The 57,671-nt window shown below is 64.1% G+C and carries 49 protein-coding genes (1 of these 49 only partly in view); 11 read left to right on the top strand and 38 right to left on the bottom strand.

The genetic code is table 11. From position 1 onward, the window contains the following. A protein-coding gene (locus JN280_RS13445; protein WP_244743289.1) for a mandelate racemase/muconate lactonizing enzyme family protein crosses the window boundary here: on the bottom strand, nt 1-895 show its 5' portion. 272 nt of this gene lie to the left of the window's left edge; 895 of the gene's 1,167 nt are visible here — the first part of the coding sequence; it begins with the start codon at nt 893-895; its stop codon lies beyond the left edge, outside the window. Nucleotides 896-1,048: 153 nt separating this feature from the next. On the opposite strand from JN280_RS13445, the gene JN280_RS13440 reads away from it, so the two are divergent. Then, complete coding sequence (locus JN280_RS13440) at nt 1,049-1,363, top strand: hypothetical protein (protein WP_202312820.1); 315 nt, start codon at nt 1,049-1,051, stop codon at nt 1,361-1,363. A gap of 94 nt (nt 1,364-1,457) precedes the next feature. Here the strand turns inward: JN280_RS13440 and JN280_RS13435 are convergent, their stop codons facing one another. The 4 genes from JN280_RS13435 to JN280_RS13420 all read right to left on the bottom strand — a co-directional run bounded on the left by JN280_RS13435 (nt 1,458) and on the right by JN280_RS13420 (nt 4,950). Beyond that, nucleotides 1,458-2,855 (bottom strand): NAD(P)(+) transhydrogenase (Re/Si-specific) subunit beta, encoded by a 1,398-nt coding sequence (locus JN280_RS13435; protein ID WP_202312819.1) that lies wholly within the window; start codon nt 2,853-2,855, stop codon nt 1,458-1,460. Between the two features lie 3 nt (nt 2,856-2,858). Then, on the bottom strand, nt 2,859-3,287 hold the full coding sequence (locus tag JN280_RS13430) for an NAD(P) transhydrogenase subunit alpha (protein ID WP_202312817.1): 429 nt from the start codon (nt 3,285-3,287) through the stop codon (nt 2,859-2,861). Then, entirely contained in the window at nt 3,287-4,627 is a 1,341-nt protein-coding gene (locus JN280_RS13425) for a Re/Si-specific NAD(P)(+) transhydrogenase subunit alpha (RefSeq protein ID WP_202312815.1), read from the bottom strand. The genes JN280_RS13430 and JN280_RS13425 overlap by 1 nt, the downstream gene beginning before the upstream one ends. Nucleotides 4,628-4,701: 74 nt before the next feature. Then, nucleotides 4,702-4,950: an aa3-type cytochrome c oxidase subunit IV gene (locus tag JN280_RS13420; RefSeq protein WP_202312813.1), complete on the bottom strand. Its 249-nt coding sequence runs from the start codon at nt 4,948-4,950 to the stop codon at nt 4,702-4,704. A 225-nt stretch (nt 4,951-5,175) separates the two neighbouring features. Between JN280_RS13420 and JN280_RS13415 the strand changes: the two genes are divergently transcribed. After that, nucleotides 5,176-5,715: a Uma2 family endonuclease gene (locus tag JN280_RS13415; RefSeq protein ID WP_244743287.1), complete on the top strand. Its 540-nt coding sequence runs from the start codon at nt 5,176-5,178 to the stop codon at nt 5,713-5,715. Nucleotides 5,716-5,759: 44 nt separating this feature from the next. Here JN280_RS13415 and JN280_RS13410 read toward each other — a convergent pair whose 3' ends face one another. The 13 genes from JN280_RS13410 to JN280_RS13350 all read right to left on the bottom strand — a co-directional run bounded on the left by JN280_RS13410 (nt 5,760) and on the right by JN280_RS13350 (nt 22,433). After that, nucleotides 5,760-6,596, bottom strand: coding sequence for an ABC transporter ATP-binding protein (locus JN280_RS13410; RefSeq protein ID WP_202312811.1), 837 nt, complete (start codon nt 6,594-6,596; stop codon nt 5,760-5,762). 72 nt (nt 6,597-6,668) lie between these two features. Continuing rightward, nucleotides 6,669-7,988, bottom strand: a complete 1,320-nt coding sequence (locus JN280_RS13405; RefSeq protein WP_202312809.1) for an ABC transporter substrate-binding protein — start codon at nt 7,986-7,988, stop codon at nt 6,669-6,671. 93 nt (nt 7,989-8,081) lie between these two features. Then, nucleotides 8,082-9,158 carry a branched-chain amino acid ABC transporter permease gene (locus JN280_RS13400; RefSeq protein ID WP_202312807.1) on the bottom strand — a complete coding sequence of 359 codons (1,077 nt, stop codon included), beginning with the start codon at nt 9,156-9,158 and terminating at the stop codon, nt 8,082-8,084. Between the two features lie 104 nt (nt 9,159-9,262). Then, complete coding sequence (locus JN280_RS13395; protein ID WP_202312805.1) at nt 9,263-10,222, bottom strand: branched-chain amino acid ABC transporter permease; 960 nt, start codon at nt 10,220-10,222, stop codon at nt 9,263-9,265. 46 nt (nt 10,223-10,268) lie between these two features. Beyond that, nucleotides 10,269-10,418, bottom strand: a complete 150-nt coding sequence (locus tag JN280_RS13390; protein WP_202312803.1) for a DUF3096 domain-containing protein — start codon at nt 10,416-10,418, stop codon at nt 10,269-10,271. Between the two features lie 12 nt (nt 10,419-10,430). Beyond that, nucleotides 10,431-11,255, bottom strand: a complete 825-nt coding sequence (locus JN280_RS13385) for an ABC transporter ATP-binding protein (RefSeq protein WP_202312801.1) — start codon at nt 11,253-11,255, stop codon at nt 10,431-10,433. After that, nucleotides 11,252-13,237, bottom strand: coding sequence for an AMP-binding protein (locus JN280_RS13380; protein WP_274609095.1), 1,986 nt, complete (start codon nt 13,235-13,237; stop codon nt 11,252-11,254). The genes JN280_RS13385 and JN280_RS13380 overlap by 4 nt, the downstream gene beginning before the upstream one ends. A 241-nt stretch (nt 13,238-13,478) precedes the next feature. Next, nucleotides 13,479-14,153 carry a Crp/Fnr family transcriptional regulator gene (locus JN280_RS13375; protein ID WP_202312798.1) on the bottom strand — a complete coding sequence of 225 codons (675 nt, stop codon included), beginning with the start codon at nt 14,151-14,153 and terminating at the stop codon, nt 13,479-13,481. Nucleotides 14,154-14,361: 208 nt separating this feature from the next. Then, on the bottom strand, nt 14,362-15,075 hold the full coding sequence (locus JN280_RS13370) for an N-acyl amino acid synthase FeeM domain-containing protein (RefSeq protein ID WP_244743285.1): 714 nt from the start codon (nt 15,073-15,075) through the stop codon (nt 14,362-14,364). Between the two features lie 219 nt (nt 15,076-15,294). Continuing rightward, on the bottom strand, nt 15,295-17,607 hold the full coding sequence (locus JN280_RS13365) for a putative bifunctional diguanylate cyclase/phosphodiesterase (protein WP_202312797.1): 2,313 nt from the start codon (nt 17,605-17,607) through the stop codon (nt 15,295-15,297). An 82-nt stretch (nt 17,608-17,689) separates the two neighbouring features. Then, entirely contained in the window at nt 17,690-21,163 is a 3,474-nt protein-coding gene (locus tag JN280_RS13360; RefSeq protein WP_202312796.1) for an indolepyruvate ferredoxin oxidoreductase family protein, read from the bottom strand. A 147-nt stretch (nt 21,164-21,310) separates the two neighbouring features. After that, nucleotides 21,311-21,835: a hypothetical protein gene (locus JN280_RS13355; protein ID WP_202312795.1), complete on the bottom strand. Its 525-nt coding sequence runs from the start codon at nt 21,833-21,835 to the stop codon at nt 21,311-21,313. After that, complete coding sequence (locus JN280_RS13350; protein WP_202312794.1) at nt 21,828-22,433, bottom strand: CGNR zinc finger domain-containing protein; 606 nt, start codon at nt 22,431-22,433, stop codon at nt 21,828-21,830. The genes JN280_RS13355 and JN280_RS13350 overlap by 8 nt, the downstream gene beginning before the upstream one ends. Before the next feature lie 92 nt (nt 22,434-22,525). Here JN280_RS13350 and JN280_RS13345 point away from each other — a divergent pair, with 92 nt between their 5' ends. From JN280_RS13345 to JN280_RS13330, 4 genes are all read left to right on the top strand, one after another. Next, entirely contained in the window at nt 22,526-23,434 is a 909-nt protein-coding gene (locus JN280_RS13345; RefSeq protein WP_202312793.1) for a branched-chain amino acid ABC transporter permease, read from the top strand. A gap of 199 nt (nt 23,435-23,633) precedes the next feature. Continuing rightward, nucleotides 23,634-24,218 carry a TRAP transporter small permease subunit gene (locus JN280_RS13340; RefSeq protein WP_202312792.1) on the top strand — a complete coding sequence of 195 codons (585 nt, stop codon included), beginning with the start codon at nt 23,634-23,636 and terminating at the stop codon, nt 24,216-24,218. After that, nucleotides 24,215-25,963, top strand: coding sequence for a TRAP transporter large permease (locus JN280_RS13335; protein ID WP_202312789.1), 1,749 nt, complete (start codon nt 24,215-24,217; stop codon nt 25,961-25,963). The genes JN280_RS13340 and JN280_RS13335 overlap by 4 nt, the downstream gene beginning before the upstream one ends. 396 nt (nt 25,964-26,359) lie before the next feature. Further along, nucleotides 26,360-26,734 (top strand): VOC family protein, encoded by a 375-nt coding sequence (locus tag JN280_RS13330; RefSeq protein ID WP_202312788.1) that lies wholly within the window; start codon nt 26,360-26,362, stop codon nt 26,732-26,734. 54 nt (nt 26,735-26,788) lie between these two features. On the opposite strand, the gene JN280_RS13325 is transcribed toward JN280_RS13330, so the two are convergent. Next, a complete protein-coding gene (locus tag JN280_RS13325; RefSeq protein ID WP_202312786.1) occupies nt 26,789-27,895 on the bottom strand; it encodes a TRAP transporter substrate-binding protein in 1,107 nt (368 codons plus the stop codon). Nucleotides 27,896-28,309: 414 nt separating this feature from the next. Then, nucleotides 28,310-29,416: a TRAP transporter substrate-binding protein gene (locus JN280_RS13320; RefSeq protein ID WP_202312784.1), complete on the bottom strand. Its 1,107-nt coding sequence runs from the start codon at nt 29,414-29,416 to the stop codon at nt 28,310-28,312. 305 nt (nt 29,417-29,721) lie between these two features. Here JN280_RS13320 and JN280_RS13315 point away from each other — a divergent pair, with 305 nt between their 5' ends. Then, a complete protein-coding gene (locus JN280_RS13315) occupies nt 29,722-30,495 on the top strand; it encodes a gamma-glutamyl-gamma-aminobutyrate hydrolase family protein (protein WP_202312782.1) in 774 nt (257 codons plus the stop codon). A gap of 218 nt (nt 30,496-30,713) precedes the next feature. Here JN280_RS13315 and JN280_RS13310 read toward each other — a convergent pair whose 3' ends face one another. The 11 genes from JN280_RS13310 to JN280_RS13260 form a co-directional block, all read right to left on the bottom strand. Then, the gene (locus JN280_RS13310) at nt 30,714-31,685 is read right to left on the bottom strand and encodes a 2-hydroxyacid dehydrogenase (protein WP_202312780.1); all 972 of its coding nucleotides are present in this window, start codon (nt 31,683-31,685) and stop codon (nt 30,714-30,716) included. A gap of 21 nt (nt 31,686-31,706) precedes the next feature. Further along, nucleotides 31,707-32,726 carry a LacI family DNA-binding transcriptional regulator gene (locus tag JN280_RS13305; protein WP_202314740.1) on the bottom strand — a complete coding sequence of 340 codons (1,020 nt, stop codon included), beginning with the start codon at nt 32,724-32,726 and terminating at the stop codon, nt 31,707-31,709. A gap of 57 nt (nt 32,727-32,783) precedes the next feature. Next, nucleotides 32,784-33,725 (bottom strand): DMT family transporter, encoded by a 942-nt coding sequence (locus JN280_RS13300; RefSeq protein WP_202312778.1) that lies wholly within the window; start codon nt 33,723-33,725, stop codon nt 32,784-32,786. Between the two features lie 93 nt (nt 33,726-33,818). Beyond that, nucleotides 33,819-34,289, bottom strand: a complete 471-nt coding sequence (locus tag JN280_RS13295) for a MarR family winged helix-turn-helix transcriptional regulator (protein ID WP_202312776.1) — start codon at nt 34,287-34,289, stop codon at nt 33,819-33,821. A 336-nt stretch (nt 34,290-34,625) separates the two neighbouring features. Beyond that, a complete protein-coding gene (locus JN280_RS13290; protein ID WP_244743283.1) occupies nt 34,626-35,612 on the bottom strand; it encodes a FecR family protein in 987 nt (328 codons plus the stop codon). Between the two features lie 98 nt (nt 35,613-35,710). Then, nucleotides 35,711-36,292: an RNA polymerase sigma factor gene (locus JN280_RS13285; protein ID WP_202314738.1), complete on the bottom strand. Its 582-nt coding sequence runs from the start codon at nt 36,290-36,292 to the stop codon at nt 35,711-35,713. 321 nt (nt 36,293-36,613) lie between these two features. Continuing rightward, entirely contained in the window at nt 36,614-37,474 is an 861-nt protein-coding gene (locus tag JN280_RS13280; RefSeq protein WP_202312775.1) for an ABC transporter ATP-binding protein, read from the bottom strand. After that, nucleotides 37,461-38,450: a FecCD family ABC transporter permease gene (locus tag JN280_RS13275; RefSeq protein ID WP_202312774.1), complete on the bottom strand. Its 990-nt coding sequence runs from the start codon at nt 38,448-38,450 to the stop codon at nt 37,461-37,463. Before JN280_RS13275 ends, JN280_RS13280 begins: the two co-directional genes overlap by 14 nt. Continuing rightward, nucleotides 38,447-39,469, bottom strand: a complete 1,023-nt coding sequence (locus JN280_RS13270) for a FecCD family ABC transporter permease (RefSeq protein WP_244743281.1) — start codon at nt 39,467-39,469, stop codon at nt 38,447-38,449. Before JN280_RS13270 ends, JN280_RS13275 begins: the two co-directional genes overlap by 4 nt. Then, on the bottom strand, nt 39,466-40,395 hold the full coding sequence (locus JN280_RS13265; RefSeq protein ID WP_202312765.1) for an ABC transporter substrate-binding protein: 930 nt from the start codon (nt 40,393-40,395) through the stop codon (nt 39,466-39,468). Before JN280_RS13265 ends, JN280_RS13270 begins: the two co-directional genes overlap by 4 nt. A gap of 54 nt (nt 40,396-40,449) precedes the next feature. Beyond that, on the bottom strand, nt 40,450-42,930 hold the full coding sequence (locus JN280_RS13260) for a TonB-dependent receptor domain-containing protein (protein ID WP_244743279.1): 2,481 nt from the start codon (nt 42,928-42,930) through the stop codon (nt 40,450-40,452). 483 nt (nt 42,931-43,413) lie between these two features. Between JN280_RS13260 and JN280_RS13255 the strand changes: the two genes are divergently transcribed. Further along, nucleotides 43,414-44,451, top strand: a complete 1,038-nt coding sequence (locus tag JN280_RS13255) for a CobW family GTP-binding protein (RefSeq protein WP_202312763.1) — start codon at nt 43,414-43,416, stop codon at nt 44,449-44,451. 82 nt (nt 44,452-44,533) lie between these two features. After that, entirely contained in the window at nt 44,534-45,508 is a 975-nt protein-coding gene (locus JN280_RS13250; RefSeq protein ID WP_202312761.1) for a WD40 repeat domain-containing protein, read from the top strand. 267 nt (nt 45,509-45,775) lie between these two features. Here the strand turns inward: JN280_RS13250 and JN280_RS13245 are convergent, their stop codons facing one another. The 5 genes from JN280_RS13245 to JN280_RS13225 all read right to left on the bottom strand — a co-directional run bounded on the left by JN280_RS13245 (nt 45,776) and on the right by JN280_RS13225 (nt 52,949). Then, entirely contained in the window at nt 45,776-46,465 is a 690-nt protein-coding gene (locus JN280_RS13245) for a corrinoid protein (RefSeq protein WP_202312760.1), read from the bottom strand. Nucleotides 46,466-46,554: 89 nt separating this feature from the next. Next, complete coding sequence (locus tag JN280_RS13240) at nt 46,555-48,207, bottom strand: ABC transporter substrate-binding protein (protein WP_202312758.1); 1,653 nt, start codon at nt 48,205-48,207, stop codon at nt 46,555-46,557. Between the two features lie 57 nt (nt 48,208-48,264). Then, on the bottom strand, nt 48,265-50,319 hold the full coding sequence (locus JN280_RS13235; RefSeq protein ID WP_202312756.1) for an NADH:flavin oxidoreductase: 2,055 nt from the start codon (nt 50,317-50,319) through the stop codon (nt 48,265-48,267). Between the two features lie 89 nt (nt 50,320-50,408). Next, nucleotides 50,409-51,965, bottom strand: coding sequence for a trimethylamine methyltransferase family protein (locus JN280_RS13230; RefSeq protein ID WP_202312754.1), 1,557 nt, complete (start codon nt 51,963-51,965; stop codon nt 50,409-50,411). Nucleotides 51,966-52,049: 84 nt separating this feature from the next. Continuing rightward, the gene (locus JN280_RS13225; RefSeq protein ID WP_202312753.1) at nt 52,050-52,949 is read right to left on the bottom strand and encodes a LysR substrate-binding domain-containing protein; all 900 of its coding nucleotides are present in this window, start codon (nt 52,947-52,949) and stop codon (nt 52,050-52,052) included. A 210-nt stretch (nt 52,950-53,159) separates the two neighbouring features. Here JN280_RS13225 and JN280_RS13220 point away from each other — a divergent pair, with 210 nt between their 5' ends. Further along, nucleotides 53,160-55,142, top strand: coding sequence for an oxidoreductase (locus JN280_RS13220; protein WP_202312752.1), 1,983 nt, complete (start codon nt 53,160-53,162; stop codon nt 55,140-55,142). An 82-nt stretch (nt 55,143-55,224) separates the two neighbouring features. Here the strand turns inward: JN280_RS13220 and tnpA are convergent, their stop codons facing one another. After that, a complete protein-coding gene (gene tnpA, locus JN280_RS13215) occupies nt 55,225-55,653 on the bottom strand; it encodes an IS200/IS605 family transposase (RefSeq protein WP_202308953.1) in 429 nt (142 codons plus the stop codon). A gap of 265 nt (nt 55,654-55,918) precedes the next feature. Between tnpA and JN280_RS13210 the strand changes: the two genes are divergently transcribed. Continuing rightward, complete coding sequence (locus tag JN280_RS13210; RefSeq protein WP_202312751.1) at nt 55,919-56,146, top strand: hypothetical protein; 228 nt, start codon at nt 55,919-55,921, stop codon at nt 56,144-56,146. 14 nt (nt 56,147-56,160) lie between these two features. Here JN280_RS13210 and cml read toward each other — a convergent pair whose 3' ends face one another. Next, nucleotides 56,161-57,351, bottom strand: coding sequence for a CmlA/FloR family chloramphenicol efflux MFS transporter (gene cml / locus JN280_RS13205; protein WP_202312750.1), 1,191 nt, complete (start codon nt 57,349-57,351; stop codon nt 56,161-56,163). Nucleotides 57,352-57,671 lie beyond the last annotated feature (320 nt).

Genomic DNA, 57,671 nt, shown 5'->3' with positions numbered 1-57,671 from the left:
AGATGATGCCGGCGGCACGGCACACGGCCCCGACCTCCATGGCCTTGTAGAGGCCGCCCGACTTGGTCGTGTAGATCGAGACGATCTGGATTCCTCCCGACTGGATGATCTGCACGGCGTCATGCGCGTTCCAGGCCGACTCGTCGGCCATAACCGGCGCGTCGATCCGGCGCCCGACCTCGGCTATGCGCTCAATGCCCATGACCGGCTGCTCGACATATTTGAGCCGGTTCTTCTCCATCCTGCGCACGGTCTGGACCGCCTCGCCCGGCGTCTTGTAGCCTTCGTTGGCGTCGACGCAGATCTCGACCGCCTCGCCCGCGACCTCGCGGACGGCGTTGACCATGGCGACGTCTCGATCGGGATCGACGCCGATCTTGACCTTGATCGTCTTCACGCCTTCCGTGACCAGCCTGGCCACCTCGGCACGCGCCTCCTCGATCGAGATCAGGCCGATCGAATGGGTGACCGGCACGCGATCGCGCGCCTTGCCGCCGAGCAGCGTGTGGACCGGCACATTCAGCCAGCGGCCCGTGAGATCATAGGTAGCGAACTCGACGGCGGCCTTCGAATAGGGATAGCCGCGGATGATCGCATCCATCCTGGCATGCAGTTCGGCGAAGTTGCCGAGATCCAGCCCGATGACCGCCGGGGCCAGATAGGTATCGATGACGGAACGGGTGATCAGCGCCGATTCGCCGAAATAACGTCCGAACTCGCCGCCCCAGTCCTTGAGCGCCGGCGCCTCACCCCAGCCGACGCGACCGTCGCTGTCCGTCATCCGCACCATCACATAGCGGCCGATGACTTCCGTCAGGCCGGCCCATTTGTGCTCGCGCCGGGTGGGCAGTTGGACAATCAGTGTTTCGATGGACTTGATCGTAGGCAAGAGCACACCTTTGCGATTGTGACCTGCAGCGTGATGCGCTAAGCTGCGATCATCTACTGTGATCACAGTTTATGATCATATTTTGTGGTCGTCAAGGGTTGAAAGCGGCATCGTGCGCGGCTCGCGCCAGAGACATCGGAGAACCGGGAGGAGAAGGCTATGATCGTCGAGACGACCAACTATTTCGCCAGGGAAGGCCAGGCCGCGGCAGTGCTTGCCCAGCGGCGCAAGGCATCCGCCATTCGCCGGGAACTCGGGCTCGAGCCGGGGCGGATCTATGTCAAGCTGGAGGGCGCTGGGCCCGACACCCGCTGGGAATGCCGCTTCCCGTCATTGGAAGCCTACAAGGCCGACATGGCCGAAAGGGCACAATCCCAGGCATTCGCCGCGGCGCGCAAGGATATGCATACGCTGCTCGAACGTTTCGAGCGCCACCTCTCCGCTCCGGACGAACTGCCGGGCGACGGTGGTTGATTCCGGTTTGGTGTCCGGTCGCGGACGCTAACGAAAAAGCCCGGCGTTTCGGCCGGGCTTTTTCGTCTGGCTGTGGATGGGATGGTCGTTCGGCTCAGTGGTCGAAGGCCTTGACGATCTCTTCGGTCATCTTCTTGGCGTCGCCCAAGAGCATCATGGTGCCGTCCTTGTAGAACAGCGTGTTGTCGATGCCGGCATAGCCGGAGCCCAGCGAGCGCTTGACGAACAGGCAGGTGCGCGCCTTGTCGACGTCGAGGATCGGCATGCCGTAGATCGGGCTCGCCTTGTCGTCGCGCGCCGCCGGGTTGGTCACGTCGTTGGCGCCGATCACATAGGCGACGTCGGCCTGCGCGAACTCTGAGTTGATGTCCTCCAGCTCGAACACCTCGTCGTAAGGCACATTGGCCTCGGCCAAAAGCACGTTCATGTGGCCCGGCATGCGGCCGGCCACCGGATGGATGGCGTATTTGACCTCGACGCCGGCCGCCTTCAGCTTGTCGGCCATCTCGCGCAGCGCGTGCTGGGCCTGCGCCACCGCCATGCCGTAGCCCGGCACGATGATCACCTTCTGCGCGTTCATCATCAGATAGGCCGCGTCGTCGGCCGACCCCTGCTTCACCGTGCGCTCGATGCCGTCGTCGGCGACCGCCGCCGCCTCGCCGCCGAAGCCGCCGAGGATCACCGAGATGAAGGAGCGGTTCATGCCCTTGCACATGATGTAGCTGAGGATCGCGCCCGACGAGCCGACCAGCGCCCCGGTGATGATCAGCGCCAGGTTGCCCAGCGTGAAGCCGATGCCGGCCGCCGCCCAGCCCGAATAGGAGTTCAGCATCGACACCACCACCGGCATGTCGGCGCCGCCGATCGGGATGATGATCAGCACGCCGAGCACCAGCGACGCCGCCACGATCAGCCAGAACGCGATCGTGCTCTGGGTGGTCACCAGGAGCACGATCAGCACCACCAGCGCGATGCCGAGCGCGGCGTTGACGGCATGCCGGCCCGGCAGCATGATCGGCTTGCCCGACATGCGCCCGTCGAGCTTCAGGAAGGCGATGACCGAGCCGGTGAAGGTGACCGCGCCGATCGCCACGCCGAGGCTCATCTCGACCAGCGCCTGGCCGTGGATGGCGCCGAGCGAACCGATGCCGAAGCTTTCCGGCGCATAGAGCGCGGCCGCCGCCACCATCACCGCGGCAAGGCCGACCAGGCTGTGGAAGGCCGCCACCAGCTGCGGCATCTTGGTCATCTGGATGGAGCGCGCCACATAGGCGCCGACGCCGCCGCCGATGGCCAGCCCGACCACGATCAGCGCCAGGCCGCCGAGGCTCGGCGTGGCCAGCGCCAGCGTGGTCAGGATGGCGATCCCCATGCCGATCATGCCGTAGAGATTGCCCTGCCGGCTGGTCGTCGGATGCGACAGGCCGCGCAGCGCCAGGATGAACAGGATGCCGGAGACCAGATAGAGGAAAGAGGCGAGATTGGCGTTCATCGCTTACTTCTCTTTCTTCTTGTACATGGTCAGCATGCGCTGGGTGACCAGGAAGCCGCCGAAGATGTTGACGGCGGCGAGCATGAGCGCGACGAAGCCGAAGCCGGTGGCAAGGCCGGAGGCCGAGATGCCGACCGCCAAAAGCGCGCCGACCACGATCACCGACGAGATCGCGTTGGTGACCGACATCAGCGGCGTGTGCAGGGCCGGCGTCACCGACCACACCACGTAATAGCCGACGAAGATCGCCAGCACGAAGATGGCGAAGCGGAACACGAAGGGATCGATGGCGCCGCCCGACAGCGCATGGGCCGCATCGCCGGCCGCATCGGCGGTTGCCGGCGCCTGGGCCAGATCCGCGATCGCCATCCTGACCGCCGCCACCGACTGCTCGAGCTGGTCGAGGGCCTTTTCCAGTGCTGTCTGTTCCATCACGCGTCTCCCCCGGTTTTGGGCGCCGCCGCTGGTTTCGATGACGATTTGGCCGCGGCAACCGGCTTCTTCGCCGGCTTGTCCGCTGCCGCCGTCGGCTTCTTCGCCGATTTCCTCGCGGCAGCCGCTTTGGTCGGCTTGTCCGCGGCAACCGGCGTCGCCGGCTTGTCCGCCGCGGCAACCGGCGCGGCCGTCACGCTGGCCGCCGTATCGGCGAAGGCGGCATGCACCACCTTGCCGCCGTCGGTCAGCATGGTTGCCTTGACCAGCTCGTCCTCACGGTTGATGGCAAGCTTTTTGCCTGCCTTGTCGACCAGTGTCTCCAGGAAGGCGTAGAGGTTCTTGGCGTAGAGCAGCGACGCCGAAGCCGCCACCCTGCCCGGCACATTGAGATGGCCGACGATCTTCACCCCGTTGGCCGTGGTCACAACCTTGCCGGCCTCGGCACCCTCGACATTGCCGCCACGCTCCACCGCCAGGTCGACCAGCACCGAGCCCGGCTTCATCGAGGCCACCATCGCCGCCGACACCAGCCGCGGCGCCGGACGCCCGGGGATCAGCGCCGTGGTGATGACGATGTCCTGCCTGGCGATGTGCTCGGCCGTCAGCGCGGCCTGCTTGGCCTGGTATTCCTTCGACATCTCCTTGGCGTAGCCGCCGGCGGTCTCGGCCTGCCTGAACTCCTCGTCCTCGACCGCGATGAACTTGGCGCCGAGCGAGGCGACCTGCTCCTTGGCGGCGGGCCGCACGTCGGTCGCCGTCACCACCGCGCCGAGGCGGCGCGCGGTGGCGATCGCCTGCAGGCCGGCCACGCCCACCCCCATGACGAAGACCTTCGCCGCCGGCACCGTGCCGGCCGCCGTCATCATCATCGGCAGGGCCCGGTCATATTCGGCCGCCGCGTCGATCACCGCTTGGTAGCCGGCCAGGTTGGCCTGGCTCGACAGCACGTCCATCACCTGGGCGCGGGTGATGCGCGGCATGAATTCCATGGCAAACGCCGTCACCCCGGCGCGCGCCAGGGCCGCCACCGCCGCGTCGTTGCCATAAGGGTCCATGATGGCGATGACGGCCGAACCTGATTTGTAGCCCTTCAGCTCCGCCTCGCTCGGCCGGCGCACCTTCAACACCATATCGGCCCGGCCCGCATCGGAGGCCTTGCCGATCGCGGCGCCCGCTGCGGCGAAATCCGCATCGACGATGCGCGAGCCCAAACCCGCACCGGCCTCCACCACCACGTCGAAACCGAGCCCGACAAGCCGCTTCACCGTCTCGGGCGATGCACCGACACGGGGCTCGTTCGCGTCGATCTCAGCCGGTACGAAAACTGTCTGTCCCACCGCCTCTATCCCTCCGGTTGGAACCCATATCCTTCGCAGCCCGGCTTCCGCCGGTCGTTATGGAAGCGGAAATATCAGCTGATGTGCCCCGGGATGTCGCGGAGCAGATAACCGCCCACGGCGCAGATCACCAGGAACAGCACAAGGGAAGCGAAGAAGCCGGCCGGAGCGAAGAAGCCGAAGGCCATGGCGACCAACAGGGCCACGCAGACCAACGACACATATTTGGTCAGGGTGATGAAGAGCTGATAGGTCTTCTCATGCTCCTGATAGTCCATCGGGGCGCCCGTCTCGACGGGGCCGGTCGGCGTGTGATCAGCCATTGTGTATCCCTCGCAAAGCCTGTCGCCCGGCACATAGCGAAAAGCAGGGCCAAGGGCAATGGCGCTATTGGCCGCTGGTCTGCGACAAGAGCGTCAAGCAATTCCGCGATAATGTGTGGCCGCACGCCGTTGACGGCGGCCACCCGGCCGAGGCGAAGCCGTCGCTGGCCCATCTTCTGGTCGAAACAGCGATTTGATATTGTCGACCCGCAGATGGAGTGAAAGATGGCCGAGAAAGCCAGGCGTCCGATGACGATCGACGAGTTCTTCGAATGGCAGAAACACCAGGACAGGAACTACGAACTCGTCGACGGCCTGCCCGTGATGACCGTGAGGGCCATGACCGGGGCGACCGACCGGCACGACAGCATCACGGTCAACACCATCGCCGCTTTCGGAAACCAGTTGCGCGGCACATCATGCCGACCCAAGACTTCGGACACATCGATCCTTACGTCTCGCGGCACGCGCCGCCCCGACGTGCTGATAGAATGCGGCAAACCCGATCCACGCTCCATGACGGCGGACGATCCCCGGGCCGTGATCGAGATCCTGTCGCCTTCGACCACTCGGTATGACCGCTTCCAGAAACTGGCAGAATACCAACAGCATCCGGCGGTGAAGGTCGTGCTCCTGGTCGACAGCGAGGCGCCGCAGGTGACCATCTGGCGCCCGGGGCCCGAATGGCTGGGCGACAGAGGAAGCCATCAGCCTCGACGCGACGATCGCGTTGGCGGAGATCGGCACGTCGCTCGCGCTGGCTGAGCTCTACCGCGACATCGCGTTCGACGTCGGGCGCGAGTGACTGCTCACGCCAGCCAGCGTTTGCGGCGCTTGTAGTGCTTGACGTCCCGGAAAGACTTGCGTCCTTCCCCGCCGACACCGAGATAGAACTCCTTCACGTCCTCGTTCTCGCGCAGCGACGACGCTTCGCCGTCGAGCACGATGCGGCCCGATTCCAATATGTAGCCGTATTTGGCGTAGCGCAGCGCGACATTGGTATTCTGCTCGGCCAGCAGGAAGGAGACGCCCTGTTCCTCGTTGAGCTTCTTCACGATCTCGAAGATCTCCTCCACGAGCTGCGGCGCCAACCCCATGGACGGCTCGTCGAGCAGGATCATCTTGGGCCGTGACATCAGCGCCCGGCCGATCGCCGTCATCTGCTGCTCGCCGCCCGACGTGTAGCCGGCCTGGCTCTTCCTGCGCACCTTGAGCCGCGGGAAATACTTGTAGACCAGCTCGAGATCGTCGCGGATCGCGGCATTGCCGTCGCGGCGCGTGAAAGCGCCGGTGAGCAGATTGTCCTCGACCGAGAGATGGCCGAAACAATGGCGGCCTTCCATGACCTGGATGCAGCCGCGCCGCACCAGCTCATTGGGGGAAAGCGCCTGCACCTCCTCCCCCTCGAAGACGATATTGCCCTTGGTCACCTCGCCCCGCTCCGCCTGGAGCAGGTTGGAGATTGCCTTCAGCGTCGTCGTCTTGCCCGCTCCGTTGGCGCCGAGCAGCGCGGTCACCCCGCCCTTCGGCACGGAAAGGGAAACACCCTTCAGCACCAGGATGACATGGTCGTAGATCACCTCGATGTTGTTCACCGACAAGATCGGCGTGGCTGGTGCCGGGGCGGGTTGGTGTGCGTTGCTCATCCTGTATCCTTGCAGAAACCGACCGGACCGGCCGGCCCTCTCCCCGTTACGGAAGAAGGCCGGCGGCGCTGGCTACATCTTGCATTCCTCGTTGACCGGCCAGGGCTGGTTGGCGTCGGCATATTCCTTGGCCTTGGCCGCAACGATCGGATCGATCGCGGCGCGATCCGACTCGAGCAGTTCGGAAACCTTGACGAACTTCGTGCCGTCCCATTCGAGCATCCAGGCGCCTGCATGGCCGGTATGGTCCGAGCAGGAGGTCGAGAAAGGCGGAATCATGCCCTCCAGGCCGAGTTCCTTCAGCTTGGCCTCGTCGAGCTTGAGGTTCTCGAGGCCCCAGCGAAGCTGCTCGGCGTTGATGACCTTGGCGTTGAATTGGGCCTGCGCGGCCTTCACCCCTTCCGCCAGAATCATCGAGATCAGCACGCCGCGCTGGTAGAACACGGAATCGAACTCGCCGTCGGCCGTGTTGGCCATCGACTTGCCGGCGTCGACCACATATTTCTTGATGTCCTTCATCGCCGGCGCCTCGGAATTGGGCAGGCTCCAGGAAATCGACCGGTAGCCCTTGCCGGCGTCGCCGACCAGCTTCAGGTCGCCGTCATGGCCCGACCACCAGATGCCGACAAACTGGTTCATCGGATATTTGGTCTTGGCCGCCTCCGTGACGGCACCGGCATTCATCGCGCCCCAGCCCCACATCAGCACGAAATCGGGCTTCTCGCGGCGGATCTGCAGCCACTGCGCCGACTGGTTCTGCATTTCCTTCAGGCCGACAGGGATCGGCAACAGGGTGAAGCCATGCTTGGCGGCAAGCGACTCCAGAAGCGGAATCGGTTCCTTGCCATAGGGATGGTCGAGATGGAGCAACACGATCTTCTTGCCCTTCAGGCTGTCCAGATCGCCGCCCGAAATATTCTTCAGGATCATCGAGGCCCCATCCCAATAGGAGGACGGCGGATTGAAGGCCCACTGGAAGGTCTTGCCGTCCTGCATGGCGGAGAATCCGTAGCCGGGCGCCAGAATCGGTATCTTGTCGACATTCGATTTGGGCAGGACCTGGAGTGTGATGCCGGTAGACCAGGGCTGGGTGACGATGCCTCCGGCCGCTTTGGTCTTCTCGTAGCACTCGACACCCTTCTCGGTGTTGTAGCCGGTTTCGCACTCGTCATAGCCGAGCTTGACCCCGTTCACCCCGCCGTCGCGCTCGTTGAGCATCATCATATAGTCGCGCTGGCCATTCATCAGCGGGATGCCGGTCGCGGCGAAAGGCCCGGTCCGGTAGGAAAGGTTCGGCAGGTTCACCATGTCCTCGGCCATCGCGGGCACCGCGAACGCGGTGCCCGCGGCCAGGGCCGCCGCCAATAGGGCTGTCTTCGCTGTAAACTTCATCTGCGTCTCCTCCTGTTGTCCGTTTCTCCGAAAGGGCCGGGTGAACCGACCCCGTTTGCGGCGGCAGCCCCCGGCAGCCGCCTCGTCTTTCCGTCAATGCGGAAATGGCCACATGATGAGCTTTTCCCTGATGATCGCCCAGAACCGCGCCAGGCCGTGCGGCTCGACAATGAGAAAGAAGATGATCAGCGCGCCGATGGCCATGGTGTTCAGGTGCTCGCCCATTGAGGAACTGATCGGAATGCCGAGCGCGCCGGGGACGAAATTCAGCACGACCGGCAGCGCCACGATCAGGATCGCGCCGAGATAATTGCCAAGGATCGAGCCCAACCCGCCGATGATGGCGATGAACAGGACGCGGAACGACAGCGGAATGTCGAAGAGGTTCGGCTCCGCCGCGCCGCGCCAAAGGAAGACGAACAGCGCGCCCGACACGCCGACGATGTAGGACGACACCGCGAAGGCGGAAAGCTTGGCCCTCATCAGATTGATCCCGACGAGCTCGGCCGCGATATCCATGTCGCGCACCGACTTCCAGATCCGCCCGATACGGCCGCGCGTGATGTTGATGGCCAGCCAGGTGACAAGTGCCACCACGCAGAGCACGAAATAATATTGCGTGATCGCCTTGGCCTGCGGGCCGGCAACGGTGATGCCGAGCATCTCGATATTCGGCACCTGGATCGCGCCCGACGCGTTGTAGTTGTAGAGCCAGCCCCATTTCTCGAAGAGCCAGACCAGGAAGAACTGCGCCGCCAGCGTGGCGATCGCCAGGTAGAAGCCCTTTATGCGCAGCGACGGCAGCCCGAAGGCCACGCCGACGGCGGCCGAGAAAAAGCCCGACAACGCGATCGCAACGACCAGATTGAGCTCGGGGAACAGCGTGATCAGCTTGTAGCAGGCATAGGCGCCGACACCCATGAAGGCGCCGGTACCGAGCGAGAGCTGCCCGGCATAGCCGGTCAGGATGTTGAGGCCGAGCGCCGCCAGGGAATAGATCAGAACCGGCACGAGCAGCGCACGGAAGGCGAAATCGCTGGCGGTGAGAGGAAAGACGAAGAAGGCGACGACGAGGATGAAGGCCAGCAGCCAGGCGTCCTGGCGCAGCGGGAACAGCGCGTGGTCGGCGCGGTAGGAGGTCTTGAACTGGCCTGCGGTGCGGTAAAGCATCAGCCGTTGCCTCCGAATGAAACCGGATGCAAGCCATCACCCTGCAGCTCGAGGGGGAAGGAAACGCCCGCGTCTTGAAACTTTGCCTGGAAACTCGCCATCGCTCACACCCGCTCGATGATCTTTTCGCCGAACAGGCCCTGCGGCCGGAACAGGAGCACGATCAGCGCGAAGACGAAGGCGAACCAGGTCTCCGTGTTGCCGCCGAGCAGCGGCTGGCCCCAATAGATTTCGAAGAGCTTCTCCAATATGCCGATCGCCAGGCCGCCGAGGATCGCGCCAAGCACCGATTCCAGGCCGCCGAGCATCAGCACCGGCAACGCCTTGAAGGCGATCACCTCCAGTGCGAAGGACACGCCGGCCCGCGCCCCCCAGACGATGCCTGTGACGAGCGCGATGATGCCTGCAATGAACCAGACCAGAACCCAGATGCCGGACAGGGAGATGCCCACGGAGAGAGCAGCCTGGTGATCGTCGCCGAGCGCCCGGATCGCCCGCCCCATCTTCGACCTGTTCAGGAAGATCAGCAGCCCCGCGACCAGCGCAACCGCGCCGATCACCGCGGTCAGGTCCTTCTGCTCGATCGAGACGAAACCGCCGAAGGGCTCGAAGTCGAAGGAGCCGGTCGGAATATAGAGCTGCTCGGTGATCATCACCTTGTTCTCGCCGCCGAAGATCGTCTCGCCGAAACCGACCAGGAATAGCGTGATGCCGATCGTCGCCATGAACAGGATGATGTCGGGCTGGTTGACCAGCGGGCGCAGCACCACACGTTCGATGCAGACCGCGAGGATGAACATCACCAGCAGGGTCAGCGGCACGGCGAGCAGCGCCGGCACGCCCTTTTCGTGCAGGCCCACCAGGGTCAGCGCGGCGAAGACGACCATGATGCCTTGCGCGAAATTGAAGATACGGGACGATTTGTAGATCAGCACGAAGCCGAGCGCGATCAGCGCATAGAGCACGCCCGATACCAGCCCTTCCCAGAGCACCTGCAGAAGGAAATCGGGCGCGCCGAACATGTCGGCGAAAGGCTTCACCAGGATGGCGTTCAACAGTTCCACGGCTTTCCCCTCTTTCTCATTGCCACCACTCCCGGCTTCGATCTGTTCATCCGCCCAGTTGCGGGAAGAGGCCGAGCAGCCCCACGAGGATCAGGTAGAACGCGACGATGTAGTTGAGCAGCCGCGGCATCACCAGGATGAGTATGCCGGCAATCAATGCGATCAACGGCCCGATGGTGATTGCCGTGAATGTCATCCGCCGCTCCTTTCAATGGGCGACGCCGAGATAGGCGTCGATGACCTGCTGGTCGGCCTTGACCGCGTCGGGCGTGCCGTCGGCGATCTTCTTGCCGTAGTCCAGGACGACCACACGGTCGGAAAGATCCATGACCACGCCCATATCGTGCTCGATAAGGGCGATGGTCGTGCCGCGCTGCCGGTTCACGTCGATGATGAACCGGCTCATGTCTTCCTTCTCCTCGAGATTCATTCCCGCCATGGGCTCGTCGAGAAGCAGCAGGGACGGTTCCATGGCCAGCGCCCGGCCGAGTTCCACCCGCTTCTGCAGGCCGTAGGGCAGCTTCCCGACCGGTGTGCGGCGGATATGCTGGATCTCCAGAAAGTCGATGATCTCCTCGACCTTCTCGCGATGCTCTATCTCCTCGCGCAGCGCCGGCCCGTGCCAGAGCATCTGCCAGAACAGGCCGCGCCGCATCATCACCGAGCGGCCGGCCATGATGTTGTCGAGCGTTGACATGCCCTTGAACAAAGCAACGTTCTGGAAGGTGCGGGCAATGCCCTGTCGCACGGCATGGTGAGGCTTCATGCCGCGCCGCTCCACGCCGCGGAACACGATCGTGCCGTGCTGCGGCGTGTAGAAGCCGTTGACGACGTTGAGCATCGAGGTCTTGCCGGCGCCATTCGGCCCGATGATCGCCCGGATCTCGCCCTTTCTGACGTCGAAGGAGATATTGGTGATGGCCTTCACGCCGCCGAAGGACAGCGAGACGTTCCTGACCTCAAGCAGGGTTTCGCCATGCGGTATGCCGTCGTCCGGGGCGGCGACGCGCAACGTATCGGGCAAGGCATTCATTCGGCGGCCTCCCTGATCGGCTCCGCCGCACCGTGGATCTTGGCGTCCATGATCCGCACGGTGGCGCGGATATGCCCTTTGCGACCATCCTCGAAGGTCACCTCGGTCTCGACATTCTTTTGCGTCGTACCGTCATAGAGCGCCTCGATCAGCTCGTGATAGCGCTCGGCGACGAAGGAACGCCGCACTTTCATCGTCCTTGTCAGTTCGCCGTCGTCGGCGTCCAATTCCTTGTGCAGCACCAGGAAGCGCCTGATCTGGCCGCCCGCCATCATCGGCTCCCTGGCGAGACGCCGGTTGGTTTCGTCGACATGGCCGGCGATGATCCTGTAGACCTCGGGGTGGCCGGCGAGTTCCTGATAGGAGGCGTAGGCGATGTTGTTGCGCTCGGCCCAGTTGCCGACCGCCTGCAGGTCGATATTGATGAAGGCGGCGGCGAAATCGCGGCCGTCGCCGAAGGCCACGGCCTCCTTGATGTTGGGGAAGAACTTCAGGACGTTCTCGATGTATTTCGGCGCGAACAACGCCCCCGAACGTAGCCTGCCGACATCCTTGGCGCGGTCGATGATCCTGAGCTGGCCGTCCTTCTCGAAGAAGCCGGCATCGCCGGTCTTCACATAGCCGTCCGGCGTCATCGTTTCCGCGGTCTTGTCTTCCTGGCGGAAGTACCCGGAGAACATGCCGGGCGAGCGGAACTGCACCTCGCCGGCCTCGGAAATGCGGATGTCGACATTGGGCGCGGCCGGTCCGACCGCGTCGGAGCGCACGGCACCGTCCTTCTGCACGGTCACGTAGAGGAAAGCCTCGGTCTGGCCGTAAAGCTGCTTGAGATTGATCCCGAGCGAGCGGAAGAACGAGAACAGATCCTCGCCGATCGCCTCCCCGGCGGTATAGGCGACCCGGATGTTCGACATCCCCAGCACATTCTTGAGCGGCCCGTAGACCAGAAGGTTGCCGAGGGCATAGTTCAGTCTCGCCAATAGCGGGACCGGGCGTCCTTCCAGGATCGCCTCGCCATGCTTGCGGGCCACCTGGATGAAATGGTCGAAGAGCCAGCGTTTCAACCGGCCGGCATCCTCCATGCGTATGGTGACGCTGGTCAGGAGCCCTTCGAAAATTCGCGGCGGCGCGAAATAGAAGGTCGGCCCGATCTCGCGCAGATCCTGCGGAACTGTCTGCGGGCTCTCGGGACAATTCATGCAGAAGGCGCTCACGTAGCCCTGCGCGTAGTTGAGATAGTGATCTCCGACCCAGGCGAGCGGCAGATAGGCAAGCACGCTGTCCTTCTCGGTCAGCCGGTCGAAGGCCGCCGTGTCGCGGGCGGCCTTGACAGCGGCCGAGGCCTTGACCATCACGCCCTTGGAGCGGCCTGTCGTACCCGACGTATAGAGGATGACGGAAATGTCGTCGCCGCTTGCCGCGCGGATTGCATCCGCCCAGCGGCGCGCCGCCTCGGGATCGGCCCTCTCCACGGCCGCCCCCTTTTCCTGCACGGACGTGAAGGCTGTGAGCCCCCTGGGGTCGTAGTCGCGCAGGCCGCGCGGCTCGTCATAGACGATCTCCTTCAGCGCCGGGATCTTGTCCTGGAACGACTGGATCTTGTCGACCTGCTCCTGGTCCTGGACGATCGCGAATCGGACCTCGGCATGGTCGAGCACATAGGCCATCTCTTCGGCGACGGCGTCTGCATAGACCGGAACGGGAACGGCTCCGAGCGACTGGGCGGCGGCGAAACTCCAGTAGAGCCGCGGACGATTCGCGCCGACAATGGCGACGCGCTCGCCGCGGGAAAGGCCGAGCGCCTGCAGCCCGAGGGCGAGCCGCCGGATCTCGTCCGCCTGCTCGCTCCAGTTCCAGCTCTGCCAGATGCCGTAGTCCTTGTGTCGCATCGCCGGCCGCGATGCGTGGTGCTCTGCATTGAAGAGCAGATATTTCGGGAACGTGTCGAGATCGGCTCCCGCGTTCCCCGCAGGCCGCGACACATCGTTGGAATATGCTTCGCCGGACGCAACCGTTCGCGCCAATATGCTTCCTCCCATCCGCCGGCGAGACCCTCATCTTGCCGGGTGGAACCGTCGTTGTGTCTGCGGTTCCGTATCTCTTCGCAGGAAACTAGCGCCGATAAGTCATGCCGACAACAGAGGCATTGACAGACAGCCCCCGGAATTGTCTTATGAACTGCCGCTTGTTGCGCCGTGTCCAGCCTCGCCGAGAGCGTTTTACCTACCCGTCATATTTACTGAGCCTGTCGAGATCGAGAACGGTGATGCGTTCGTGCTCGACCTTCAGCAGCCCTTCCTCCTCGAGCGCCTGCAGGCTGCGATTGGCGACCTGCCGCGAAACGCCGGCCAGAAGGCCGAGCTCCTCCTGTGTGATCTCGATATGGCCGCCCGCGCCGGGATAGAGCACCGGATTGAAGAGCCACGACAGGTTGCGCGCCACGCGCGCCTTGGGATCGAGGATGCGGTCGTATTCGATGGTCGCGATGAACTGACCCATGCGCTCGTTGAGCTGCCGCACGAGGAAGCGGTTGAACCCAGTGGAATTCTCGTAGAGCCAGAAGAAGGTCGACTTGTTGAGCATCGCCAGGCGCGTGTCGCGGATGGCCACGAGGTCGTATTTGCGCGGTTCGTCCTTCAGCACCGAACCTTCACCGAACCAGCCCCCGGGTCCCGCGCCGGCAAAAGTCATCGCCTTGCCGCTGCGCGAGATGGCGCTGATCTTGACGAGGCCTGTGACCACGCCGGTCCAGTAGTCCAGCTTGTCGCCACGATGGCAGACATAGCTGCCTTTCGAGAAGGACCGCTCGGTGAAACCACGGCGCGCCCGCTCGATCTCGTCCTCGGCGAGTTCCGCGGCCCAGACGGCCGATCTCACGAGGTCATGTGCCGTAGCCATTGCGTCCTGGCGCCACGTTCCTGCCGCATCGGCCCGGAATCGTACCCGATTCTCGGAAAGCGCGATGCCTGGATTCTAAATGTTAGGGCGCCCCTGAGCGCGCCCGAAATGGACGCGCGGCGCTCCGGCGTTCTCGACGGAATCAATGGCATCCGAATCCGGGAACTTCAAACTCCATGACACGCGAAATGCCGCCCGCCGACGGACTTCATGCGGCGTCGAGAAAGTACCTGGCCGTCGGCAGGATGGTGAGCGGGCCGATCTCTCCCAGCTTCGGGCGCTGGAAGAGCATGCGCTGCTCCATCGGCGTCGACCTGAAGAAGGGAAAGCGCTGCTCGGCCTGATCGACCGCCGCGGGGGTCCGCGACTGGTAGAGATAGACCGGGATGGTCAGGCCCGGATAGGTGCGCGCCTCGACCACGGACTCGGCCTCGAACACGCGCTTGTAGAAGGCGGCATGCTCTTCCTTGATGGCGGTCAGGCAGGCATCGGGCTTGAAATAGCGCGAGGCGACCATGGCCAGCCGCAGCGTCACGTAAGGCAGAACGCGCAGGGACGCCGACCAGTCGTGATCGGCCGCGAAGCGGCTCGGATCGACGAAGGTCTCGCCGGCGGCCAGGCGCGGCATCAGCACGTCGTGGAAGACCTCGGTGCTCGGCGAAAGAGGATACTTCGCGCTGACATAGTGGAGGCGCAAGGTGCTGACGAGATGGCCCTCGAAGAACACGCCGAACCGGTAGGAGTTCGGCAGGTCGTCGAAATGGTCCTTGACCATCCTGGACGCGTTCGGCTTCACCATGCCGGCCATCAGGTAGGAGTTGTACCGCAGCCGATAGATCGCCTCGAGGTCCTCGCCGCTGTCGCAGAAGCGATACTCGATCCGGTCCATGACCGACAGCACCGTCCTGCTGAAGGCGGACATGCCGCCTTGTTCCTGTGTTCGATCGATGGTCTGAGGCGAATTCAATCCGTTGCCCTTCATCGTGACTTCTGCCGCATCGTACCGCTAGAAAACGTTAACCGACGCGACCAGATGTGGAAAGTTGAAACTTTGTACAGACAACTTTACCGGGCATTAACCTTGAAAAAGGGTTAACGACCAATCACAATTCGACAAAGATTTTAACGAATTTCAATTTACTCAGCGTCGTGCGCTGCGCCTGGCCGTCCTGACTTCCTTGGCGAAGGGCCAGACGGTCGACGACATCGTCTCGATGCCGGAGGCCGAAAGCGGCGCGCCGAACAGGAAGCCCTGCACGAGGTCCGGCTTCACCGACAGCGCCAGTACCTTGAACTGGTCGAAGGTCTCGACGCCCTCGACGGTGACCTGCAGGCCGAGCGGCCGCGACAGGTTGACCACTCCCTTGAGCAGCTCGAGCGAACGCTCGTTCTGCGTCACGTCGATGAGGAAGCTGCGGTCGATCTTGACCTTGTCGAGCGGCAGCTTATGCAGATAGCTGAGGCTCGAATAGCCGGTTCCGAAATCGTCAAGGGCGATGCGGACGCCCAGCGCCTTCATCTCCTCGATCAGCTCGCGGGTGAGCGATTTGTCGTCGAGCAACGCCGTCTCGGTCACCTCGATCTCCAGCCGTCCCGGCGCGAGACCGGCCTCGTCCAGCGCGGCGCGAACCTTGCCGACGATTTCGCGGTTGCCGAAATCCTTGGCCGAGAGATTGATCGAGACATTGATCGGTTCCGGCCACTTGGCGCATTCCCTGGTGGCGGCGGCGAGCATGAAGCTGCTGATCTCCGATACGATGCCCATCTCCTCCGCCAGCGGGATGAACACCGCCGGCGATATGGGACCGAGTTCCGGATGGTCCCAGCGGCACAGCGCCTCGCAGGAAGCGATGCTCATCGTCGTCATCGAGACGATCGGCTGGTAGACCACCCGCAGTCCCCTGGACTCCACCGCGTTCCTCAGGTCGGCCTTCAGCAACTGCTTGTTGCGGAAGGCCTCGTCCATCGTCGCCTCGAACAGCCGCCAGCTGTTCTTGCCGAGCTCCTTGGCCTTGTAGAGGGCGAGATCCGCCTTGACGATCATGGCGTCGACGTCGGTGTCGCCGGCCCGCGACAACACGGCGCCGGCGCTGGCCTGGATGCGCAAGACATGGCCCGCTACATCCGTCTCTCCCTGCAGCCCGGCGAAGATCCGGTCGAGAAGCTGGGCCAGATGGTCCTCGGACTCGATACGGTCGAAATAGATCATGAATTCGTCGCCGCCGAAGCGGCCGATCTTGAGGTCATCGCAGGCGAAGGTGCCGAGCCGCTCCGCAACCGCATAGATCAGCCCGTCGCCGACGGGGTGGCCGAGCGTGTCGTTGACGCTCTTGAAGTCGTCGAGATCGAGCACCGCCAGGGCGCAGGACCGGTCTCGGTCGCCGCTGGCCATGGCCTCCACGACGAGTTCGTGAAGATAGGCCCGGTTCGGCAGTCCCGTCAGGCTGTCGAAACGGGCCATCACGCGGATCTTCTCCTCCGACTGCACGCGCTGCGTGACATCCTCGAAGGTGATGACGCCGAGATCGTCGTGCCCTTCCCGGGTCGACAGTTCGAAGTACCGGCCGTCGGCGAAGCTGACCAGCACCTTGCGGTCCCGGCCGTCGCGCAGGGACCGCGTGAGCTGCGCCACCACATAGCGGCACTCATGCATGTCGAGCACGCCGGCAGCGACGCCCCGCATGAACAGCGCCTCCAGCGAGCGGCCCATGATCGCCTCGGGGGAAGACATGGCCATCAGATGGGCAGCCTCCGCATTGGCCACGACGACACGACCGTTGGGGTCGAGCATCACCAGGCCATGCGGCATCGTGTTCAGGGCGCGGTCGAAACGATGGGCGATCTGCCTCGCCTGCTTGTGGCCGATCACCGCGGAGAACAGCACCTCGCGAACCTGGTCGGCGGTGCCTTTGATGATGAGATAGAACGGAAAGATGATCAGCCCGAGCATGACATGCGCGAAATCGCCGCGAAGCATCAGGCCGAGGCCGATCGGGCCGACGAAACACGCGGCGAAGATGGTGACCATGCGCGCCGAGCCGTAATTGCGGCCGGCGACGGTAACGATCGAGCCGAGCGTCACGCCGAACCCCGCAAGCTGGGCAAAGGGGTCGGTCGCCACGTAGAGCGAGACGAAGCAGAAGAACCCCAGCGTGAAGGCCTGGATACTTCCCTTGATCAGATATTCGCGCTCCCAGTGCCATGCCTCATCGCGGCTGGCGATCTGTCCCGACTTCTTGAACCTTCGCATGCCGGCATAGCGCCACACGCCGATTGCCAGCAAGAGCACGCCGAGCACGGCATAGATCGGACGGCCGTTGTTCCAATAGACCAGAAAGGCGGCCGTGGCATGGATGGCCGCGCCGACGAGAACAGTGTGCGCGCTGTTGAACAACGAGCGCACGAACTGGATATACACATCGTCGGGGATGTGGTTCTCGCTTGTTTTGCCCATCACCAGCGGCCTAAGATCGGGCCAACGTGTGCCACATTCGCATTAATAAAGGTTTATCCGGCGCAGAGACAGATCATGTTAACTATTCTGCAGCCTGAAGTAGTTCTTTTTCCGGCGCTCCCGCAAGCCTTTCCCGCAGGCGCGACCTTTCTCCTTCCGCCTTTCGAATGCTTGCTTCCTTGACGTGGCCATAGCCGCGTATGAGGGCGGGCACTGAAGCGAGCGCCGCGGCCGCCTCGAGCCGATCGGGCGACATCACGCGCAGGATCGTGTCCAGATCCCCCTCGTAGTCGGCCAGCAGGCGCCTTTCCGTGCGCCGCTCGGCGGTGCGTCCGAACAGGTCGAAAGCGGTGCCGCGCAGTCCCCTCAGCCCAGCCAGCAGCCGGAAGCCGGTCATCATCCATGGGCCGAAGCTCGACTTGCGTGGAGCGCCGTCGGCACCGCGGCGACCCAGGATTGGAGGCGCCAGATGGAATTCGAGCCTGTCGTAGGACTGGAACTGGCCGGCGAGCTGCCTGGCAAAGGAGCCGTCCGTGTAGAGCCGCGCGACCTCGTACTCGTCCTTGATCGCCATCAGCTTGAACAGATTGCGCGCCACCGCCTCGGTGACGACCGTCGATCCGTCGGCCGCCTTGGCCTCGGCAGCCCGGACGGCGGCGACGCGATCGCGGTAACGCCGGGCATAGGCCGCGTTCTGGTAGGCCTCGAGGAACTCGGCGCGGCGCGCGATGACCTCGTCCAGCGTCTGCGCCGGAGCCGGAGCGGCGACCCGATCCTGCGTGGCGGCGAGCTCACGCACGAATTCCGGCTGGTGCGCGGCGCGGCGTCCCCAGCGGAAGGCGGCGACATTCATCGCGACGGCCTCGCCGTTGAGCGCGATCGCCTTCTCGACCGCTTCCGTCGAAACAGGCAGCCCGCCATGCTGGCAGGCGAAGCCCAGCATGAACATGTTGGCGCCGAGAGAATTGCCGAACAGGGCCGCCGCTGTCCGCGTGGCGTCGAAGAAATGCGCCTTGTCGCCCGCCGCCCCGCGGATCGCCCGCTTCAGCCGCTCCGTGGGCAGCGTGAAGTCGGCCGAGCGCGCGAAGTCGCCCGGCATCACCTCGGCGGTGTTGGCCACGAAGATCGTATGGCCTTCGCGCACAGCCGCGAGCACCTTCTTGGCGCCCGACACCACCAGGTCGCAGCCCAGGATCAGATCGGCCTTGCCGGCCGAGACGCGGATGGCGTGGATCTCCTCCGGGGTCCTGGCGATGCGCACATGGCTGAACACGGCGCCGCCCTTCTGGGCGAGGCCCGCCATGTCGATCATGCCGCATCCCTTGCCCTCGATATGCGCGGCCATGCCGAGGATCGCCCCCACCGTGACGACCCCGGTGCCGCCGACCCCGTCGATGATCGAGGCCCAGCCTTCGCGGCCAAGTTCGAACGGCCGGGGCTCCGGCACGCCGTCGAGCGGGTCGGCCTTGCCGGCGATGCCCTCGACCTTGCGGATCTTGGCGCCGTGCACCGTGACGAAGGACGGGCAGAACCCGTTGACGCAGGAGAAATCCTTGTTGCAGCTCGACTGGTCGATGCGCCGCTTGCGGCCGAATTCGGTCTCCACCGGCTGCACCGACACGCAGTTCGACTTCACCCCGCAATCACCGCAGCCTTCACAGACCAGCTCGTTGATGATGATGCGCCTGTCGGGATCGGGAAAGGTGCCGCGCTTGCGCCGGCGCCGCTTCTCGGCCGCGCAGGTCTGGTCGTAGAGCAGCACCGAGACGCCCTTCACCTCGCGCAGTTCGCGTTGCACGAGGTCGAGATCGTCGCGATGATGGATCGTCGTGCCGGGAGGGAATGCCGCGACCCCGGAATATTTGCCGGGCTCGTCGGTGACGACGGCGATGCGCTCCACGCCTTCGGCCCGCACCTGCCGGGCGATCATGTCGACGGTGAGATTGCCTTCATGCGGCTGGCCGCCGGTCATGGCGACCGCGTCATTGTAGAGGATCTTGTAGGTGATGTTGACTTCGGAGGCGAGCGCGAAGCGAAGCGCCAGAACCCCGGAATGGTTGTAGGTGCCGTCGCCGAGATTCTGGAACATGTGCTCGCGCCTGGAGAACGGCGCCTGGCCGATCCATTGCGCACCCTCCCCGCCCATGGCGGTGAAGCCGATCGTCTGGCGGTCCATCCAGATAGCCATGAAATGGCAGCCTATGCCGCCACCGGCGATGGAGCCTTCGGGCACCTTGGTCGAGCTGTTGTGCGGGCAGCCCGAACAGAAATAGGGCGTACGGGCCGCGACATCCTTCGTGTCGGCGAGCATGGCCTGGAACTGCCGCAACTGCGCGACGCGGGCGGCAATCTCCTCCGAGGGGCCGATGACCTTGAGGACCCGCTCGCCGAGCGCGATGGCGATGTCGTTGGGGTCGAGCGCGCCCTTGGCCGGGAACAGCCAGTCGCCGCGCTCGTCCTTCTTGCCGACGACGACGGGCTGCATCGAGGTGCCGTAGAGATCCTCGCGCACCTGGACCTCGATCAGCGAACGTTTCTCCTCGACCACCACGATCGTCTCGAGGCCGCGCGCGAAATCCCTGATGTGCTCGATGTCGAGCGGCCAGGGACAGCCGACCTTGAACAGGCGCACGCCCATCCGGTTGGCGGCTGCCTCGTCGATGCCGATGTCGTCGAGCGCCTGACGGACGTCCAGATAGCTCTTGCCGACAGTGATGATGCCGAGCCTGGCCTGGCTGCCGCCGGAATAGATGATGCGGTTGAGATTGTTGGCGCGGATGAAGGCAGCCGCCGCGGTCCGCTTGTATTCGTGCAGCCTGGCCTCCTGGCCGAGCTGATCGAGTTCGTGGCGGATGTTGAGGCCGCCGGGCGGCATGTCGAATTCGGGCAGGACGATGCCGAGCCGCTCGAGCGAAACATCGACGGAAGCGGTCGATTCGATGTTGTCCTTCACGCATTTGATCGCCGCCCAGGTACCCGCGAAGCGCGACATGGCGAAGCCGTAGAGCCCGTAGTCGATGAGTTCCTGGACCCCGGCCGGATTGAGGATGGGGATCATGGTGTCGACGAACAGGAATTCCGTCGCATGGGCGTTGGTCGAGGATTCGGCGGTATGATCGTCGCCCATCAGGGCGAGCACCCCGCCATGCTTCGAGGACCCGGCGAGATTGGCATGCCGGAACACATCGCCGGAACGGTCGACGCCAGGCCCCTTGCCGTACCAGACGGAAAACACCCCGTCATGCTTGCCCTCGCCGAGCAGTTCGGTCTGCTGGGTGCCCCAGCAGGCGGTCGCGGCCAGCTCCTCATTGAGGCCGGGCTGGAAGACGATGCTGGATTGGGCGAGCTGCTTCCTGGCCTTCCAGAGCTGGAGGTCGAGGCCGCCGAGCGGCGAGCCGCGATATCCCGAAACGAAGCCTGCCGTGTCGAGGCCGGCCCGCCGGTCGCGCTCGCGCTGCATCAATAGCATGCGGATGACCGCCTGCGCGCCCGAGAGGAAGATGCGTTCCTTGGACAGATCGAACTTGTCGTCCAGGGCGACGTCGTGAAGCGTCATCACCAACTCCTCTGCGCAGCCCATGACCGATTCGCCGCGTCGACCGACATCGGGCAAGCGATGGTTTAGTGTTTCCGCCCCTCATTGCAACGTCAAACGAAATCGCACCGGACGCGCGACAATACGAGATCGGTCCTGAACGACAGGTCAGCGCGGCGGGCAGGACCGGGTGGCGCCGGGCAGCTTGCCGTCCGGATGGCCGGCGAGATCGGGATTGGGCGTGTAGGCGGGACCGACCACGAGCGGCGCATCCGGCAGCAGGGCCTGGTCCTCCGACGAAACCATGGTCGTCCTGATGGTCTGGCGCGTCGCGCCGTCGGCCCCCTCGATGGCGATCGACACGGCATAGGGTCTGTCCTTGGCCACGCAGCGCAAGGGCGGGCTCTCGATCGTGGTCTTGTCGAGCTTCGGCCAGATCTTCTGGCGCACCACGATCGGCTCCCCGCCCGCGGGGTCCTCGAAGGTCGCCACCGCCGTCTCGTCGTCGCGCGGCGGCTGCAAGGGCTTCAGCGTGACGAGATAGGTCGCCGTCGCCACACGGTAGTTGAAAATGAAGAGCTTGCCCGAGATCTCGTAATGCTCACCCTCGTCGCCGCTCTCGCGGCACGCGCCGAGGACAGCGAGAGCGAGCAGGGAAACGGCAGCCGGCCAGCGACCTAAGACGCTACGCATCCGCAAGACCCTCCTGCGCGGCAAGGCGCCGCCGATAGTGGCGTCTGGCCTTCTGCCGGTTGCCGCAGACGGCCATGTCGCACCACAGCCGACTGGAATTGCGGCTCCTGTCGAGGAAGAGCCAGTTGCAGTTCGGACAGATACGCAGCCTTGCGGTAGTCCCGGTCGAAAGCAGCGACAAGGCCGAGACTGCGAGGGCCGCCTCGAAGGCGAGCGGGGTCGCAGGATCGCCGAAGGGGCGCTCGCCCAGACCGAGGTCGTCATGGCCTTCGAGGCCGGCGGCACAGGCGCGCAGCAGCCGCGGCAGGGCTCCTCCGCCGTAGCGGCCCTTCTGGACAGCGCCCCGGAACAGGCTGTCGGTCGCCTCGCGAATCTCCAGGACGAGCGGCCGCACGGCCTCAGGGTCCGCGACCGAAAGGCGACGGTTGCCCAGCTCCTCGCGGCGGAAACGGCCGGCGGCTTCGGCGAAACGTGCGATCTCGATCGGCTCGGCGAAACGATCGAAGCCGCGCGGATCACCGCGCAGCACGACCGTGTTGGCCGCGTCGAGCGCCAGCACGCCACCAGCGAACCTGTGAGCTGTCCATAAAACCGCCATCCCCACAATCTAACTGGTAAAATGGATTTGACAAGTTAGCAGGTGACAGGCAACGTCTTGCCACGAACGCGGGGCGGGCCGACGGACCAGCAATGCCGTACTTCCTCCAGCAGGTTCTGAACGGGCTCCACATGGGTGCTCTCTATGCGTTGCTCGCCTTCGGCTATGCGCTCACCAACGGCGTGGTCCGGCGCACCAACCTCGCCTATGGCGCCGTCTTCGCCTTCAGCGGGCAGACCATGATCCTGGTCGCGGTCTTCGGCTGGTACGTCCTGTGGCTGACCCTTCCGGCGACCGTCGTCCTGGGCATCGTCGCAGCCTTCGCCTACGCGATCCTGATCGGCATGATCCTGGCGCGCAGCGTGTTCTCCCCGCTAGCCCGGCGCACACCCAACGCGGTGGTGACGGCCACCCTCGGCGCCTCGATCGTCCTGATGGAACTCGGCCGCATCGCGGCGGAGACGCGCGATTTCTGGCTGCCGCCCATGCTGGCCGAGCCAGTGGTCTTCCTCATGGCGGACGGTTTCCGCGTCACCCTTACCGTCATCCAGCTCATGAACTGCGCCCTGATCGTACTGGCGTTGGCCCTGGCGACGCTGGCCCTCGCCCGCACAGGTTTCGGCCGATCGTGGCGCGCGGTTTGCGACGACCCCAGGGCGGCCGCCATGTGCGGCGTCGACGTGCCTGCCGTCTTCAACGGCGCGATCGTCGCCGGCGGCCTCGCGGCGGCGACGGCCGGCATCCTGGCCGCGCTCTATTTCGGCAATATCAGCTTCGGAACAGGGCTGGTCTTCGGCCTCAAGATCCTGTTCGTCGCCGCGGTCGGCGGCTACGATTCGCCGCCGCGCGCGGCCCTCGGCGCGGCCGTCTTCGGCATGGCCGAGGCGCTATGGTCCGGCTACTTCCCGATCGAATGGCGCGACGCGGCGGTTTTCGCCGCCCTGATCGTGCTGCTCGTGCTCAGACCGGGCGACGGGGAGACGCACGCCGCCAGGCCCTGACGCCGCGTCACCTAAACCATCGTCGTATTCCTACGATCTTTTCGCGCCCCCGCGATGCTGTTATCCAGCCGCGCGCCGCTCGCCCGCATGTTGACGTGGCCGGGCAGCGTCTGCATAGGCTTAGGCAAGCGCTGCGTTCCGGGACAAGCCAGAGGGGGCGCCTGGCCTGCACGCGAAAAGAAAGAACCGGGAGGAATGCATGGCTGGGCTTCTTGCTCTCTCCAGAGCCATCGATCGCTTGAACGAAACTATCGGCAAATGGATCGCCTGGCTGATCCTGCTGTCCATCCTGATCAGCGCCGGCAATGCAGTGATCCGCAAGGCGTTCAACATGTCGTCGAACGCCTGGCTCGAACTGCAATGGTATCTGTTCGGTGCCGCCTTCCTTCTGGCCGCCGCCTATACGCTGAAGCAGAACGAGCATATCCGAATCGACATCGTCTACGGGATGTTCTCGAGGCGCATCCAGCATTGGATCGACCTCTTCGGGCATGTCTTCTTCCTGATGCCTTTCGTCCTGCTGATGATCTATTACTTCGTGCCCTATGTGAGCCTGTCCGTTCGGTCGGGCGAAATGTCGTCGAGCGCCGGTGGCCTGGTTCTGTGGCCGGCCAAGGCGCTGCTTCTCATCGGCTTCACGCTGCTCGGCCTCCAGGGCGTGTCCGAGATCATCAAGAAGATCGCCATCATGCGTGGCGACATGGAGGACCCCAACCCCTTCATATCGACCCATGAACAGGCCGAGCTCGAGGGCCAGGCCATCGCCGGGGAGGTGCGCTCGTGATCGAGTTCATCGCCCAGAACATGGCGCCGATCATGTTCTTTTCGCTCATCATCTTCCTCCTGCTCGGCTATCCCGTCGCCTTCTCGCTGGCCGCCAATGGCTTGCTGTTCTTCTTCATCGGCGTCGAGCTGGCGCCGTTTTCGAGCGGCACCATCAATCTCTCCTGGCCGCTTCTCTATGCCCTTCCGGAACGTTTCTGGGGCGTATTGTCCAACGAGACGTTGCTGGCCATCCCCTTCTTCACATTCATGGGGATCGTGCTGGAGCGGTCGGGCATGGCCGAGGACCTGCTCGATACGGTCGGCCAGCTCTTCGGCCCGGTTCGGGGCGGTCTCGCCTATGCGGTGATCTTCGTCGGCGCGCTGCTCGCCGCGACCACCGGCGTCGTGGCCGCCTCGGTCATTGCCATGGGCTTGATCTCGCTTCCGATCATGTTGCGCTACGGCTATGACCGGCGCATCGCCTCGGGCGTCATCGCGGCCTCCGGCACGCTCGCCCAGATCATCCCGCCCTCGCTCGTGCTCATCGTTCTTGCCGACCAGCTCGGCCGGTCGGTCGGCGACATGTACAAGGGGGCCCTTATCCCCGGCCTCGTCCTGACCGGCCTCTACATGAGCTATGTGCTCGTGATGTCGATCATCCGGCCGAAGGCGATGCCGGCTCTGCCGCTCGAAGCGCGCACGCTGGGCTCCGGCGTCACCTCGCTGCTGGTCGCGCTGGTCGCGGCCGTGATCGTCGCCTATGCCGCGCATATCTATCTGTCGCCCACGCAGGGCGCCAATGCCGACATTCTCGGCGCGACCGTGGGCGTCATCGCGATCTACGTCGCGGCGATCCTCGACAAGTCGCTCGGCCTCAAGATGATGTCGCGCCTCGCGCAGCAGGTCATCATTGTGCTCATCCCGCCGCTGGCGCTGATCTTCCTCGTTCTCGGCACCATCTTCCTGGGTATCGCCACCCCGACTGAGGGCGGTGCCATGGGCGCCGTCGGCGCATTGATCATGGCGGCGGCCAAGGGACGACTGAACCTCGACGTGGTCCGTCAGGCACTGGCCTCGACGACCAGGCTTTCCTCCTTCGTGCTGTTCATCCTGATCGGCGCCCGCGTGTTCTCGCTCACCTTCTACGGCGTCAACGGGCACCTCTGGGTCGAGCACCTGCTGGTGTCGCTGCCCGGCGGCGAGGCCGGCTTCCTGATTGCCGTCAACATCCTGGTCTTTCTGCTCGCCTTCTTCCTGGATTTCTTCGAGCTGGCCTTCATCATCGTGCCGCTGCTGGCGCCCGCTGCCGACAAGCTCGGCATCGATCTGATCTGGTTCGGGGTGCTGCTCGGCATCAACATGCAGACCAGCTTCATGCATCCGCCCTTCGGCTTCGCGCTGTTTTATCTGCGCTCGGTCGCGGCGCGCGTGCCTTATCTCGACAAGGTCACCGGCAAGCAGATCGCCCCGGTCACGACAGGGCAGATCTATTGGGGCGCGGTACCCTATGTCTGCATCCAGGTGGTCATGGTCGGCCTCACAATCGCCTTCCCGCAGATGGTGACACACTACAAGGGCGAGACCGTGAACCCCGCCGACGTCGAGATCGTCGTACCGCCCTTCGGCGGCGGCGATCAGCCGGGCCTGCCGGGACTTGGTCTGCCTCCGTTCGGCGCACCGCCGACCGACGGCGGCCCCGCAGCGCCGGCAGAACCGGCCACGCCGCCCGCGAACGATCTTACGCAGCCGCCGAAATTCAACTGAGCCCGCTGTTCCGTTTCTCCGCCGCCCCGCGAAGGGCGGCGGGAAGCGCAAGGGCCAGGCAGTCGCGAAAGGGCCGTTGCAACGCATCGGCTGCCGCGCTACACGATCGCTGCCGAAAAAGACATGGCCGGTTCGGTGAGTCCGGCCACTTCCCTTCGCACCGCCCCGAGGATCGGCTTCGATTGTTCGGAAGCGCCATGCGTCGGTTCATGCGTCCAATGGACGCATGACACTTCCGGGAAGCCTGTCCGCTGCCTTTCGAGACGGCAGGACCCACGGCCGGACTGCGAAGGCTACCGCCCGCGCAGCCGGCGGGTTATGGCTTCGAAATCCATCCGGCCGACTGCCGTTCCCCCGCCTTCCTGTCCGAACGCCAACGCCAGACAGGAATGGATCATGAAACTCAACCACGCCAATCTCTGTACCACTGATGTCGCCGGCCTCGCCGACTTCTTCACGCGTCATTTCGGCTTCGAGCTCGTCGCCATGCGCGGCAATGACGCCTTCGCGATATTGCGGGGCACCGACGGCTTCGCGCTCAACCTGATGCGTCCGGGCAAGGGCGGCGGAGCCGACTACCCGGAAGGCTTCCACATCGGCTTTCTCATCGACGACGGCGATGAAGTGCGCGCCAAGCATGCCGAGATGACGGAGGCAGGTCTCCGGCCGGACGAGATCCAGAACCTGATGCGCGGCGGCGCCGCGACAACCGTCTTCTATTGCCTCGCTCCCGGCGGCCTGCTCGTCGAGGTCAGCGCCGATGTCAGCTGACGAAAACGCCCCGGAGTCTCTCCGCTCCGGGGCGTCCTTCTCACGGTGTGAGGCTCAGAGCTTGCCGCTGCGCTGCTGGATCATCATGAAGGTGTCGAACGTATATTCCGAAATCTGCGCCCACAGATAGGCGTCCTTGCGGAACGCCATCTGGCTATCGTAGATTTTCTTGAAGGACGCGTTCGACGCGTTGATTTCATCATAAATCTTGTTCGCCGCATCGAAACATGCCGCCAGGATCTCCTGGCTGTAGGGGCGAAGCTGAGCACCGCCGGCGACCAGCCGCCGCAGCGCGGCCGGGTTCTTCTGGTCGTAGCTCGCCATCATACTGCCGTTGGCCGCCTCGCAGGCGCAAGCGAGAGCAGCCTGATAGGCCTTGGGCAGTTCATTCCACTTGGCGAGATTGACGAGCGTGTGCAGCACCGGCCCGCCTTCCCACCAGCCGGGATAATAGTAGTAGGGCGCGACCTTGTAGAAGCCGAGCTTCTCGTCGTCATAGGGGCCGACCCACTCGGCCGCGTCGATCGTGCCTTTCTCGAGCGCCGGATAGATGTCGCCGCCGGCGATCTGCTGCGGCACGACGCCAAGCGTGGCCATCATCTTGCCGGCCATGCCGCCGATTCGCATCTTCAGCCCCTGAAGGTCGGCGACCGTGTTGATCTCCTTGCGGAACCAGCCGCCCATCTGGGCGCCGGTGTTGCCGCAGGCGAGGCCGTAGAGGCCCTGCGTGGCGTAGAACTCGTTCAGCAGCTCGTTGCCGCCGCCATAATACATCCACGCATTCATCTGGCGGACGTTCATCCCGAACGGCACGGCCGTCGCCAGGGCGTAGGTCGGGTCCTTGCCCCAATAATAGTATGATGCAGTGTGGCAGGCCTCGACCGTGCCCGCCGCCGCCGCATCGGCCGCCTGCAGGGCGGGGACGATCTCGCCGGCGGCAAAGACCTGGATGTTGAAATTCCCGTCCGTCGATTCGCGTACATATGTCGCCATTGTCTCGGCGGCGCCGAAAATCGTGTCGAGCGCCTTCGGAAACGACGAGGCGACACGCCACGAGATCTTCGGCATCGACTGCGCGATTGCCGGCGCGGCGAGCGCAGTCGAAGCGGCGGCGCCTGCGCCGGCAAGGCCGGCCTTTCGGATGAAGGAACGACGATCCATGCAACAACCTCCCTGATTTTCTGGATCTGATGGCGCCGGCTAGTCCCCTGTTGACATTTGTATCGGCAGCCGGCCCCGGACGAATTCAAAACACGGACAGGTTCAACTGTCCAGCATCGGCGGACGATCCATGTCGGCGGAGCGCTCTTTCCAGCCGAACTCCAGAGCCTCTCAGATTAGTTAATTAATATAGTGATAGACAACTTGCGGCCTGTCTCATTTCACCTGCCGCATCGGCCGAAAAAGCGTACTCGGTTCGCGGAGAGCAAGAAGCATGGATCCAAAGTGGTCGGGGCGTCCTTAGCGCGCCCGAATGGACGCGCCGCATTCGAGGATATGGGCCGCCCCCCCGAAAGACAAAGCCCCCGGGGACGTCGCCGTTCCCGGGGGCTTAGAGCGTCGATGCGGCGGCGGTCAGAGCTTGCCGTTGCGCTGCTGGATCATCATGAACGTATCGTAATTGTATTCGGCAACCTGCGCGTTCAGGTAGTAGTCCTTGCGGAAGCCGGTGATCGAGTCCCAGATCTTCTTGAATTCCGGGTTGTTCGCCGTCATCTCGGCATAGACCTCGTTGGACTTCTCGAAGCAGGCCTGCAGGATCTCCTGGCTGAACGGACGAAGCTGCGCGCCGTTTGCAACGAGGCTCTTGATCGCGGTGGGGTTCTTGTAGTCGTATTTCTGAAGCATGTCGGCGTCGGCCGCCTGGGCGGCGGTGCGCAGCAGCGACTTGTAGGCAGCCGGCAGTTCCTCGTATTTCGCCTTGTTGAACATGAAATGGACGGTCGGGCCGCCTTCCCACCAGCCGGGGTAGTAGTAGTAGGGCGCGACCTTCTGGAAGCCCAGCTTTTCGTCGTCATAGGGGCCGACCCACTCGGCGGCGTCGATGGTGCCCTTTTCGAGGGCGGGATAGATGTCGCCGCCGGCGATCTGCTGCGGCACCACGCCGAGCTTCTCGACCACCTTGCCGGCGAAACCGCCGATGCGCATCTTGAGGCCCTGCATGTCGGCGACGGTGTTGATTTCCTTGCGGAACCAGCCGCCCATCTGGACCCCGGTATTGCCGCCGGGGAAGCCGACCAGCCCCTGAGTGCCGAGGAACTCGTTGAACAGCTCGATGCCGCCGCCATGATAGTGCCAGGCGTTCATCCCGCGTGCGTTGAGCGCGAAGGGCACCGCGGCGCCGAGCGCCCAGGTCGGGTTCTTGCCCCAATAGTAGTAGGCGACCGTGTGGCAGGCTTCCACCGTGCCCGCGGTCGTTGCGTCGGCTGCCTGAAGACCTGGTACGATCTCGCCGGCGGCGAACACCTGCACGTTGAAGTTGCCGTCGGTCGCCTCGGACAGCATCTTGGCGAGCACTTCCGCGCCGCCGTAGATCGTGTCCAGCGACTTCGGGAATGACGACGTCATGCGCCAGGTGACCTTCGGGCTGGACTGCGCGATCGCCGGCGCCGCGAGTGCGGCGGCAGCGGCCGCGCCCACCCCTGCGGCGCCAGTCTTCCTGATGAATGAGCGGCGATCCATGAACTCTCCTCCAAAATTTTCCGTTCGTTCCTGAGCCGTGCGGCGACCGGTGACCTTCCCGGTTCCTCCGCGGTCGCGGCACAATACATATTAAGCTTATTGTGTCCAGCATGGCGCCTCAACGGACCCACGATATCGTAGAAATACCTACCGGCTGCTCCGCGCGCTGAGACTTTAGTTGTAGGTTTCTCGAGCCCGGGATGCGCAAGGCGCCAGCGGGGAGTTGGAAACGTCCGGGATCCGCATTAGATTCGGGTCATCGTCCGTTTCCGCCCGCAAGCCGGGCCTTCATCGCGAGAGACAGCATGCTGCAGCCGCTTGTGGCCGTATCGACAGACGTCAAGCAGTTCGAGAACTACACATGGCACGCCGCGCCGCAGCAATATCTCGAGGCCGCGATCACAGGCGCCGGCGTGCTGCCGGTGCTCGTGCCGTCCTTCGGCGACCGGCTCGATCTCGACCAGCTTGTCGCTTCGGTGGACGGCGTCATGGTGACCGGCTCCCGCTCCAACGTGCATCCCGCGCTCTATGGCGGCGACGCCAGCGAGGCGAACGGGCCCTATGATCCGGCGCGCGATGCCACGACCCTGCCGCTGATCCGCAAGGCGATCGACTACGGCGTGCCGCTGCTTGCCATCTGCCGCGGCATACAGGAGCTGAACGTGGCGCTCGGCGGCACGCTCGCCACCGAGATCCAGGACGGCGAGGGCATGCTCGACCACCGCGCCCCGGTGAGCGACGATCAGGATGAACGTTTCGCCATCCGCCAGGCCGTCACGATCAAGCCGGGCAGTTGCCTGGCCGGTGTGTTCGGCGCCGGCGACATACTCGTGAATTCGGTCCACCGTCAGGCGGTCGGTCGGCTCGGTAATCGCCTGCAGGTGGAGGCCGTCGCCGGGGACGGCACGGTCGAGGCGGTTTCGGTGCGTGATGCCCGCGCCTTCGCCGTCGGTGTCCAGTGGCACCCGGAATATTGGGTCGATTCGGACGACACTTCGGCGCGCATCTTCAAGGCCTTCGGCGAAGCTGTCCGGCTTCACGCCGCGGCGCGCCTGGGGGCCCGCACGGCGGCCGAATAGGCCCGACGCCGATCCACCGGAACGAGCGCCATTCCGGAATCATCGACAGCCGCCCCAGCGATCGTATGTCGGTCGAGCTTGCAGCGTGTTGCGTGAAAACGGATTAACGCTGTAGGTCTTTGGTTTGACGCATGTGTTTGTCCCAAAACCGGTACCCGCTTTCGGGAGACATGCTTTGTGGCTTGGGCGGCCGACAACCCCGACGAACCGTGGCGCGACTAACTCCTGCCCACATGTGCGGTCTCGACGACCGGCGTCAGCGCCCTGCCCTCGCCGAACCATGCGGCGAGATTGTCGACCACCAGGTCGGCCATCGCCTGCCGCGTATGCACCGAGGCCGAGCCGACATGCGGCAGCAGACAGGCATTGGGCAGGTCGATCAGCGCCTGGGGCACGCGCGGCTCGTCGGCGAACACGTCGAGGCCCGCGGCGCGGATCGTCCCGTCGGCGAGCGCCTTGATCAATGCCGGCTCGTCGACCGTGCTGCCTCGCCCGACATTGACGAAGACCCCATCGGGCCCCAGCGCCTCCAGAACCTCCGCGTTCACTGCCTTTTCGGTGGCCGTGCCGCCCGGCGCCACCGAGATCAGCGTGTCGACGGCTTCGGCAAGGCCGACCAGCGTGGGGTAGTAGGCATAGGTCACATCAGGAACCGCGCGGCGGTTGTGATAGGAGATGGTCATCCCCAGCGCTTCGAGCCGTCGCGCGATGGCAAGGCCGATCCGCCCCAGGCCGAAAATGCCCGCATGGCGGCCGCGCAAGGTCGAGCGCGTCAGCGGATAGGGACCCTCCTTGACCCAGCGCCCTTCGCGCAGCCAGGCCTCGGCCCTGGGCAGTTCGCGGAGCGTGTTGATCAGGAGGCCGAGCGCGGTGTCAGCCACTTCCTCGGTCAGCACATCGGGCGTGTTGGTGACCATCACGCCCTTCTTGCCTGCATAGGCGGCGTCGACCTGGTCATAGCCCACGCCGAAACTGCCGATGATCTCCAGATTGGGCAGCGCGTCGATGAAGGCCGCGTCGATCCGCGTCATCGCCGCGATGCCCCTGACGTCGCGCGCCATCTCCGGCGTCACCAGCGCCGGATCGGCCCTTTCGATACGGATGGCGCGGAAGCTGGCCTCGGTTCGGCCGACGGCATGCTCATGCAGCCTGGCGGGGATCACAATGGTGATATCTTTCAGCGAACCCACGGCATGCTCCTCATGACCTGTTCATCGTTCGACGGGCCGGGCGGTCGACTGGCGCACATGCAGTTCCGGCTTGATGAGTTCCTGCGAGGCGCGCACGGCCGCGCCGTTGAGCCGGTCGAGCAGGACGCGCGCAGCGCGGCGGCCGACCTCGCGCTGGCCGTTCCACACCGTCGTCAGGGCCGGTGTGGCGATCGCCGCCTCTTCCAGGTCGTCGTAGCCGGTGACCGAAATGTCGACCCCGGGGACGAGGCCGGCACGCGAGATGCCGTTCATCAGCCCGATCGCGACGAGGTCGTTCCAGCATACCGCCGCGGTTGGCTTGTCCTTCATGGCCAGGAACTGTCCGGCGGCTTCGAAGCCGGCCTGCTTGGTGCGCGGGCCGGAGAGACGCCAATGCGGCTTCACTTCGAGCCCTGCGGTCTCCATGGCGTTGAGATAGCCCTGATAACGGTCCCGCCCCGTGGAGGTCTGGTCCGTACCGCCGACCATCGCGATGCGGCGGTGGCCGAGGGAGATCAGATGGTTGGTGGCAAGGCCCGTCCCATAGGCGTCGTCGCCGCGGAAGGCCGGGACGCCGGCGCCCTCGACCGTTCTGGCGATCAGCACGGCCGGCAGGCCGTTCTCTTCGGCCATGCGGATATCCTCGGGCGGCGTGCCGATGGCGGGCGACATGATCACGCCGTCGGCGCCGAGTTGCAGCAGCGTGTCGATGAAGGTGCGCTGCTTCTCGAGCTGGTCGTAATGATTGGACAGGATGAAGGTCTGCCGGCTGCGGTCGAGCTCGCTTTCGATCGAGCGCAGGATCTCGGCGAAGAACGGGTTCATGATGTCGTGGACGACGACGCCGACGATGCCGGACCGCGAGGTCCTGAGGCTCGCCGCGCGGCGATTGTAGATGTAGCCTATGGCGCGGGCATGCTCCTTGATGCGGTCCCTGGTCGCATCGGCCACGAGCGGGCTGTCGCGCAGGGCCAGCGATACGGTCGCGGTCGAAACGCCGAGCGCATCCGCGATCGTGGAAAGCTTGATCTTCTGAGCCAGCGCGCCCTCCCGGCCTAACCTGCCTGAAACCGGCTTATGCCACTGGACAGAGAAGAATCAAAGCTTTTTGGCCAGTTCCTCGGCCTCCGAATTCGGCCCTGCACTGCTCCTCAGCCGCAGCACATGCTCGCGGTAAACGATGTAGAGACCGCTCGCTATGATGATGGCCGCGCCGATCAACGTCCAGCGGTCCGGGAGTTGGCCGAACACCAGATATCCGGCCGTTGTTGCCCATACCATCTGCAGATAGGGATAAGGCGCCAGCGCCGTGGCGGTCGCCTGCCGGTACGCCTTGATGAGCAGCCAATGGCCGAGCCCGCCGAAGAACCCGAGTGCGGCCAGCAGCAGCCACATGATCGGTTCGCCGGGGATCTCCCCGCGCAAAGGCACGACCGGGAACAGGAGCAGAGCCGGCAGGATGGCGGGATAGAAGATGAGGCTCTCGGAAGTTTCCGTCGCCGAAAGCGCGCGCGTCATCAGCGCATAGAGCGAGCCGGACAGCATCGAGCAGATCGCGAAGAGATGGCCGGCGTCGAAGGCGGCGAAACCCGGCCGGGTAATGACGAGCACGCCGACGAACCCCACCAGCACGGCGAGCCAGCGGCGCCAGCCGGCCCATTCGCCAAGCATGGGCCCGGCAAGCGCGGTGATCACCATGGGCCCGAAGAACAGGATCGACACGGCTTCCGCGAGTTGCAGCGTCTGCAGCGCCAGGAAATTGAAGATGGTGGCGCCCACCATGAACAGGGCGCGGACCGCCTGCCTCCACGGGCTCTCCATCCTCAGCCTGGCCGGCAAGGTCCAGGCCTTGAACAGTATGGCGACGAGCACGGCATGGACCGCGAAGCGTGCCCAGGTCACGAAGCCGGAATCGAATCCGGAGACCACGAGGTATTTGGCCGAAGCATCCAGGCAGGCGAACAGGACGCCCGAGGCGAAAACGAGCAGGATTGCGGATGCCGGCGCAGCACCATCCGCCGACTTTGGAGTTGGGTTCAATTGACCGGGCCGTGGAGGAACAGAAACAGGGATTGCTTGTGGGTCAGGACGGCCTCGACGGCAAGAGAAAAAGCCGGTTCGCGGCGAATATCGTTATTCGGCTTCGTCGGCCTCGATCTCGACCAGATCGACCGTGTTGCCCAGCAGATTGGCCTCGATCCGGGCGAGCAGCTTGGACAATGCCTTCTGCTCCTTCCTGTCGAGCCCCTTCAGCGCCTGCTTTTCGGTCTTGCGCACCGATTTCTCGATGGCGCGGATCGTGTCGCGGCCAGCCTCGGTGAGGAAGATATGCGCCTGCCGCGCGTCCGCCTCCGAGGCTCGCTTCTCGAGGAAGCCCTGCACCTGAAGGCGGTTGATCGTCTTGGTGATGGTCGGCGGCCGGACGCCGAGCCGGGCGGCAAGCTGGCCGGGGGTCTGGCCGTCCGCATGGTCGAGCGCCAGCATGATCTGATCCTGGCCCGCATAGAAACCGTGGTCGAGCAGCCGCGCCGCGAGCGCGGTGCGTGCCAGGCGTGCCGCCGAATGGAGGCGGGTCATCGTTGCGCTCTTGTCTGGCTTGGCCATGAGCCCTCCTGAAGCAGCCCCGCCCCATCGCGAAGATAACCGGGACGCGTTCTTTGACAACCGGCGCGGCGACAATCCTTTGCCGGCAATCCGCCTGCGCCGGCCAAGCTAATGCCAGATCGGTATTTCAATTAGATGACAAACGATCTGGGAAGCCGTCGGGATGGGCTGTCTCATCGACATGGTCCCCGATGCACTCATCGCCCGAATGCTTGTGACGGCCATCCCCTCCCTGGACGTGTCGCTGAACGAACTGAAAGTCGGACCGATCGTCAGGGCGCCGGGCGATTTCAACGCGGCCGGTTTCGACGACGCCTATCGCGCGACCGGCCGCAGTCAGTTGCGGATGACGATGACCGGTCCAATCCTGTTTATGCGCACGCCAAGCGCCCGTTCGAGGAAGGCGAGCGCGGCGCCGGTATCGGAGACCGTCATGGTGCCGCTGACCCGGCGCCGGGCCAGTTGGTTGTCGGCGATCACGATTCGCCCGGAGAAATGGCGGCTCATCTCCTCGACGACGTAGGAGAGCGGAGCATTGTCGACGACAAGCAGTCCGCGGCGCCATGAAAGAGCAAGCTCAGTGTCCGCCCTACCGGCCGTGCGCGCGTGAGTGGCGTGGTCGTAGCCAGCCTGCTCCCCTTCCTTCAAGCGCAGGGAATTATTCGCGCTACTCGCGAATTCGACCAGCACAGCGTTATGCGTGACTGTCACGTCGGTCTCGGTGCCACCGAGGCGCACGTCGAAGGCCGTACCGAGCGCCGTGACACGGACGTCTCCGGCCTCTACTGTGAAAGGACGGTCGGGGTCGCCTGCAACCTCGAAGAATGCCTGGCCGCGCAACAGCCGGACGGTTCTATGGGTAGCATCAAAGTCGTGGGCGATGGCGGAGGAAGCGTTGAGCTGCACCGTCGAGCCGTCTTCCAGGGCGACCACCGGCATCTCGGCGGTGCCGGCGATCACATCGGCCTGAAGGCGCATCGGTCCGTCGAACAGCAGGAAGAGTGAGCCGGCGACGAAGAGTGCAAGAAGAGAACCGAGGATCGGCTTTACGACGCTGCGGGGCTTGATCCGGAGATCGCGCAGCGCCGGATCGGATTCCATCGCCATGCGGGCCTCGCCCATCAGGCGCATGGCCGCCTCGTAGGCATCGGCGTTTTCGGGATCACGGTCGAGCCATTGTCGAAAGGCTGCCTCGTCGGCGGCGGTCCGGCCAGCCTCCCGGTTGCGCAAGATCCAGTCCGCGGCTTCAAGATGGCGCCTTTTCTGCGCTCTCGTCAGTCGCCTCTGCAGCATGAACGGTCCCGAATCTCCCTTCTCACTCATTTGACGGATGAGCCGGCGGGTTTGGGACTCCCCGAGCTATTTTTGCCGAGCGGTGACGTTTCGGGGCGGAGCCGTTCGCGCCGCCACGAACGCGCAATCTAACGCGACCACGACCAGGTGGACAGTTCCATCTCCGCTCCCATGAGCCGGTCGAGGCAGTGGGCGAAAGCGCGGCGAAGATGGCGATCAACCATGTTGCGCGAGATGTTGAGCTTCATGGCGATCTCGTCCTGGGAGAGTTGGTGCAGCCTGTGAAGGATGAAGACGGCGCGTCGCCTTGCCGGCAGTTGGGCGATCGCGTCGCGGAGGACGACGATGCGCGCCTCGATTTCGAGGGCACGGTCCGGTGAGGCGTTGTCCGCCGGGACCGCCTGCGCCTCCTCCTCGGTGCCAGAGAAAAGGCGCGCCTCGAAACTCTCCTTGCGGAAGCGGTCGATGCCGAGATTGACGGCCGCCTGACACAAATAGGATTTGAGCGAGCGCTTGTCGCGCAGGATTTCGGGCCTGGCCGAAAGCTTCAGATAGAGGTCGTGAACAATGTCCAGCGTCGCGGAGCGGGAATGGCCGCTGCGGCCGGCGGCAGCGGCGATGTCGTCGTAATATGCCACGATGGCTCGGTTAAGCAGCTCGTTGCCGTCGAAGTCGCCAAGGCTGGGAACGGTGCCAGACAGATTCGGCATGGTCATGCTTTCGTCCTGGAACATCCACGGCAGACCGCCAGGCTTCCAGTGGCTCCGAACACGAAAGAGGCATTGCGCCGTCTTCCTGCATTCCCTCTCGCTTCCGATCCGCCGGCGATTGCCGCTGACAATGCCGCCACCCCAGGCGACTGGATTTGCTTATCGAAAGCAGAAAAATCCCGCAATAGTAGCAGCTTGGAAGCCTTCCAGGCTGGCGGATTCCGATGTCGCAGAAAACAGGACTTTTCGAGTCATGTTTTCTGCTGATTTCATTGGGCGAATCCGCACATTGGCCTGCCGCGTCCCCGCATGCGGTCGTCATCAAGGCCGGCCCGAATCTGTCGCTCCGTGGCCGATCTGCAACAGTGAGGACCGCGCGGGCGAGGCGCGAGCGGCGGGGATGCACAGGGGGGTACCGGCGACGGGATCGGTGATGATGGTCGCAGCAACGCCAAAGACATGCTCCACGATCTCTGCCGTCATCACCACGTCCGGTCGGCCGGCGGCCGCGATCTTGCCGGCCTTGAGCATGACCATGTGGTCGGCATGGCGGGCGGCCTGGTTGAGATCGTGCAGCACGGCCACGACCGTCTTGCCGCGAGTGGCGACCAGTTCGGCGACGAGATGCATCATCTCGATCTGGTGGGCGAGGTCGAGGAAGGTGGTGGGTTCGTCGAGGAGCAGGATGCCGGTTTCCTGCGCCAGCGTCATGGCGATCCACGCCCGCTGGCGCTGGCCGCCGGACAGGTTTTCGAGCGGGCGGGCGGCCAGATCGTCCATGCCGGTCAGGGCGAGCGCCTCGGCACAGGCATTGTCGTCCTGCTCGGACCATCGGCCGAACAGGGAGCGGTGCGGGTAGCGGCCCTGCCGCACGAGATCGAGGACGGTCAACCCCTCTGGCGCGGCCGGCCCCTGCGCCAGCACGCCGACGCGACGCGCGATCTCCTTGGTGGAGAATTCAGACAGGGGGCGACCGTCGAGCAGGATCGTGCCGGCGTTCGGGGCGCGCAGGCCGGCGAGCGCGCGCAGGATGGTGGACTTGCCGCTGCCATTCGGCCCGATCAGCGCCGTGAATGCACCGGGAGCAATGGCAAGGTCGAGACCTTCGACGACCATCGAGCGGCCGTAGGCGATCGCGACGCCCTTGGCGGCCAGACCCCGGTTTGCGTCAGGCTCGGACATTCTGTCGGTCCCGGAGAAGATATGCAAAGAAGGGCGCGCCGATCAGCGCCGTGACGATGCCCGCGGGAAGCTGCACCGGGGCGATGACCGTGCGACCGGCGAGATCGGCCGCCATGACCAGGGCCGCGCCGATCAGGGCCGATATGGGTATCAGCCCGGCATGCGCGGGGCCGACCAGGCGGCGGGCGATGTGCGGTGCTACCAGCCCGACGAAGCCGATCAGCCCGGCGGCCGCGACGGCCGCCCCGGAGAGAAGCGTGCAGAGCAGGATCATCAGCGCGCGGACAGCGTTGACGCGCTGGCCGAGGCTCTGCGCGGCTTGATCGCCGAAGCGGATAAGGTCGAGTTCGCGGCTGGAAATCATGGAGAACGCCAGCGGCGCGGCGAGCCAGAGCGCCAGGGCCCGCACGCCAGGCCAGTCGGCGTGATAGACGCTGCCGGCCAGCCAGATCATGGCGCGCTGTACGTCGCCGATCTCGCCGAAGGCGGTGAGGAAGGTGGTGGCGGCGCCCGCGAGCGCGCTCAAGCCGATGCCGATCAGGATGATTCGCAGCGAAGAGGTGCCGCCGTCGCGCCAGGAAAGTATATAGATCGCCGCCGCCATCACCGATGCACCGGCGAAGCCCGCCCAGGGCAGTATCTGGACGGGCGCGTTGTCGAGCGCGACGATGAAGATCGTCGCGGCCAGCGCCGCACCCGCGTTGATGCCAAGGATGCCGGGTTCGGCGAGCGGGTTGCGCATGACGGCCTGTGCGATGGCTCCCGCAACTGCAAGTCCGGCGCCGACGAGCATGGCGAGCAGCGCACGCGGCATGCGCAGGTCGAAGACGATCATCTCGATCTGCGGGTTCCTGCCTGCCGGTTGCGCGACAAGCGAGACCAGATCGCCGAGCGGCACCGCGAAGTCGCCATACGCGACAGAGGCGACAAGCAGGGCGGCCACGACAAGGGTCAGGGCGGCGAGGGTGCGGATCATCGGGCATCGCCCGCGCGGCTGCGCGCCAGCCAGATGAAGAAAGGTGCGCCGACCAGCGCCATCGTCACGCCCACCGGGAAGCTCTGGTTGGCGAAGATGGTTCGGCCGATGAGGTCGGCCAGAACGATCAGCAGCGCGCCACCGGCCGCACTGAACGGGATTATCCAGCGGTAATCAACTCCGACGATCATCCGCGCGATGTGCGGAACGACAAGGCCGACGAAGGCGACGGGACCGGCAAGTGCGACCGCCCCGCCGGCGAGCAGGATGACGATGGCGACAGCCAGGCCGCGCCAGAGAACCGGGTCCTGACCGACAGACGCGGCGACCTCGGTGCCGAGGCTCAAGGTCATGATGTGCCTGCGGAAGATCAAGGCGGCCGCGAGGCCGGCGAGGATGTAGGGCGCGACGGCTGCGACCTGCGCCAAGCTGCGGCCGGTGAGCGAGCCGGCGGTCCACAGACGTACGGCGTCGAGCGTCGTCTGGTCGAAGATCAGGATGGCGGTGGTCAGCGAGGACAGGAACGTCGTGACGACCACGCCGGCGAGCACAAGCTTGAGCGGGGTCACGCCCGCGGACCCGACCGAGGCCAGCGCATAGACGACGACCGCCGCGATCCCGGCCCCGCCAAATGCGAACCAGACCTGGGCGCTGCTCGATCCCACGCCGATGAACGACATGGCCATGACTATCGCGAAGGCCGCACCCGCATTGACGCCGAGCAGGCCGGGCGAAGCGAGCGGGTTGTTGGTCACGGCCTGCATGATCGCGCCGGCGACGGCGAGCGCAGAGCCCGACAGCAGCCCGGCCATCGCGCGCGGCAGGCGCAAGGTCCTCACCACCAGATGCTCGCGCGAGCCGTCGAAAGCGAAGATCGCAGCCAGCACGTCGGACATCGCGATGCGCGACGCGCCGAGCGTCACAGACCAGACCGCCACCACTGCCACGAGCAGGCCCAGCGCCGCGAACGCAGAGAACCGCCGTGCGTCGGCACCTACGGTCACGCTGCCGGCAGTCACGGCTCTGCCAGGATGTATCGTTCGATGTCGTCGAGGATCCGATGCGCGGAGGTGATGCCGTGGAAGCTCTGCCATGTTGCCCGGTCGACGCGGTAGGCGCGATCGTTCCGCACGGCGGGCAGAAGCTGCCAGAGGGGGTTACCGGTGACCTCCTTCTCGAGCGCGTCGTCCGGTCCGCTTTCGAAGCCGCTGGCCGAGACGTAAAGAAGAATGTCGCCATCGAGATTGGCAAGTTCCTCCCAGTCCGGCCGCTTGACGATCGTGTCGTCAGTCACCGTCTCGTAGGCCGTGCGCTTCACGCCGGCCTCGTGCAGCACTGCAAAGGGCGCATAGGCGGCTGGACCGTCGACAAAGACGACGAACCTGCCCGGAGCGAAGCGGACGGCCGAGACCGTCACGTCCTTCATTCGCGCGCGGATCGAAGCGGCGCGCTTCTCATAGGCGGCAAGCGCCTCCTCGGCCGGAGCCTCGCGGCCGGTAATTTCGGAGAGGAGCCGGAGATATTTCTTCCAGTCCATGTGGCTGAAGAAGACCGTCGGCGCGATCTTGGACGCCTTCTCGTAGATCTGCGAATGTGCCTCTGTGCTGCCGATGATGAGATCGGGCTTCAGCGCCGCGATCCGCTCCAGGCTCGGCTCCTTGGGATTGCCGAGGTCGGCCATCTTCGACTGTTTGACGAAGTCGAGCACCTTGGCGTCCTGGATCGCCATATAGGGCGTGGCGAAGACCGGAACCTCGAGGTCCAACAAGAGGCCGAGCGTCAGGAGCGGATCGAGCGTGACGATCTTCTTCGCTCCGGCCGGAACGCAGAAGGGCGCCTTGTAGACGCCTTCCGATATTTCCTTCCCCTGGCAGGCTGCATGCGCAATTTTCAGGGGGCACAGGAGGAGCAGAAGGGCAAGGCCCAGACGCAGGACGGATACCATGTCGAATTGACCCGTAGAAGCGGTTGCGGGCTTTCGCCCCGCAGCCGGACGTCATCAGAATTTAGTTCGAACGTTCAGCCCAAACGATCGCCGCAATCCAGCCTGGGCGAAAGGAAGCGGCGCATCCGGATCGACGATGGTGAAGTATTTCTCGTCGGTGAGGTTGTCCACAAAGGCTGTGATCTCCCAATTATCCTTTTTGAAGCCGGCTTGTGCATTCACGATGAAGCGCGAGTCGATTTTGTACATGCCGGCCGTGCCGAAGCGGGAATTGTAGTCGCTGGTGTACTTGGCGTCGCCGCCGACAAAGGCGCCATTCTCGAACTCATATCGACCACCGAAGGCGAACGTCCATTCCGGCGCTTCCGGGAAGGCTTCTCCGGATTGATCGCCCAGGCTCGCGTGATCGAATTCGAGGAACTTTGTGTTCACGTATCCAAGCGAAGCGAATGCCGAGAACTGATCGGTGACCTGCCAGGTCGGCTCGATTTCGAAACCCCATGCGCGCGAGGACGCGGCATTCTCCGTCCTACGATAGCCGGGAATGGTCGAGAACGGGCGGATTTCGATCTGCTGGTCCTCATACTTCGTGTAGAAGAGATTGGCGTTGAGGATAAGCCGGTCGTCCAGCAGGCGTCCCTTATAGGACAGTTCGTAGCTTTGCGAGTATTCCGGATCGTAGGTTACGAGTTGGAAATTCTCGGGATCCTGACGGTCGACATAGGAACCGCCAGAGCGGAAGCCCTGCGTGTAGGTTAGACCAACCGTGTGGTAGTCACCGAATTCCTTCGACAGGCCGATCTTCGGCACGAAATTCAACTCGTCGAAGGATGCCGGGTCTCCGGTCAAGGCCGGATCCATCCCATAGAATACGAGGGAGTTCAGCTCCGTATTCGTCTCCTCGAGATAATCCAGTCGTCCCCCCACGGTGACGAACCAGGTGGGTGCGAATTCAAAGGTCGCCTCGCCGAACACAGCCAGGTTCGACGTCTTGCGATTCTGATCGTCGTCCAGCTGGACAAGCCCGTAGAACGGCACATCTGCTATGAAGCGCGACGCCCCGTCAAAGACCTGATGGCTCCCGTAAACGCCAGCTACCCATCGCCAGCGGTCGGCTTCGTAGTTCAGGCGCATCTCCTGGGTGAAGATCGAATCGTCGTCCGTACCCCAGATCCCCGAGACATAACCGGGCGTGTCCGCATCGACGGAGCTGCGCGTGTTGATGCCGTAGGAGAGGCCGGTCAGCGAGGTGAACCGCAGCGCCTCGGAGAAATCGTGCGTAATCTCGAGGCCAGCGTTATGCACCTCCGTGGCGCGGAATTCCGTGTAGGTGTCAGGATTGTTGTTGAAATCCCCGCGCCCATCGTAGAGACCTACCAGCCGATCGTTCGGCCGGTCCTTTGAATAGGCATAGGTCAGCAGGGCGCGGGTATCCGGCATTTCCGACGGCGTAATGAGCAGCTTGGCGCGAATGGTCCCGCTGATGTCCGTGGTCAGATCGTCATAGCCGGCGTAATGGCTGAAATTCGAGTAGGTCACGTCCGTATGGGAACGCTCGAACGCGCCCGCTATGCGCAGCGCGACCTGATCCTCGGCAAGCGGCGTATTCACGACGAACCCGGCGCCCACCAGATCGTTGCTGCCGACAGTGCCCGACAGTTCGACTTCCTTGTCGAAGGTGGGATCCTTCGACTTGACGTAGATCGCCCCGATCATGGCGGCGCGGCCGGACAGCGTCGATTGCGGGCCGCGATAGACCTCGACCTGTTGCGCATCCCAGAGGTTCCTTGCACCGAAACGCGCATTGTAGCGGGTCTGGAGGATGCCATCGAAATAGAGGGAGCCGGCCGGCCCGCCGGATGGAACGAAACCTTCGGAACTCATGCCGCGGATGACAAAGCCGGAATTCACCGTCGCGCTGTCCTCCACGTTCGCAAGGCGCCGGAAGGTACCCTGCGTATGCCTGATCTGGCCATCTTCGATGTCTTTGGCTGTCACGATGCCAACGCTCGCGGTCGTGGCGTCGAGGGTCGTTGCGTTCTTGGAGCCATAGATCACGATAGGGTCGAGCATCGTCGTCCCATGCTCGCCTGCGGCATAGCCGACGTCGTTGGTGGAAGCGGTATTGTTGCTGAGCACAACCTGATTGCCGCCGGCGAAGCGCGCGCTCAAGCCCGTGCCGGCCAGTACGGCGTCAAGCGCCTGGGAAGGCGTAAGATTGCCGCTGACGCCTTGCGTGGTCTTGCCGCGGGCGAGGTTCGCATCAAACAGGATTTGCAGACCCGACTGCGCGGCGAGCTGGTTGAGAGCGGGGGTGAGCGAGCCCGCGGGAACGGAAATGGATTGCTGTGCGGTCTGCGCGGGGGCTACGGTTTGCGCGGCGGCCGGAATCATCCAGCCAAAAGCCAGCATGGTGCCGGCCAGAAGGGCAAGGCGCCGCCCGCCGGCCGCACTCGCAGGGTTTGTCGTCGTAAGTCCTGGTCCAGCCACTACAGCCCCCGTTCTGGCGGCGTTTAAGGCGCCGCGGTCGATCACTCGGAGCGGGGTTCTTCTATCCGCTCACCATTGTGACGATCAGGGATCGCGGTTTGGGACTGCGGCCCAAAAAAATCTTGTGGCCAAAAGTCATGTTTCCACAACGGGATCAAGCGGTGTGGTCGGCTGCGACCTGGGCTGCGGCGCATGGCGCGCAGCAGTTCCGCCTCCCGCTCGGCGGCGGCCACGGCCTAGACAGCGTCGTGGATTTCGTCGACGGAACCTATCACATGCTGCCGTCCGACCTCTGTTGGGCTTCACGGAGGACGAGGTGGCTCCGCTTCGTGACCGTTCCTGGCCTTCTCGGCGATGCCGTATCGGACCGCCCGGACGATGTGCCCCGGCGATCTCGATCGCGCCAAAAACGCGCCGCTGCGGACGACTGGTCCGCTGGCCCAAAGCCCCTTGGGATTCCCACGTGCAAATCCGGCAGCCTCATCCTATATGGGTGGCGACACAGCCATCCAATCCGAGAGTGCAACAATGAGCGAAGCTCAGACGCAGATCCCCGTAACCGTGCTGACCGGCTATCTGGGTGCGGGGAAGACGACCCTGCTCAACCGGATCCTCTCCGAAAACCACGGCAAGCGTTATGCCGTCATCGTCAACGAGTTCGGCGAGATCGGCATCGACAACGACCTGATCGTGGAATCCGACGAGGAAATCTACGAGATGAACAATGGCTGCGTGTGCTGCACGGTGCGTGGCGACCTGATCCGCACGGTCGAGGGATTGATGCGCCGCCCCGGCCGCTTCGACGCGATCCTGGTGGAGACCACCGGCCTTGCCGACCCCGTTCCCGTGGCCCAGACCTTCTTCATGGACGACGACGTCCGCTCCAAGACCAAGCTCGACGCGGTCGTGGCGCTGGTCGACGCCAAGCACCTTCCGCTGCGCCTCAAGGACACGCGCGAGGCCGAGGACCAGATCGCCTTTGCCGATGTCGTCGTGCTCAACAAGACCGACCTCGTCACCCCGCAGGAACTGGGCGATGTCGAGGCGGCGGTGCGCGCCATCAATCCGGCTGCGAGGATCCATCGCACGGAGCGTGCCGGCGTGAAGCTCGAAGAGGTGCTCGACCGCGGCGCCTTCGACTTGAGCCGTGCGCTTGAGAACGACCCGCATTTCCTCGACGCCCACGATCATGACCACGATCATGATCACCATGATCATGATCATCACCACCATCATGATCATGACCACCATCACGCTTCGCCCATCCACGACGTGACGGTCCAGTCGGTCTCGTTGCGCGGCGGCGAGATGGATCCCAAGAAGTTCTTCCCCTGGATCGAGAAGGTCACGCAGCTCGAAGGCCCGAACATCCTGCGCCTCAAAGGTATCATCGCGATCAAGGACGATCCGGATCGCTACGTGATCCAGGGCGTTCACATGATCGTCGAGGGCGACCACCAGCGCGCCTGGAAGGATGGCGAAAAGCACGAGAGCCGGCTGGTCTTCATCGGCCGCAAGCTGGACGAGGAAAGGCTGCGGAAGAGCTTCGAAGCCTGCCAGGCTTGAGCTTTCGGTTGACATCAGGCCGCATGCTCGTCCAGACCCCGTCCGACCAAGCTTCGCCCATCGGAATGGACTGCGCTCACTGATGCCCACCGTTGCCCCGCTCGATCTCGATGGCCATTGCGTCACGGCTGCCTTCATCGGCGGCGTGCCGTTCTTCGCGATGGCCGACGGTACGGTCCATTGGCTCGACCACGGCAGCAAATCGGCCACAATCCATGACGGCCTGCTCTGTGCCGTCGCGGATGCTTCCGGCAAGCGCCTGGTCAGCGGCGGCGAGGACGGCAAGGTCTGCGCACTCTCGCTTGACGGCTCCGTGGCCGTGCTCGCCGAAATGGGCCGCAAATGGGTGACGAGCATCGCCGCCGGCCCGCAAGGCGCGCTCGCCTTCGCCAGCGGCCGCAATGCAACCGTGCGTTTCGCCGACGGCAAGACCAGGGAGTTCGCGCATCCGCGCTCGGTCGAGGGCCTCGCCTTCTCGCCGAAAGGCATGCGTTTCGGCGTTGCCCGCTACAATGGCGCCACGCTGCATTTCCCGGCCAGCGAAGGCAGGCCGGCCGAGCTCGAATGGGCCGGCGCCCACACCGGCATCACCTTCTCGCCCGACGGCAGTTTCGTCGTCACCACCATGCAGGAGAACGCGCTCCACGGCTGGAAGCTCGCCGACGGCAAGCATATGCGCATGTCCGGCTACCCGGCCAAGGTCAAAAGCCTCTCCTGGAGCGCCAAGGGCAAGTGGCTGGCGAGTTCGGGCGCGCCGGCCGCGGTCGTCTGGCCATTCCAGGGCAAGGACGGCCCGATGGGCAAGGCGCCGCTCGAGCTCGGCACACGCGGCAACACCATGGTCACATCGGTCGCCTGTCATCCCGCAGAGGACATCGTGGCGATCGGCTACGAGGACGGCATGGTGCTTGCAGCGCGTTTCGCCGACGCCAAGGAAGTGCTGCTGCGCCGGCCCGGCAAAGGCGCCGTCACCTCGATGATGTGGGACGACGAAGGCCGCCGCCTGGTATTCGGCACGACGACCGGCGACTGCGGCATCATTGATATCGCGGGTTGAATCATCCGCACGCGGGTTGAATCAACTCCACACGCGGTTTGAAAAGCGACCCCATTCCACGACACGGTCGCCGATTCTGCGACACCAGACGCAGATACGATTGCAGCGGCTGCACAAGGTGGAACTTTGCTCTTGATGCAGTCATTGCCGTTGACCAGCTGAATATCAGTCTTGGGCCTCGCTGCGGCATCTCGGCGGAACGCGATGCTTTGCCGTGCGATGCAAGCGTGGTCTGAAACGTCGAGCAACTGACGACCCAAGAAGCCGCTAGTGTCGCAGATTGTGCTTGCGCTTGACGAAGTCCTTGGCTGTTTCCACCGCAACTGCTGCGTCACGGCAATAGGCGTCGGCGCCGACGGCCTTGCCGAACTCCTCGTTGAGCGGCGCGCCGCCCACCAGCACGATGTAGTCGTCGCGAATGCCCTTTTCCTTCATCGTATCGATCACCACCTTCATGTATGGCATGGTCGTGGTCAGCAGCGCCGACATGCCGATGATGTCGGGCTGGTGCTCCTCGATGGCGTTCAGGTAGTTCTCGACCGGGTTGTTGATGCCGAGGTCGATCACGTCGAAGCCGGCCCCTTCCATCATCATGCCGACGAGGTTCTTGCCGATGTCGTGGATGTCGCCCTTCACGGTGCCGATCACCAGCTTGCCCTGCTTGGGTGCGCCGGTGGCGGCAAGCAGCGGACGCAGGATGGCCATGCCCGCCTTCATGGCGTTGGCCGACAGGAGCACTTCGGGGACGAACAGGATGCCGTCGCGAAAGTCCTCGCCGACGATGCGCATGCCTTCGACCAGCGCCTCGGTCAGCACCTTGTAGGGCAACCAGCCGCGATCGAGCAGGATCTGCGTGCCTTCCTCGATCTCTTCCTTCAGGCCGTCATAGAGGTCGTCATGCATCTGCTGGACGAGCTCGTCGTCGGACAGCTCGGACAGGATGATCTCGTCGGACATTTTCTTCCCTCCTTGCAGTCGACGAGCGAATAGGAGCCGGCACAATCCGCGATGGCGCCGACTCGCTGGTCGAGCTCCCAAAGATTAAATCAAGCCTTTTCCAGCCAAACCTTTTCAAGATCCATCTGGAAAGTCGGATGGATCGAGTAGTTCTTCACCTTCTCATTCATGTGGTTGTATAGCTTCTGCCAATAGGGCTGGATGATGATGCCCGAGTCCTGGATAATGGTCTCGACGTCCTTCATCACTTCGCGGCGCCTGTCCGGATCGCTGATCGACAGCGCTTCCTGCAGCTTCTTGTCGAAGTCCGGGTTCGAGTAGCCCGTCTCGTTCCAGGCCTCGCCCGAGCGATAGGCCAGCGCCAATACCTGCACCCCGAGCGGGCGCATATACCAGACGGTCAAGGAGTACGGATATTTCGTCCAGTCGTTCCAAAAGGTCGAGCCGGGCAGAACCGTGCGCTTTACCTTGATGCCGGCGTCGCGCAGCTGGGCGGCGATAGCGTCGCCGGTGCTCTTGTTCCAATCGTCGTCCACGGTGATCAATTCGTGCTCGAAATCGGCCTGTCCGGCCTCAGCCAGGAGCTTCCTGGCGCCTTCCGCATCGCGCGACTTCTTGGGGAGCTCGGCGTATTCGGGATGGATCGGGCTGACATGGTGGTTTTCGGCCACCGTGCCCCGCCCGGCATAGCCGAGTTGAAGCACGACGTTGTTGTCGACTGCCATTTGCAACGCATTGCGGACGCGCTTGTCATCGTAAGGCTTCTGCGTGACGTTGGTGCGTGCGACCAGCGTTGTAGCGGTCTGGATTTCCGTCTTCTTGAGGCCGAGCCCGTCCAGAATGTCGACGTACTCCGCGCCTGTTTCGTTGTTCAGGTCGACCTCGCCGGACTCGAAGGCGTTCGCCATTGTGTTCGGGTCGGTACCGTAATCGATGAACTCGACCCCATCGAGCAGAGCTTCTCCACCCCACCATTTACCGTTCTCGCGGCGCTTTACGATCGCCTTCTGACCGACGTCGTAGGATACGAGTTCGAAGGCCCCTGTACCGATCGGTTTCACTATTGGGTTGGCGCCGTCCGCATCGAAGTTCCGATGCACGACCAAGGCGGGATAGTCCGTCAGGTTAGGAATGATCGAAATATCGGACGCCGTGAGCGAAAGCCTGATCGTATGATCGTCGACTTTGGTGATCGCCCCCTCGCGCGCCTTGCCAGAGGCTAGATCGATCAGAGTGTTGACCCGCGCCGCCATTGAGTTGCCCGCGGCGCTCTTGTCGCACCAGCGATTGAAGTTGTAGATGACATCGTCGGCGTTGAACTCGTCGCCATTGTTCCAGGTCACGCCCTTGCGAACGTGAAGCACGTACCCTGTGGCATCGTCATTGACCTCCCAACTGTCCAGAAGCACCGGCTCGAAGGTGAACTCTCGGGTGTAGCGAACGAGAGGTTCGAGCCAGGTCCGGGAGATGTTGGCCATCTCCACCCAGTCATAGGTACGGGGGTCCTTCTGTTCCTTGACAACCATTGCGACGCGCAACGTTCCGCCCTTCGTGCCTTCCTGCGCGACAGCCCGAGACGGTGCGACCAGACCTGCCATGCTGTACGCCAATGCAGTCGACGCACCCATCGCGCTCGCGAGCGCAAGAAACTCGCGTCTATCCATGCGGCCACCTCGGGCTTCAGAAGCCAGTTTCTCGATTGCCTGAGGGACGCAGTCGCCATTGCACCTGAAGAAACGCATGCTCTCCTCCTTGTTTGCGCTATCCCTGCCGAATTCCCATGGTTCAGCCTGCCCCCTTCACAGTCTCAAAGCATACCGAATGCCGTCATAGATGGCGGCGTGGATGTTGCGGGAGGCAACTGCATCGCCAATGCGGAACAGCGTATAGGCCGCGGCGGGTTGGCGGGCGGGGAAAGCATCGCCGCCATTGACGAGCGCGTCGTAATCGACCGCGCCAAGGTTCCTGGATGCCGGCTTCAGCGCGAAGTACAGGTCTTCGAGCGGCATCGTCCCGTGCTCCATCACGATCTGGTCGACCCGTCGTTCCGCGCTCCATTCCTTGGCGAAGTCGGAGCCCAGCGTGGCGACGAGTTGATTGCCCTCGCGGCGGATGGACCTGACGCGCGTGTTGATCGTGATCCGGACACCCTTCTCGTGGAAGGCTTGCATGTAGGGGACATGGTTCATGCCGCCCATTTCCGGGGCGAAGAAACGCTCGGGAGAGACAAGTTCCAGGATCGATCCCGCGTTGGCGATCACCTCCGCTGCGCTCATCCCCGGATGACCGCCATTGTCGTCGTAGAGCAGCACATTCTCGGCCGGCTTCACACTGCCGGACAGGATGTCCCAGCTGGAGACGACAAGGTCGTCACCGTGTTCGAGTGGCGGATTCTGCGGCAGCCCGCCCGTCGCGACGATCACGACATCGGGATCGAGCGCATTCACGTCGGCAGCTTCCGCCCAGACGTCGTAGCGGATGTCCACGCCGAGACGCTCCAGTTCCGCCAGGCGCCAGTCGACGATGCCGATCAGTTCCTTGCGGCGGGGGTTCTGCACGGCCAGCCTGATCTGGCCGCCCGCTTGGCCGGAGGCTTCGAGCACGGTGACGGAATGGCCGCGCTCGGCGGCCACACGGGCTGCTTCCAGGCCTGCCGGACCGGCGCCGACGATCACCACCTTCTTGAGCGCCCCATCAGAGCGCGCAATCACGTGCGGGATCGTCGCCTCGCGGCCGGTCGCGGCATTGTGGATGCAGAGTGCCTCTCCGCCTTCATAGATGCGATCAAGACAGTAGGTGGCGCCGACGCAGGGGCGGATGCGGTGCTCGTCGCCAGCCATCACCTTCCGCGCGATGTAAGGGTCGGCGATGTGCGGACGCGTCATCCCCACCATGTCAAGCTTGCCGGTGGCGATCGCATGGCGCGCTGTCGCAACGTCGGCGATGCGCGCGGCGTGGAACACCGGGAACCTGGTGGCTTCCCGCACTTCTCCGGCAAAGTCGAGCGAAGGCGACGAGCGCATCCCGGTGATCGGAATCACCTTGGTCAGCGAAGCGTCTGTTTCGATCGTGCCGCGGATGATGTTGAGGAAGTCGAACTTGCCCGACGAAGCCAATCGCCGGGCGATCTCGATGCCTTCGGCCTTGGTCAATCCGTTTTCGATGTCCTCGTCGGCCACCATGCGGATCCCGACGATGAAATCCGCACCCACGGCCGCGCGCACGGCGTCGATGACCCTCCAGGTAAAGCGCAGCCGGTTGTCGAGCGTGCCCCCGAACTCGTCGTCACGCTGGTTGGTCAGCGGCGACCAGAACCCATCCATCAGGTGACCGTAGGACTCGAACTCTATGCCGTCGAGACCGGCTGCCTGCATGCGTTGGGCCGCACTCGCATAGTCGGCGACGATGCGGTCGATGTCCCATTCCTCCATCGTCTTCGGAAAGGCGCGATGCGCCGGCTCACGCATCGGGGAAGGTGCGAGCACCGGCAGCCAGTCCGCCTTGTTCCAGCCGGTACGACGCCCGAGATGGGTGATCTGGATCATCACCTTGCAGTCATACTCGTGGCACTGGTCGGCGAGGTCTCGAAGCCATGGCACGATGTCATCGCGATATGCATGCAGATTGCCAAAGGCCGCCGGGCTGTCACGCGAAACGATTGCCGAGCCGGCAGTCATGGTCAGCGCAATGCCGCCCTTGGCCTTCTCGGCGTGGTAGAGCCGATAGCGCTCCTTCGGCAGACCGTCCTCCGAATAGGCCGGCTCATGACTTGTCGACATGAGCCGGTTCTTCAGGGTCAGGTGCTTTAGCCGGTAAGGCTGGAGAAGCGGGTCCTTGGTGAGTGGCGCGTTCATGGTCTCCCTCGGATCGGCAGGGACCGGGGCTGCAACCTGATGGACGTTCTGCCTTGTGCGATTATCATCATCACTGGGTCGATGGTTGCTCAGTTCACGGTATCTGGCAGGGCCTTCTCGCGCCGCGCGACAAAGTCCCGCAGAGCCTCGGCGATGCCGTCGTCGAGCTTCGGCTCCTCGTAGTCCTTGAGCATGTTGCGCGCTTTCTCCCGTCCACGCGTGTCATGATCCTTCGCCCCTTCCGCGCTCCACTGCTCAAAGGAGTTGAAGTCCATCACCGTCGGCATGAAGAAAGCTGACTCGAAGTGTTCGAGCGTATGTTGCGTGCCGAGGAAATGGCCGGCCGGACCCACCTCGCGGATCGCCGCCATCGCGTCCTCGAAGTCGTCGAACGGAACGCCTCCCGCATATTTGTACCAGCCGACAAGTTGTTCGCAGTCGGTGGCGAATTTCGAATAGCCGCAGGTCAGTCCGGCTTCGAGCCACCCCGCGGCATGCCAGATGTAGTTGGCCCCGGACAGGATCGCTGCGTGCATGAGCATGTTCGCCTCATAGCCCGCCTGGGCGTCGTTGAGCTTGGATCCGACGTGAAACCCCGAGGTGCGCCAAGGTAGCCGGTACTTTCTGGCGAGCGCGCCCATCAGATACATCATCTGCGCGGCTTCCGGCGTGCCCCCCATGGGGGCGCCGGTCTTCATGTCGACGGTGACCATGAACTGCCCATAGATCTGCGGCGACCCCGGGCGCAGGAGCTGGGTGAAGGCGACGCCGGCAAGCGCCTCGGCATTGACCTGCGCCACCGCGCCCACTGAGGACGCTGACGTCGAAGCCCCGCACAGGGCGAAAGGCGCGAGGATCAGCGGCTGATTGTGCCGTGCATAGACCTTCATCGCGTCCAGCATGGTCGCGTCCCAGACCAGCGGTGAATTGCAGTTTGTGATTGCCACCAGCACCGGATTGTCGCGAACGAATTCCTCGCCGAAGACGATGCCGGCCATCGCCATCGTGTCCTCGGCGCGATCCCTGGACGTCACGATCCCCATGAAGGGCTTGTCGGAGTGCTTCAGCGCCGAATGGACGATGTGAAGATGGCGCTTGGGAACGGGAACCTCCATCGGCTCGCAGATGATCGAGCTCGAAGAGTGGAGCGCCGGTGCCATGTAGGCGAGCTTATGGAAGCTCTGGAGATCCTCGAGCGTGCCGTAACGTCTGACGTTGTCGAGGTCGCGCACATAGGGGGCGCCGTACATCGGCACGAAGATCGTGTTCTTTCCGCCGACTTTCACCGAACGTTGCGGATTGCGAGCGTTGAGGGTGAATTCGGACGGCACCTTCGACACCAGTTCCATGAGCAGGTGGCGGTCGAGCCGCACGCGCGTGCCGGACACGTCCGCGCCGGCCTGCTTCCACATGGCGATCGCCTCGTCGTCGCGGAATTCGCATCCCACCTCTTCGAGGATACCGAGGGACGCCTGATGGATGAGTTCCACCGCTTCGTTGGGGACGATCTCATAGACCGGGATCTTGCGTACCAATGTCGGCAGCGAGGGCAACGCCGCGCTGCGCAGAGCCTTCCGCCCGATCCGCCCCCCGCCGCGGCGGTGGGTTGCCGGTTCCAACGTCTGAATCTTGTCCGCGATACTCATGCCTGGCGCTCCCTTCCGGCAAAGAGAACGCTTCGCAACCCTGATGTTCAAGCGAATAAGGAACCATGGTCGATTGAGCTCAGCTCAATCGTCGAGCGAAAGCAGCCAGTCCCGCAAGATGGTCGCAGGGCGGCTTAGCGGGCGGCGAGCGCTCCATGTCACGAAGTAGGATTGCGGTGCCGCGATTTCGGCGTCGCTGAGTTGCACCAGATCGCCGGCTTCGATCAACGGCGTGACGAGGCTCGCCCAGCCGAGCACCACACCCTGCCCGGTGCGCGCGGCCTGCAGGGCGATCACGTGGCTGTTGAAGCGCCGCACGTTGAGCCGTCGCTCCGCACAGCCGGCTTCGCGGAAGAAGTCAGCCCAGGTGGTCCAGTCCCAGTCTATGCCTTCGACGGAAAGCAGTTGGAGCTGCGCCAGATCATCGAGCGTCTCAACGGAATGTTCACGGGCGAAATCCGGACTGGCCACCGGGAAGATGCGATCGTCATACAGTTTCGCCGACAGTTCGTCCGGCCATTCACCGCTGCCGTAGCGAAGCCGAAGATCGATGTCGGGACGATCAAGGCCGCGAGAATGATCCGAAATGACATGGTCGACGACGATGTCCTGGTGGTTGGCCCAGAAGGCGCCCATGCGCGGCATCAGCCAGAGATGAGCCATCGCCATGGTACATCCGATGGTAACGCTCGACTGGCCGCCGGAAGTTTTCAGTTGCCGGAACGTGGACGAAATTCGCTCGAACCCCTCGCGTAGGGCCGCTGACATCGTCTCTCCTTCACGTGTCAGCTCAAGCGCCCGGTGTCGGCGCAGGAAGAGCGGATTGCCGAGCTCGTCCTCGAGCATGCGAACCTGCTTGGAAATGGCGCCGGGCGTGACGTTAAGCTCTTCAGCCGCCTTGGTCAGACTGAGATGGCGCGCCGATGCTTCGAATGCCGCGAGCGCTTTCAGCGAAGGGAGGCTGTAATACCGGCGAACCATCATCTATCGGTCGGGCTCCCGACGCTCACGGTGAGTGGCCAGTTGCTCTTCACAATCCGCGGCATCCGACCCAGCCATTAGGCCGACATATTCACTGCAGCGCAATACTCGCCTTCTGGCGCTCACTGTGCGAGCCTGTGGGCGATTTCGGATACAGGTACCAGGAAGCGACCGCCGCCATCGGATGGCGTGGTTGTTTTGGAGGGAAGGTCGATGTCGGACCAGGTCTTCAAGCGATTGTTCGCGCCGGTCGCCCTGCGTGGCAAGATGCTCCGCAACAGGATCGTCTTTGGCGCGCACACGGCGAACATGGCGGTCGAAGGACTGCCGACCGAACGGCATGTCTGCTATTACGCCGAACGTGCGATCGGCGGCGCGGCGATGATCGTGGTGGAACCGATGCCGGTGCACCGGGCCGCCGTCCTCACCCGCGGTAACTTCCGTCCTTCCGATGACGGCGTCATTCCGCATTTCCGCAAGGTGACGGAGGCGATCCGCGCCAACGGCGCGATCGCGATCCAGCAGCTCTACCATGTCGGGCAGCACGCCGATGCGGACAACTCCTTCCATGCCGGCTGGTCGCCCTCCGGCTTGCCGAGCTATCACGATTCCGATGGCTCGCATCGCATGACCGAGGCCGAGATCGACGAGACTATCGACGGTTTTGTCCAAGCGGCACGCCGCTGCCGGGAGGCTGGCTTCGACGGCGTCGAGGTTTGGGCAGCCTATCATTCGATGCTTGACCAGTTCTGGACGCCCTGGTCGAACCGGCGCGACGATCGCTGGGGCGGCAGCCTGCAAAACCGCACCCGCATGAGCCGCGAGGTCATGACCCGCATCCGGAGAGAGTGCGGCGACCACTTCATCGTCGGTCTCGCGGTCAATGACGAACCGGACGTCGAGGTGGCTCTGAAACGCGAGGCGCTGGCCGAAATCGTCGACCTGCACGACCGCGATACGCTGATGGACTACGTGACTTGCGGATCGGGCAGCTATTTCGACTTCTACAAGATCATGCCGACCTTCGTGTACCCGGAGAAGCTTGGCGCCGATCTGGCGGCGGTGCTCAAGTCCACGGTGCGCCACGCCTTGGTCACGGCGGAAAGCCATATCCGCACGCCGGAGAATGCCGAGAGCGTACTCAGCGAAGGCCGCGCCGATCTGGTGTCGATCGTGCGCGGGCAGATCGCCGATCCGCATCTCGCCGCCAAGGCTGCCGCCGGACGCCCGCAGGACATCCGCGGCTGCCTTTCCTGCAACCAGATGTGCTGGGGCCGCCGCTCGCGGGATTACTGGATCAGTTGCGTCGTCAATCCTTCCGCCGGGCGCGAGTGGGAGTGGGGCGGTGATCGTTTCACCCCGGCCGGGCGGCCAAAGCGGGTGTTCGTCGTCGGCGGCGGGCCGGCCGGGCTGGAGGCGGCACGGGTGGCAGCCGAACGCGGGCACCGTGTGACGCTTGCCGAAGCCTCGGATCGCCTCGGCGGCCAATTCCGACTGGCCGGCCTGCAGCCACGCCGCGCACAGATCCTCGACCTCATCGACTGGTACCAGCGGCAACTCGGCCAACTCCAGGTGGACGTCCGTTACGGGCAGTATGTCGAAGCGGAAGATGTCGAGCGCGAAGGCGCCGATCATGTGATCGTCGCGACCGGGTCCTTGCCGCCCAGCGGCGCCTTCCAGCGGGCACTGCCACAGTTCGACGACATTCCAGGCGGAGGGCCGGTTCTCTCGGCCGAGGCCGTGATGGGGCGCGAGGCAAGACCGGGAAAACGCGTTCTCCTGCTCGACGACGGCGGCAACTGGAAGGGAAGTGGAACAGCCTGGAAGCTTGCCGAAGACGGCCATGAGGTGACGATTGTCACGCCGGATGCGCTCGTCGGCAAGGAGCTCCAGCGGATGGCGGTGGATCTGCCGTTGCGCCGCGCCCTCGCCCGCCTCGGTGTCCGTTTCCTGACCGAAGGCGCGATCGTTCACTGGGATGGCAAACAGGCAACGATTGTTTCGCTGCTTGACGAGCGCGCGCAGAAGGTTGAGGCCGATGCCCTGGTCTACGCTGCCACCAACATCGCGGAGGACAGTCTTTCGCGGGACCTGCAGCAACACGGCATAGCCTTTACGGCGATCGGCGATTGCACGGCCCCTCGCCAGGCTGCGTTCGCAATCCATGATGGGCGCAAGGCGGCTCTGGCACTGTGAATGCTCCACCGCCTGAAAGGCGGTGGCTTCGGGTTACGGCTTAAAGCCGGATCGGTCCGCCGGCGGCGGACGAGGCGCTCACTCACGTCACGTTGAAGTTGTCATCAGGCTCGGGTGGCGCTTGGTTCTTGATATACTCCATCCACATCTCGTCCGTTACGTTGCCACTCGTGGTAACCCAATAGCCTCTCGCCCACAGATGCTGGCCCCAGTAGCGCTTGCGCAATATCCCGAATTCGCTCAGCAGCTTGTGCGAACTGCGCCCTTTCAGGTGCTGCACGGCGCGCGACACCGACAGGCTCGGCGGGATCGACAGCAGCATATGCACATGGTCGCGGTTGATCGACCCGGCGTGAACGACCATCTCGTGGGCCCGTGCTGTCTCTCGTAGCAATTCTCGGCAGCGGTTACCCACGTCGCCGCCAAGCACCGCGTAGCGGTACTTCGTCACCCAAACCACATGATATTTGCAGTCCCAGGCTGTGTGGCTGCCACGCTTGTACGCTTCCATAAAACCAATCTACACGGGAAGCGTCGCGATCCCAGCCGCCTAAAGGCGTGGGGTTTCCTGATCCCCTATCGGGGACTCTAAAGCATGTCTCCTCAAAGTGGGCACCGGTTTCGGGACAAGGACATGCTTCAAATCAAGAACCGACAGCGTGTCGCGTGAATCCGCTTCACGCGACACGCTATCGGTGCACCCGGCAATCGTAATGGAACGAGAAGGAGCCACACATGAGCAGTCCAATGCGGATCGGTGTGGTTGGCGGCGGTGGATGGCTTGTAAGTGCTATTGCCGGCTAGTTCTGGCGGGTTACCACGGCCGGGGTGTCGCGCTGTCGCACCGGCTTGGCGCCTGGCTTGCGGCCAGGCTCGCGGACTCGCCGGAAAGGACGGAGATCCCGGCGACCCCGATCAGTCCTTTCCCACTCCACCGCTTCCGGGCGCCGATCCTCAATCTCGGCATGCAGTGGAACCGCCTGCTCGATCTCGTCGGGCGCTGAAGCCGTCATCTCGCTCAGGTTCGTCTCCGTGGGATGCCGAGGGCTGCGAGCGTGACCAGCGCCATGAAGGCACAATAGCCAGCCAGCGGCCAGGCCGTATCGCCGCCGAGGGCAACAACGAACACTGTGCCGACGGCGCCGACGATGAGGCTCTCGACACAGAAATAGAGAGCCACCGCCGTGCCCGCGGCATCGCCGAACGCGTGCAATGCACCGTTGGCGGCGACCGACGAGGTGAAGACGATGCCGACCGCGATCAGCCACATCGGCAGCACGAAGGTTGAGAAGGACGGCTGCCACAGCAACTGTCCCGCTGCGAGCAGGGCGGCGCCGACCACCAGCATCGCCATTCCCCGCGCAACGCAACCAGCAATCCCCCAGCGCGACACGAACCGCTTGGTGAAGCGCGTGGTGAGGATCATGACCAATGCGGCGGTCGCGAAGACCACGCTGAACCCGACCTCGGAAAAACCCGCCCGCCCGATCAGCACGCGCGGAGCCGTCGAGAAGAACACGAAGAAGGCGCCCATGGCGGCGCTGAAGCCCAGCGTGTAGGTCCAGAAGTCGAGGCTGAGCAGGATCGTTCCGAACGTCGGCGCAACAACGGGCCCGGCGGCGGATCGCGTCTCCTTCCACCTCGGCAGGGCGTGCGCCAGCGCGGCGGTCGCGAGCAGGCCGAGCGTGGCGAAGATGGCGCGCCAGCCGAGATGCTCGGCGATCAGCGCGCCCGCGATCGGACCGAGCGCCGGCACGAAAGCCAGCATCGAGCCGAAGAGACCGTAGATGACGGCCCCTTCCGGACGCTCGGCATAGACGTCACGAACCGTCGCGAATGTCGCGACGAGCGCGGCCGACGCACCCGCCGCCTGCAGCAGGCGCAGGACGACGAAGACCGATACCGACGAGGTGGCGGCGAGCGCGAGGGAGGTGACGAGGAAGAGAGCCGCCCCGCCGATCAGCACCGGCCTGCGGCCGATACGGTCCGACAAAGGCCCGAACAGGATCTGCCCAAGGCCGAGCATCACCATATAGAGGCTCAATGTCAGTTGGACTGTCGAAGCCGTGGTCCCAAGAATACCAGGCATGGCCGGTACGACCGGGAGATAGATGTCCATGGCCAGCGAGGCCAGGATGTCGAAGGGCGCCATCAGCAGGAGCGCCGACGGCAAGGAGAGGGTCCACGTCGTGGACTTTGTGTAAGACATGGTAAGGCATCCGCTCAAATGGGTGGCATTTGGCGGCGATCTGCCTTCCCCTGGGGAAATGGGACCTGACCGGACAGAGCGCCGCAACAACGATCGGATGTTGTTGCGGCCTACCGGTCTGCTGACTTGCCAGGCTCCATGGCGCTGCCCCGTAGTCCAATGGCGCTTTCTTGAAGCGCGAGACGCCCCGTCTATCAGCGTGGAGGTGCCACTGCAACCATCAGTGACAGCGCACATGTCGGACTACACGCGGTGCGTCCCTGCCAGCAGCCCGTGACACGACCGCTGCCTTGTCGAAGATGCACTACGACCGGGGCGTC

The sequence above is a fragment of the Mesorhizobium sp. L-8-10 genome, assembly GCF_016756635.1.
In the GTDB taxonomy this organism is placed as follows: Bacteria; Pseudomonadota; Alphaproteobacteria; order Rhizobiales; family Rhizobiaceae.
The sequence above is the reverse complement of the archived record's forward strand: the minus strand, read 5'-3'. Positions and strand labels throughout refer to the sequence as shown.

Coding starts and splice junctions, on each gene's coding strand:
- JN280_RS13440 (WP_202312820.1), top strand. CDS start 1,049: ATGATCGTCGAGACGACCAACTATTTCGCCAGGGAAGGCCAGGCCGCG.
- JN280_RS13435 (WP_202312819.1), bottom strand. CDS start 2,855: ATGAACGCCAATCTCGCCTCTTTCCTCTATCTGGTCTCCGGCATCCTG.
- JN280_RS13430 (WP_202312817.1), bottom strand. CDS start 3,287: ATGGAACAGACAGCACTGGAAAAGGCCCTCGACCAGCTCGAGCAGTCG.
- JN280_RS13420 (WP_202312813.1), bottom strand. CDS start 4,950: ATGGCTGATCACACGCCGACCGGCCCCGTCGAGACGGGCGCCCCGATG.
- JN280_RS13415 (WP_244743287.1), top strand. CDS start 5,176: ATGGCCGAGAAAGCCAGGCGTCCGATGACGATCGACGAGTTCTTCGAA.
- JN280_RS13410 (WP_202312811.1), bottom strand. CDS start 6,596: ATGAGCAACGCACACCAACCCGCCCCGGCACCAGCCACGCCGATCTTG.
- JN280_RS13405 (WP_202312809.1), bottom strand. CDS start 7,988: ATGAAGTTTACAGCGAAGACAGCCCTATTGGCGGCGGCCCTGGCCGCG.
- JN280_RS13400 (WP_202312807.1), bottom strand. CDS start 9,158: ATGCTTTACCGCACCGCAGGCCAGTTCAAGACCTCCTACCGCGCCGAC.
- JN280_RS13390 (WP_202312803.1), bottom strand. CDS start 10,418: ATGACATTCACGGCAATCACCATCGGGCCGTTGATCGCATTGATTGCC.
- JN280_RS13385 (WP_202312801.1), bottom strand. CDS start 11,255: ATGAATGCCTTGCCCGATACGTTGCGCGTCGCCGCCCCGGACGACGGC.
- JN280_RS13375 (WP_202312798.1), bottom strand. CDS start 14,153: ATGGCTACGGCACATGACCTCGTGAGATCGGCCGTCTGGGCCGCGGAA.
- JN280_RS13370 (WP_244743285.1), bottom strand. CDS start 15,075: ATGTCCGCCTTCAGCAGGACGGTGCTGTCGGTCATGGACCGGATCGAG.
- JN280_RS13365 (WP_202312797.1), bottom strand. CDS start 17,607: ATGGGCAAAACAAGCGAGAACCACATCCCCGACGATGTGTATATCCAG.
- JN280_RS13360 (WP_202312796.1), bottom strand. CDS start 21,163: ATGACGCTTCACGACGTCGCCCTGGACGACAAGTTCGATCTGTCCAAG.
- JN280_RS13355 (WP_202312795.1), bottom strand. CDS start 21,835: ATGCGTAGCGTCTTAGGTCGCTGGCCGGCTGCCGTTTCCCTGCTCGCT.
- JN280_RS13350 (WP_202312794.1), bottom strand. CDS start 22,433: ATGGCGGTTTTATGGACAGCTCACAGGTTCGCTGGTGGCGTGCTGGCG.
- JN280_RS13345 (WP_202312793.1), top strand. CDS start 22,526: ATGCCGTACTTCCTCCAGCAGGTTCTGAACGGGCTCCACATGGGTGCT.
- JN280_RS13340 (WP_202312792.1), top strand. CDS start 23,634: ATGGCTGGGCTTCTTGCTCTCTCCAGAGCCATCGATCGCTTGAACGAA.
- JN280_RS13330 (WP_202312788.1), top strand. CDS start 26,360: ATGAAACTCAACCACGCCAATCTCTGTACCACTGATGTCGCCGGCCTC.
- JN280_RS13325 (WP_202312786.1), bottom strand. CDS start 27,895: ATGGATCGTCGTTCCTTCATCCGAAAGGCCGGCCTTGCCGGCGCAGGC.
- JN280_RS13320 (WP_202312784.1), bottom strand. CDS start 29,416: ATGGATCGCCGCTCATTCATCAGGAAGACTGGCGCCGCAGGGGTGGGC.
- JN280_RS13315 (WP_202312782.1), top strand. CDS start 29,722: ATGCTGCAGCCGCTTGTGGCCGTATCGACAGACGTCAAGCAGTTCGAG.
- JN280_RS13295 (WP_202312776.1), bottom strand. CDS start 34,289: ATGGCCAAGCCAGACAAGAGCGCAACGATGACCCGCCTCCATTCGGCG.
- JN280_RS13290 (WP_244743283.1), bottom strand. CDS start 35,612: ATGAGTGAGAAGGGAGATTCGGGACCGTTCATGCTGCAGAGGCGACTG.
- JN280_RS13285 (WP_202314738.1), bottom strand. CDS start 36,292: ATGCCGAATCTGTCTGGCACCGTTCCCAGCCTTGGCGACTTCGACGGC.
- JN280_RS13280 (WP_202312775.1), bottom strand. CDS start 37,474: ATGTCCGAGCCTGACGCAAACCGGGGTCTGGCCGCCAAGGGCGTCGCG.
- JN280_RS13275 (WP_202312774.1), bottom strand. CDS start 38,450: ATGATCCGCACCCTCGCCGCCCTGACCCTTGTCGTGGCCGCCCTGCTT.
- JN280_RS13265 (WP_202312765.1), bottom strand. CDS start 40,395: ATGGTATCCGTCCTGCGTCTGGGCCTTGCCCTTCTGCTCCTCCTGTGC.
- JN280_RS13255 (WP_202312763.1), top strand. CDS start 43,414: ATGAGCGAAGCTCAGACGCAGATCCCCGTAACCGTGCTGACCGGCTAT.
- JN280_RS13250 (WP_202312761.1), top strand. CDS start 44,534: ATGCCCACCGTTGCCCCGCTCGATCTCGATGGCCATTGCGTCACGGCT.
- JN280_RS13245 (WP_202312760.1), bottom strand. CDS start 46,465: ATGTCCGACGAGATCATCCTGTCCGAGCTGTCCGACGACGAGCTCGTC.
- JN280_RS13240 (WP_202312758.1), bottom strand. CDS start 48,207: ATGCGTTTCTTCAGGTGCAATGGCGACTGCGTCCCTCAGGCAATCGAG.
- JN280_RS13235 (WP_202312756.1), bottom strand. CDS start 50,319: ATGAACGCGCCACTCACCAAGGACCCGCTTCTCCAGCCTTACCGGCTA.
- JN280_RS13230 (WP_202312754.1), bottom strand. CDS start 51,965: ATGAGTATCGCGGACAAGATTCAGACGTTGGAACCGGCAACCCACCGC.
- JN280_RS13225 (WP_202312753.1), bottom strand. CDS start 52,949: ATGATGGTTCGCCGGTATTACAGCCTCCCTTCGCTGAAAGCGCTCGCG.
- JN280_RS13220 (WP_202312752.1), top strand. CDS start 53,160: ATGTCGGACCAGGTCTTCAAGCGATTGTTCGCGCCGGTCGCCCTGCGT.
- tnpA (WP_202308953.1), bottom strand. CDS start 55,653: ATGGAAGCGTACAAGCGTGGCAGCCACACAGCCTGGGACTGCAAATAT.
- JN280_RS13210 (WP_202312751.1), top strand. CDS start 55,919: ATGGCTTGTAAGTGCTATTGCCGGCTAGTTCTGGCGGGTTACCACGGC.
- cml (WP_202312750.1), bottom strand. CDS start 57,351: ATGTCTTACACAAAGTCCACGACGTGGACCCTCTCCTTGCCGTCGGCG.